Consider the following 57,671-nt stretch of genomic DNA (forward strand, 5'->3'; position numbering starts at 1 on the left):
AGTGCATGCGGTCGCCCCGCACTTCAATGTTTTTCAGGATGTCGGCTTCCATTTTCAGCCATTCTTCCCATCTTTTGCGCACTTTTTCTTCCGGGAAATATTCGTTGGCCAGATCGATAAACAGCCGGTAGTGGCCGGCTTCGGAGATCATGAAGCGGCGATAGAATTCGCGCAGGTATTCATCTTCGAGTCCTTCGCTGAGGAGCCGGAACCGTTCGCAGCTGCGGGCTTCGATGAGAGCGAAGATGAGGAGGGCGTCGAGGAAGGCGTCGTCGGCATGACCGCCTTTGACGCGGTTGTCCATGAGGGCGTTGACATAGTCGTCTTTCCTTTGTTTGCCCAGCGGGAGTCCTCTTTTCTTCAACTCGGCCAGTACCTGCCGGAAATGTCCCCATTCCTCCGTAACGATGGGCGCCAGTTCCTGTACCAGTCTTTCCCTTTCCGGATTGCGCTGGATGAGGGAGATGGCGGAGGAGGCAGCTTTCTGTTCGCAGTAGGCATGGTCCGTGAGGATGTCCTGCAGTGAGATCGCTGCGAGGTTCACCCAGCGGGGGTCGGTAGGTAATTTTAATCCGAGTATGGATACTTTGCTCATGTTTTCGCTTTCTGGTATTGATTATTTTTGTTGTGCGAAGATAGTATTGAATCTGTTAATTTGCTAAAAGCCCATATATGCACAGGAGTCCAGAGCCCTTTTTACTGCAGCCGTTGCTGCAACGGCGTGAGCAGCATTCTTTCCGGGAGTTACGTTTACCGGGCGCCCTTGTTGATTTCTGTTCCAATGATTACCTGGGATTGGCGCGTGGTGCTGCCTTGCAGGAGAAGGTGCGGGAGCTGCAGCAGGAGCGGCCGGTATCGCATGGCAGTACCGGTTCGCGGTTGCTGGCAGGCAACTATCAGTGGATCAATGACGTGGAGGCGGATTTAGCTGCTTTTCACCGGGCGGATGCTGCGCTGATCTTCAATTCCGGTTACGATGCCAACCTGGGCCTGTTTTCCTGTGTGCCGCAGAAGGGGGATACGGTGGTGTATGACCAGCTGGTGCATGCTTCTATCCGCGACGGTATGCGGTTGTCTCATGCGCAGACTTATTCCTTCCGGCATAACGACATGGAGGACCTGCGTAAAAAGATCAACAATGCCGGCGGCAACTGTTTTGTGGCGGTGGAGTCGGTATATTCCATGGATGGTGATATGGCGCCGTTGCAGGCCATTGTATCGTTGTGCAACGAATATGGGGCGTATCTGATCGTGGACGAGGCGCATGCCACCGGAGTGGTGGGTCCGGGCGGAGCGGGACTGGTGCAGGCGTTGGGGCTGGAGGACGCATGTTTTGCCCGGGTGCATACTTTCGGGAAAGCGGTGGGCTGTCATGGTGCGGTGGTACTGGGGTCTGCCACGTTGCGGGACTATCTGATCAACTTTTCGAGATCGTTTATCTATACCACGGCATTGCCGTCGTCGGCTATTGCGGCTATCCAGGCGAGCTACAGTCTTTTCCCTTATATGGACGAGGCGCGGGCGCACCTGACGGCTTTGGTCCGGCAGTTCCGGGCCGGCGTGCAGTCGTTGGCGTTATTACCCGGAGAAACACCGGTACAGGCCGTGCTGACGAAAGGGAATGAGAACACCCGTACCATTGCCGCGATGCTACAGTCCGCCGGACTGGACGTGCGGGCCATCCTGCATCCTACGGTGGCCAGGGGAGAGGAGAGGCTGCGGATCGTGCTGCACAGCTTCAACACCGCCGACGAAACAGACCTGTTGATAAAAGTCTTGCTGCATTAGCTCGATTGATGCAAAAATGATGTATTTTACATATATACATCCGAGCTACTATTTATTATGAGAATCATCCCAGCAGTTATCACCGCAGCAATTACCCTGTCGCTCACTTATGCGCTCAGCACCAAGATAGGTCAGGTTCCCCCAATGGGTAAGTTGTTAAGCCCCCAGAGCGGTTTCTGGCAGAATGCCGAAGTGATCGGCGAGCGGCCGCATGAAAATATGGTATTACCCGGCCTTACCGGAAAAGTGGAGGTATGGTACGATGATCGTGCCGTGCCGCATATCTTCGCGGAGAATGAAGCTGATGCTTTTTATGTACAAGGTTATGTCACCGCGCGTGACCGTCTCTGGCAGATGGAGTTGCAGACCTATGCTGCCGCCGGCCGGCTGTCGGAGATACTGGGGCCCGGGCTGATCAGGTACGACCGGTCCAAACGCCGTGACGGCATGATATATGGTGCGGAGCGGTCTGTGGCCGTGATGGAAACGGACCCGGCCACCAGGACTGCCATCCATTCCTACGCCGACGGTGTGAACGCTTTCATTGCCCAGCTGACGCCTGCTTCGTTGCCGGTAGAGTATAAAATCCTCGACTATAAGCCGGAAAAATGGGACGTGATCAAATCCGCCCTGTTGCTCAAGTATATGTCCGCCGACCTGGCAGGGTTCTGCAACGACCTTGAGAACACCAACGCCCGCCGGTTGTTTTCCATGACTGACTTCAACCTCTTATATCCCGATTTCCAGGATACTTTGGACCCCATTATCCCCAAAGGGACGCCCTTTGCAGCCGCTTCTGCCAAAGCTGTGGCGCCGCCCGACAGTGTGCTGGCCATCGACGCGGCTTACATGAAGTTCAAACAGGACAAGCCCGATCCTGCGAATGGCAGTAACAACTGGGCCGTCGCCGGCAGCAAAACACGTTCCGGCGCGCCCATCCTCTGCAGCGACCCGCACCTGGGCCTGAGCCTGCCATCCCTCTGGTATGAAGTGCAGATCCATACGCCGGGCATGAACGTATACGGCGCCTCCCTGCCAGGAGCCCCGGGCGTCATCATCGGCTTTAATGATCATATCGCCTGGGGCGTCACCAACGGCGAAGAAGATGTGAAAGACTATTACCGGATGCAATTCCGCAACGGTAAAAAAGAATACCTGTTCAACGGCAGCTACCGCCCGGCAGAACAGCGGGTGGAAGCTATCAAGGTACGCGGCGGCGCCACAGTGTACGACACCGTGGCCTATACCGTCTTCGGTCCCGTTGCTTATGACAATACTTTCCCGGAAAAAATCGCAGGACAGTCTTTCCTCGCCATGCGCTGGAAAGCGCTGGACTCGTCCAACGAGCTGCGCACTTTCTACCGCCTCAATAAAGCCCGCAATTACGATGAATACGTCGATGCGCTGCGTACGTTCACCTGTCCGGCACAGAACTTCGTATTCGCCGATAAAGCCGGGGATATCGCCATCTGGCACAACGGCCAGTACCCGCTCCGCTGGAAAGACCAGGGTAAATGGATCATGCCGGGCAGCGACAGCACCTACGCCTGGCAGGGATATATCCCGCATGCCGAACTACCGCATATCAAAAACCCGGAACGCGGCTTCGTCAGCTCCGCCAACCAACGAGCCACCGACAGCACCTATCCTTATGTGCTATACAGCGCAGAGTATGACCTCTTCCGCGGTGAACGCATCAACCGCCGCCTCGGCGAGATGAACGGCATCACCCCCCAGGATATGATGACGCTGCAGAACGATAACAAAAACCTGTTCGCCGCCACCGCCATGCCGCTGATCCGCAGACATATCGATACCGCCGCCCTCACCGACGCACAGCGTCCTTACTGGCAGCTGCTATCGCAATGGGACTGCGTAGCCTCCGCCGACAGTAAAGCCGCTACCATCTTCAATAACTTCTGGGACCAGTTGACAGATACCATCTTCCGCGATGAACTGGAGCCTAAAGATTCCACTATCCTGGCCATGCCGCAGCCTACCACCGCACTGCTGATGCTGCTGCGCGACAGCTCCGTACACTTTGTCGATAATATCAACACACCGCAGAAAGAAACACTGTCAGCCCTCGTACAAGGCGCTTTCGCCACCATCGTTCCTCACATGGCGGAGCTGAACAAAGCCGGTAAACTGGAGCTGGGTAAAGCCCGCGGCACCGCTATCCGCCACCTTTCCCGCGCCATCCCCGCCTTCAGCGCTATGCACCTCAACACCGGCGGCGGACGGCATATCGTCAACGCCACCAAAGCGACCCATGGCCCTTCCTGGCGCATGATCGTGCAGCTGTCAGATAAAACAGAAGCATACGGTATCTATCCCGGCGGACAAAGCGGTAACCCCGGTAGCCCGTTCTATGACAACGCCGTCAACGACTGGGTAGCCGGTAAATATTACCTGTTGCACGTGTTCGACGAACAGGAAAAAGATGACCCGCTCATCCGCTACAAAGTGATGTTTACAGGGAAATAGAAAATTTTTTTAGCAAAGAATTTGGAAGAAAAGTAAATATTCCTATCTTTGCAGTCCCTTAGAAAAAGGGAATGATTCCGTAGCTCAGTTGGTAGAGCAATACACTTTTAATGTATGGGCCCTGGGTTCGAGTCCCAGCGGGATCACAGACAACTTACAAACCTCGCGCTAGTCGCGGGGTTTTGTTTTTTAGTTGAGCGTTTAGTCGAGTTCCTTTTGTATAACCCCGATTTCTTTCCCGTACTTTATACAGGTTAATCAGCTTTTACTAAGATACAGAATATCTACCATGGACATTACCAGCCTCCGATGTTTTGTATTCTTTGCTCATTGGGAGGGCGTTATAAGACATCAAAAGCGAGGACTCAAAATTCAGCACGGCGCTTGATGTGGGTGATAATGACTTCCGAAGGCATTCTATTGCCTTAGTATCTGACTACTTATCCATTTAACATCCCTCTCACTGCTAAAGAACAAGAACTTTCCATCCGGTGAAAGATTCGGACAGTACTCATATGTTTTTGTGTTGATCCGGTTACCCATGTTCGTAGGCTGCTGCCACTGGCCATTTTTGTTGAAGGTGATATACAGGTCTGCTTCTCCGAATCCGCCGGGCCTGCCGGAAGTGAAGATTAACCAGCTTTCGTCGGGGGCGATAAGCGGGTCATGCTCATCGTGGCTGGAATTAATGGTGGGACCGAGACTTACCGGTTTCCCATAGTGTCCGTTTTTTTTCCTGCTCATGTACAGATCTAGGTTACCATCGCGGTAGGAGGCAAAGTAGATGTTGCCGTTATCTGAAAGGCTGACATAGTATTCGGTGCTGTCGCTGTTGATGTCGTTAAGCCGTATAGGTTTGCCCGGGCCATTGCGGTTTATGGGTAATTTATAGATGTCATAATCTTTGATGGTATCGGTGGCGTCTTGGGGTCTGTTGGAAATAAAATAGAGATCTCCTTCGCGCGAAAAGAACGGATCGGTATTGGAATAGGTGCTGTCAAACAAAGGTGAGGGGACAGGGGAAGCCCATTCTTTCCCGTTGTGAGTACTTTCGAAAATAATATATTTCCTGTTATACGACCTTGAAAAATAGAACGTTTTACCATCCGGAGAAAAGGTTGCGTTGAAATCAAGCGTATCTGAGGAAACGATGCCGGGAAGGAACCTCTGCGCTATTGTGTCTGGCAGGGGAGTAGAGTAGTTGACTGTAACTTTTTGGGATGGTTGTTTACTATTGGTGCAGTATAGCATACAGCAGCAGGTGAATAAAAGCCAAAGATGCTTTTTCATTAGCGTAGTTTTTATTACTTAAGATCATAATAATTTCCTTATCTTAATATTCTCAAGTCCACCCCTGTTTTATATTCATCTCAAAATACCATAAAACCTTGAAATCCGTCTGCAGGAAGGGGAAATATGTGATGTGGTTTCACCTGGAGCTGAAGGGGGAGGGGTATAAAGCTGCGCGTATAGTCGTAGCCGTGAATAACCGTATCACTGGTCCTTACAGGTATGTTAACAGCTTCCGGCCTATTCGAAAGAACAACACCTATTATTTAATCACCAGCGGCTGTACCCAAATGCTGCGTCATTGCATACCGCCGCATAGCCCTTCGGGCCGTGGACGCCGGCTGGAAATCCTATATACGGAGGAGGTGCGGAGCTTATGTTTCACGGGCAACCGGCATTTGTTTTCCGGGTTCCATCACTGGCTGCCGGTTGAGTGGAAAGAAGAGCTGCCGGTTATTCCGTGGCGCGATGACTGGAATCCCGATTTTATTAATAATAAATGATACACTATGGCTACAGACAACTGATAATATTCCAAAAAAATTAAAAATCCACTTTATGAAACCTGTTACAAACCTCCTGATGGCAGGACTTGGCTTGATGCTGTTTTCCTGCGGGAAAAGTGAGCCCGCCACATTGAATGAAACACCCATCGGCAAAGCACGTACAGAATCTGCCTGGGAAACGGTACTGGACCAATCCACATTTGCCGGTTACACGGCTTTTGAAGCGGCCTGGAACTACCTGTATCCCTGGGGCAGCGACCATAACGGCACCGCCCGGATGTATGGCAGCAGCACGGATCATAACCATATTTACCTGCAGAACAATGTACTAACCATCAAGGCTACACGCATCAACTGGGATGAAGGAAGCAGTCCGCATGATCCCCGGTTGCCTATCCATTACCACTCAGGGGCTATACATGCCAAAACGCACGTGGTGGTTAACGACCAGTTCCCGGATTGGGAAGTTAAATGTGATTTCCAGGTTCCTACTGTAAAAGGTTCCTGGCCTGCATTCTGGCTTACTGCGGTAAACAGCTGGCCGCCGGAGAGCGACATTATGGAATTCAAAGGCAACGCTGTCAATTGGCAGAACACCTTCCGTACGCCTTCGGATGTTTCAACGCAGCAGACGACGGTGTCTGATGCGGGCAGCTGGCATACCTACAGGGCATGGATCACCAAAACCAGCGCCACCAACGTTGATATCCATTACTATATTGACGGTGTCTGGAAAGCCAAACACTCGGCAAATTTTGTTGACAAGCCGATGTACATCATTATCAATATGCAGATGGAGGGTTCCAGCGGAAGCCCGGGGCCTACTGCTGATACCTATCTGCGGGCACGAAATATTTACATCGGCCGCACACGTGCATTCTAGCCTGTCAGATCTGTAGCATGGCAGGGGCGGCCGATAAGGCTGTCCCTGTCTGTATTTAAAATCCAATAGTATTCATTTGCTTTTTGTATGCTCCCGGCGATACGCCTGTGATTTTTTTGAATATTTTGGAGAAATAGAACACATTATCAAAACCTGTTTGTGCCGCAATTTCAGTAAAGGTCATCCGGGTTGTCAGCATCAGGTATTGAGCCCGCTCTATTCTTTTTTCATGTACATATTTGACAGGTCTTTCTCCTGTGTGTTGCTGAAAAAGGCGCGAAAAATAATCCGTATGCAGGTTTGCTTTTTCTGCCAGAAGGGTTACTGATAAGTCGCGGTTTAGGTTCAGCTGAATGTAGCTGATGATATTTAAAATTTTAACCGGCACATGGCCTGTATCCCTGTGCTTAAATGTCTGCTGTGTCAGAAACCGCGAAACCAACTGAAGGAGAATACCATGTGTTTCTGTAAAGGTTGACAGGCTTTGACGGTTATTCAGCTCCTGGTACTCTTTGTAGAAAATATTTTTTTCGTAAACTTTCGGGTTGTCAGAACGATTAATGCCCCGCCCGGGATTTATTTCCAATAATCGCCTGAAGTTCAGTATATCCATTTCAGTCGCTTTTACCTTCATAATAACCCTGTTATTTTCAAATAACGAAATGCCATCCGACGATTCCTCAAAGAACTGAACGAAGTATTGGCTGAGATAATCAGGGCATATCAGGTTACATAAGGTGAAACTGGGTATGATATACAGAAAGCCTGACTCAAGCCTGACTTTGGCCGAGGCATCCCATATTTCTCCCGCGCCTGCATCGATATAATATATCCTGAAATATGGACTGATCACATTTCTGTAATTCCACCCGGAGTCAAGCTTTACATAGTCAACGTTCAATAATGTGAATGTTTGCTTTAGCACTCTTTTAATCATGTGGAATATTTAATAAACGATTGTTCCTCCAATGTTAGGATTTTGTCATAAAAATAAGCAGTAAATAGTCGGTTTTGTATAAAATAAAGTCCTATTAAGCCAAATGTTTGGTAAATATTTCGGAGTAAGTTTGGTTTGTCAACTATAACTTGTAGTCATCGGTACGAGGCTGACTGAAAAAAGGATGCCTGGTTTATAACGAGGACCAGTAAACATAAATTCCATGAAAAGAAGAACGCTGATCAAAGGTTGGGTGACGGGCTTATCATCCCTGTGAAGGCGCTGGCTGCCGGTAATAAGGCCGAAAAGGTGGCGCAGGTGAGCCTGCTGGGCGGTGGCCGGCTTCCATTTCAACAGACGCCCGAAGGTCTTAATATACAATTACCGGAACAGCCGCCTTGTAAAGAGGCGTTTGCATTGAAAATTGAAGGGGCCATTGTCTGAAAACGCCGGATGAGCATTGGCATATGCTCCTGTACCACTTATTGTAACAAAACAGTTGATTGGGGATGCGGTAGTGTACGTCTGCCGGCCCCACTTGCTGTAAAAAATGTGCTCATATATGGCAAAGAAAAAGACCCTATTCCCGTTTGTATTGATTACCACCCTGTTTTTTTTGTGGGGATTTGCACATAACCTTGACCCCATACTGATACCGCATTTACAGAAATCATTTACATTGACCACCGTTCAGGCGACCCTGGTGGATTCCGCCGTGTTTGCAGCTTATTTCCTGATGGCTTTGCCGGCGGGATTTATCATGAAAAAATATGGTTATAAAACGGGTATTATTGCCGGCCTGCTGGTATTTGCGCTGGGGGCTTTCTTGTTTATTCCCGCTGCTGATACGCAACTGTACGTGTTTTTTCTTATTGCGTTGTTTATTATAGCCTGTGGCCTGACAATGTTGGAAACAGCGGCCAACCCTTATGCCTCATCGCTGGGGGATCCGGCATACTCCACGCAACGGCTGAACCTTGCGCAGTCATTTAACGGGTTAGCCACTACGCTGGCGCCTGTGATAGGAGCCCGCGTTATCCTTACCAAAGGCTATACGGCGGCGCAGTTAAATGCAATGACAGAAGAAGGCCGCCGGCTGGCGCTTGCAACTGAAGCAGCCACCGTGAAAATGCCATATTTTGTCTTAGGGAGCGTATTGGTAGTGATAGCGGTCATTTTTGCCTTCACACGTTTGCCGGCTATCCAGACAAATGGAGATCATGTGGCCGGTAAAAATATTTTTCATGCGTTCAGGCATCGCCACCTGCGATGGGGTGTTGTTGCGCAGTTTTTTTATGTGGGCGCCCAGGTCTGTGTGTTTAGCCTGTTTATTCTCTATGCCACGAAGGCTGCGGGCATAACGGAGGTAGAGGCGGCTGACTACCTGGGTTTATGCGGGTTCGCATTCCTGATTGGAAGATTCGTTGGTACTTATCTCATGCAATATATCAATTCAGCCAGGATGCTGGCGGTATACGCTGTGCTGAATACTTTACTATGCATGATAGCTATCTGCGGAACCGGTATCATGACCGTTTACACAGTCATAGGTATCTGTTTTTTTATGTCTATCATGTTTCCGACCATTTTTGCCCTCGGTATAAAGGAATTAGGTGGCGACACCGAGTTTGGAAGCAGTTTAATCATTATGTCTATTGTAGGAGGAGCCATTCTGCCGCGGTTGTTTGGCTATATCAGCGATGTAACAGGTAATATTCAATATGGTTATATCATACCGCTGGTTTGCTTCCTGGTGGTAGCTTATTTTGGCTTTAAAGGCCATCGGGTAAAACCGGGGGATGAAAAATTGCTTCTTTCAACTATTCTCTGAAAAGCAGCTGCCGGTATGACCGGAATCACATGACCGTATGCTTATGGAAAAGGGAGCAATTGACGTGGTGGCGCCGGCAGCCATTGCCCCGGGCGAAAGAAGGAGAGGAGCGGGTGTTGATGGAACAGCTTCCCTGGCTTTACTAAGCCTGTGTTCCGGCAACATGCTCGTAAAAAACAATACTGTAAAACGACGTTATAAGAAAACAGAATGAACAACAGGTGCTTGTATATTTTGATCGTATTGATGATGATCCGTCATATCTGCATGGCACAGGCAGATAAGGTGACATTAAAAGCAGACACTGTGCCCACTTTCCCTGATCCTCCGGTGGAGTTTAATGTACAGCGTAATGATATTCCTCACGGGAAAATGACAGTGGTGCAATATCTGTCAAAAACGCTTGGCAAACGCCGGGAACTAAGTGTATATACGCCGCCGGGTTATACTGCTGACAGAAGATATCCTGTGCTGTATTTGTTGCATGGTGTTGGGGCCGACTATCGGCAATGGACGGAGTGGTGCCAGGCGGATAATGTGGTAGATAACCTTATTGCAGCGGGTAAAATGCAGCCGGTGATAATGGTTTTCCCTAACTGCGATACCCGGTTGACGGTAACGGATACGGCCGCGTCCAGCCGGTCGGGGAGAGCGGACGGATTTGAAGGTTATGGAAAATCATTTGAAGAGGATTTGGTGAAAGATATCATCCCTTACATCGATTCGCATTATTCCACTATCAGCGACCGCGAGCATCGTGCCCTGGCAGGCCTGTCAATGGGAGGCGGACAGTCCTTAAATATAGGCTTGTATCACCTGGAAACATTTGCCTATGTAGGCGGCTTTTCTTCGGCGCCTAACACCAACAAGTTTGGCGGCATGTATACAGATGTTGAATTTATTCCGGACAGGAAAGCTGCCCGGGAAAAGTTGAAACTGCTCTGGATAGGGTGCGGTAATAAAGATGGCCTTTTCAGGATCAGTGAAAAAGCTCATCAATACCTCAACGAAATCGGTATGCCCCACGTCTGGAACGTAGATACTAACGGGCACGACAATACTGAATGGGACCGTAACCTTTATTTGTTCGCTCAACGGATTTTTATACAGCACCGGCCAGGGGCATTACAGGCTTTTGCACCGGGCCGGGTCCGGCTGTTGCCGGGACCTTTCCTGGATGCCCGGAGCACAGATGAAAAGTATATTCTGTCTCTGGACCCGGACCGTTTGTTGGCTCCTTTTCAAAAAGACGCTGGTATCCCTGTAAAAAAGGAAAACTATGGTAACTGGGAGAGCGGGGGACTGGATGGACATATCGGTGGACATTACCTGTCGGCGCTTTCGCTGATGTTTGCCGCAACCGGAAAGAAAGTTTTTCTCCACCGGCTACATTATATGCTTGACCAATTGGAACAGTGTCAGCTGAAGAACGGTAATGGATACCTCGGCGGTATTCCGGATGGGAAAAAAGTCTGGAAGGAGTTGGCGGAAGGTAATGGCGATGCAGTCACGAAAAGATGGGTGCCCTGGTATAACGTGCACAAAACAATGAACGGCCTGTTGGACGCCTGGACGCTTACGGCCAGCACGCAGGCCCGTGATATGTTATTGCGGCTTTGCCGCTGGAGCAGGGAGGTAACAGCCAATCTCGGCGATGAACAGATGCAGTTGATGCTGCAAACGGAATTTGGAGGGATGAACGAAATTTATGCTGCGGTAGCGGAGCAAACCGGCGATACCAGCTGGCTCTATATGGCCAGGCGTTTTACTCACCGCAAACTGCTCGAACCGCTTGGCAGGCATATCGATGCGCTTACGGGGTTGCATGCCAATACTCAGATCCCCAAAGTGGTGGGCTTTATGCGGACAGGGATGGTAGGGCATGATACCGCACTGGAAGACGCTTCGGCATTCTTCTGGAATACGGTGGTATCGCACAGGAGCATCTCTATAGGCGGAAACAGCGTACGTGAACATTTTCATGCTGCCGACAATTTCCGGTCTATGTTGGAAAGCCCCGAGGGTCCGGAAACCTGTAACAGCTATAATATGCTAAAACTGACCAGGCTGCTTTTTCTGCATAGTCCTGACCGTAAGTTTATGGACTATTATGAGCGCACGATTTATAATCATATTCTCTCCTCCCAGCATCCCAACGGAGGTTTCGTATATTTCACTCCCATACGTCCCATGCATTACAGGGTATATTCCACCCCTCAGCATGCCATGTGGTGTTGCGTGGGGACAGGGCTGGAAAATCATGGAAAATATACAGAACTGATTTATGCTCATTCGAATGACTCGCTCTATGTAAATCTGTTTATTCCCTCGGTGTTACAATGGGAAAGCAAATCGATGACGCTGGTTCAGGAAACCCGGTTTCCGGAGGAAGATGCCTCTTTGCTGAGGATAACTTTAAAAAGGCCACAGCTCATAACGATGGCAGTGCGGGTGCCGGGATGGATAAAAGATAGTATGACTGTTACTGTTAACGGACAACATGTCATCCCGGCTATGAGTGCGTCAGGTTATATGTTTATCCGCCGCACGTGGAAAAACGGGGACGAACTGAAAGTCCATCTTCCTATGGAAGCACGTACCGAAGGCCTGCCGGATGGCAGTCAGTGGGTATCCTTTTTGTATGGGCCTGTGGTACTCGCCGCTGCAACAGATACCCTCAATATGCCTGGGCTGCATGCGGATACCGGCCGCTGGGGCCACATTGCCCGCGGGCCCCTGCGGCCGTTGCAGGCTGCACCTGTACTTGAACTGGAAGGCCCCGGCCCTGTCAGGTTGCAACGTACAGGCCGCGCGCTGGAGTTTACTGCAAATAATCTTATCTCCGGGCCAGCCTTCCGGCAGCTTAAACTGGTACCGTTTTACCGGATACATGACAGCCGGTATATCCTCTACTGGGCTTATGCAGGCCAGGGAGACCGCCGTAAAGCGCAGGCGTCGCCGGGTGATGAAAGTCCACGCCTGGACAGCCTGACGGCTGACCGGGTGTATGCCGGTGAACAACAGCCTGAGGTTGACCATCAATTGGAAGACAGCGGCAGTAGTGCAGGTGTTTCGGGTGACCAGCACTTCAGAGTGGCACAACACTCGTTTGCTTATACGTTGCAGACCGCTGCTACAGGGAAACATCAATTGTATGTCCGTTACCGCTATCTAAATGTGGACGATTGTGGCAGTGTAGTCGTCGGAAACAAATGCCTGCTGGAACTATGCGGTCAGGCCGGCGGTGAAAAGAACGATCAAATCGCGGTAGTGGATATCCCCGGTCAGATGATTTCCGGGGGAACTGTAAAAGTAACTTTCATGGCCGCTTCGGGCAGGACCACGCCGGGTATCATGGAGGTCCGGCTCCTCAGGGCTTTGTAGGTTATTGACAATACCACCGGCTTTTCACTTTTTCTGATCTCGAAATGAAAAATAGCTGTTTTCCCTTCTTGTTTACCGTTTATAATTATAGTTTTTATATTTAACCAATAAGATGCTAACCGCGATGTTGAAAAAATACTTCCTTTACGGACTCTTTCTTTTTCTGCTGCCTACCGTACTCCACGCCGCTATCAGATTGCCGTCACTCGTTGGCAACAACATGGTGTTACAGCAAAACGACAGTGTAACTTTGTGGGGATGGGCCAACCCTTCCGAAAAAATTACCGTTTACACGGGCTGGGATAACAAAACAGCTACTGTCACCACCAGCGGAGATGCAAAGTGGGCTGTGAAAGTACATACGCCGGCCGCAGGAGGACCTTATGAAATAAGGTTGAAAGGCGCTAATGAGATTGTACTGAAAAATATCCTTATAGGTGAAGTATGGCTGTGCTCCGGACAGTCAAACATGGAATACAGCTACTATAATGGTATCCGGCAAATAGCCGCGGAACTGCCTGTTTGCAGCAACAATAATATCAGATTTTTTAACATCCCGAAAACTACGGCTGTATGTCCGCAGGATAACTGTCCCGGAGCCTGGGAAGTGTGCGACAGCAACAGTCTGAAGCCGTTCAGCGCGGTGGGGTATTTTTTTGGGGTGAAACTACAGCAGTCACTGGGTGTACCGGTAGGTCTTATCAACGCCAGCTGGGGCGGAACACCGGCAGAAGTGTGGGCGCCGGAACATCTTGTGAAAGACCAGCCACAACTTTCAGAAGCAGCCGCTAAGTTGGCCCCGGCCGCCTGGTGGCCGCATCAACCAGGCTATGCTTATAATGCGATGATAGCACCGCTGCTCAATTTTAACATCAAGGGAGTTATCTGGTATCAGGGCGAAGCAAATGTAAAAACCGCGGCTACCTACGCTCCGCTGTTCACCGGCATGATACAGTCATGGCGGGATGCGTGGCATAAGCAGCTCCCCTTTTATTATGTTCAGATAGCGCCGTTTACCTACGAAAAGGAAAATGAGGCGGCACTGCTTCGTGAGGCACAGACCCGCAGCAGCGCCCTTTCCGGCACCGGAATGGTAGTAGTGTACGACGTGACAGACAACGTAAAGGACATTCATCCGCAAGATAAAAGAACAGTAGGTAACAGGCTTGCCAATTGGGCGCTCGGAGAGAACTACGGTAAAACCGGATTTACCTGGAAAAGTCCCTCATTTAAAGCAATAAGCATCCGCAAAAACAAAGCGGTGCTCCGTTTCAGTAACGTCCCCACCTCTCTCCGGATTAATGGCAAAGTACCGGTGGCGCTATACGTGGCCGGTGCCGACAAAGTTTTCCATGAAGCATCCGCGAAGGTGGAAAAAGATGCACTGATTGTATGGAGCCATAAAGTAGAGAAGCCGGTATCAGTGAGATATGGCTTCTCCAACACAGCGATCGGTAATATTTTTTCTTTAGAAGGTTTACCTGTCGGTCCTTTCCGTACGGATAGCTGGCCCATTGCGCAGTAAATAAAAAGAGGACTAATGGCTGTAATCGTATCGAAACCAATCGATATCCACATATCCCTTGTCTTCCTGCGTGTTGAAATTAAAAATTCCTATACGGTCTCCCCGGTAGCTGCCCCAGGTCAGTTGATAAGTACTTCCCAACGGCTTATAGGATTTTCCGTCAGTACTGAAAGCATATTGACTGATACCGTTGGAGTCCCATGAAGACCGGAGCCAGATAAATTTTTCACCGACGGTGATACCCGAAGTGGTCTTTCCGTTGTTGTCATATACTAAAGTCCGTACGCCTTTCTCCTGTTGGATCCCAAATAAGCTGTAGCTGGTGGTCGAAAAATGTGTTAATCCACTGAACTGGCCATCAGCCATATGGCTGATATCGATTTTTAGGGAGGCTACATTGTTGGGCGTACGCATGCTGCGTTGGGTGAGTGTGTTGCCTGCCCGCAGAATAACGCTTGTTTGTTTCTTTGAATGGATGGGCGTAAAAGCATACAGCCGGAGAAAACCTTTGCGCGCTGTAAACGACCATTTGCCGGGTCGTGGTTGATAGTTCCATTCCCATTGTACATTTAACTTTCCGGTATTGAACCCATCGCTGCTTTGAAGGGAAATTTTTCTTTTGCGGGATATGGGCTTTTCCCCGCTCCAAACCATACGCCCTATTGTGTCGGCGCCCGGCTTGCCAACGATCGGCCATCCATCGGTCCAGTGGACAGGTAAAAGGCTGGCAGGACGCCCTTCCCAGTCTCCGCTGCCATGATGGGTGAGAAAATACCAGTCGCCTGCCGGTGTTTGCAGTAATCCACCCTGGTTAGGCTCTCTGTCAAGTTTTTGATCAACATGATTTAATTGCCTGATTTCCCGCGGACCGTAGATGCTTTCGGAACGTGCCATCATCATCACGCGGCCTTCCGTTCTTACTTCGCTGAAATAATGGTAATATAGCCCGTTGATCTTATAGAGTTTGTTCGCTTCACTGCCGTGAGACTGATGTACGATGGAATCGGATTCCAAAACGAGGCTTCTCCCGTCAGGTGTCATCCTGAATAAATGAATGTTGTACTTTTTTTTATTTTTGGGGTCAATGGCGAAATTCGTAGCAATAAAATAAAGCTGGCCATCGTCATCACAAAATGAACAGCAATCGTCCCAGCCGTTTACATTCCATAGTTGGTGAACGGGTTCCCAGGGCCCGGCGGGATGGGTGGCGGTACTCATAAAAAAGCCGTCATCGGGCGTGCCAAAATACACCCAGAATTTGTTCTTATAATACCTGATGGAGCCGGCCCAGATGCCTTTGCCATAACAATTCATCCGGTCCCAGTTCATTTGCGGACTGATGCTGGTGAGGTCATCCACCACATGGCCGATGATTTCCCAGTTGATGAGATCCCGGGAGTGAATTACTACCATGCCAGGCGAAAACTGCATGGTAGAGGATATGGCGTAATAATCATTACCTACCCGTATGGCATCAAGATCGCTGTAGTCTGCGGGGATAACCGGGTTAACATAAGTTCCGTTTCCCTGGTCTCCCCAATTTCCATGCATTTGGGCGTTCGAACAGATACCTGATAATTGCCACCAAAGCAACATCGGTATAAATATGATCCGATTCATCTGAAAATTTGATCGTTTATTTTTTAGTAAATGTGCCATTCCCATATACCCTTGATCCCGCTTGATATTTTCACCCGTAAATAGCGCGCATTAATATTAAGATTGTCTTCGTGCGGCGACTGTGCCATTACCTGTTGATGCGTTCCACCGTTCTTCCAGGTATTGCCATCGACAGAGTACTCCAGTACATAAGCATGTCCCGCAGTTGGACGGACAAAATACACTTCGCTGCGTTTCACAGGTTGTGATTTCCCCAGGTCGGCAATCATCCAGGGGACTGAATCTTCAGCGGCGGCCATCCATCTTGAGCCATTTGCATGATCAAAAGCGAACCACGGGGAAAAAGATTCTGTTCTCTTAAACAAAGAATCCTTCATCGGTTGAATGATCATATCGGAGCGAACGCTGGATGTTGTTGAATTGACAACATCGATCTCTTTTTCTGACGGCGCAGGGTGAAGAGCGCCTGTTCCGCTGAGCGTCAGGTCTACGGGACGGATGGTCCCGTCGTCATTAAACTCCAGCTTATTCACATAGGTTTGCCGGTTAGTGCTTCTGCGGCCAAATTCCAGATAAGCAAAATAGTAGTTGTCGGTACCCGGTACATTAAATACGCAACCGTGCCCGGGGCCAAAGACGTGCCTTTCGTAATGGGTAGTGGCTATAATGTCATTATCGGGGAATTCGAACGGGCCCATCGGAGATGTTCTGCTCATGCCATAAGCATATTGATATTTTTCATCGCCACCCAGGGTGTACAGGTAGTAGTATATTCCTTTTCGTTTAAAGAAAACAGGGCCTTCAGAATACCCTTTCCGCTTTGTAATAATCTGAATAACAGAAGCAGTATCGATGGCAACCATGTTCCGGTCCAGCTTTGCTGCAAACCGGCGCTGCCAGAAAACATAGGGTTGTCCGTCATCGTCAATAAAAACTTCTGCATCAATTCCCTCCGGCCCTTTGTTGTTTTTGGATGGCAATAAGGTGGCCGGCGTGAAGGTTGCGGAAAAGCTGTCGATTCCTTTTGCCAGTTTAAATGGCCCGTCAGGAGAGTCAGCAACGGCCGGATAGATAAAGCCATTCACCGTTGGATAGATATAGTACGCTCCATTGGCAGCAACAGCCTTGCTGGGCGCCCAGTATTTCTGGCCGACAGCAGCCGGGAAATAAGTGCCTGAAAAGCTCCAGTGAACAAAATCTTTGGACTTCCATACCACCGGAGGCCCCGATGTTTTTAAGCCCTGACCATACCCGTCAGTTGTCGCATAACAATAGAAGGTCCCGTTTATTTCCTGGATGCTGGCATCGGCAATCATGTCCGGAACTAACGCATGGCCAAAGGGGTTTTTCCGTTGAATATTCTCTTTTAAATTTGTATGGTGATGCATAATACTGTCCTGTTTAAGTAGTCTGACAGCTGTTTCCTTCGATATTTCCAGCACGGTCCCATGAGACATTTTCAGGTCTGTTACTTTTCTTTGCCAGTCTTTTAAATTTTTACTCACAAATACATAAGCATTATCACTTTCAAAAGGATCTGTGAACATGCAATACCAGTCACCAATTTTTAAGACCGATGGGCCTTCATCGCCTGTTGATGGCCGGATAGGGCCGGATTCTTTTCCCCAGCTACCTTCCGGCGTTTTCCCGGTACGATAATAGATATTGGGTACCCGGCTGTTATCATCTTTTTTATAAAACAGGATGTACTTATTTTTGTCTTTTAAGATAAATGCATCTATCGGTCCATCGTTCCCGGGTGCGCCACCAGCAGGGGAACCGTTTCTGAATAGTATTTTCGGCTCGCTGAATACTTTAAAGTCTTTTGTGGTAACGTAGTATATTCTGCCTTCGGAGTCCTTTTTTTTCCATGGGCCGATATTGGAGGACCAGTAAATCATGTACTCACCTTTCAGATCGTTAAAATAAATTTCAGGCGCCCAACAATTGTTGGTACTGTCTATATTTTTACCAACTTCGATCGCTTTTTGCTGCTCCCAGTGAATCAGGTCCGACGACTCCGCATAGCCGATGCTTTTTCCTTTCCAGCCGGTGGTCCACACCATCCGGTAAATGCCATCTCTGCCCTGATGAATGGAGGGGTCACGCATCAATTTCTCCGGGCCTGCCTGCGGTGTGATAACGGGCCTGCCGGCATTCAATTCTTTCCAATGCTGGCCATCGGTACTCAAAGCCAGATGAGCCCCTCCCGCCTGCCCCGTAAAATAGGAAAAGAGCAAAAACTGTTTGGCGTTGAGGTCAATTTGATTTTGATGTGAAGTGTTGGTGGTGTCATTAGCAAGTAAAGGAGCAGTTGCTGTTCCTTTCACTTGTATGAATAAAAAAAACGCGAGAGAAATAATAGATTTTACAATTTTCATTCATGTTGTTTTTTTAAGGATAATGAAGTTAGACAGCCTAATGGCATAAAGAGCGCATACTTTCAGGCGTTTTCCGGGTATAAGGGCGGTGGCTGGAATGCCACCGTCCTTGTACCGAAATGACTCCTGCTATTCAATGGTGGAAGACTATTATCTGCCATTGAATTATTGTTTTACAATTTTTCTCGTAATGGACGTTCCCTGTTTATTTATTTGCAGATAGTAGGTGCCTGCGGCTAAACCACGGATGGAGATGGTCTGGGACCTTCCTGTAATCACCAGTTTTTTTACCGGCAACCCTTGCTGATTATATATGCCTGCAACCGTTCCGGATTCAATGCCGCTTACTTGTATGTTCAATACATCAGTAACCGGATTGGGATATACGATAACATGGGCTTTGCCTGTTTCGGGCGATTCATTTTCTTTGCCGAACAGGCCGGCAGAAGCTGCGCAACCGCCCAGGTGGTCGCCGTGGCCCAAATGGACTTTCACAGCATCTGAAGAAATACAGATTGTTTGATTATTATGGCAGACCATTACCTTGTTGCTATTGATACCGCAACGTACATCCAGTGTCTTAATGGTAACAGAATCGGTAGAAGAACATCCTTTACTGTCGGTGGCGACAACCGTGTATGCTGCCGCGGTATTTACACTGATAGACGGGGTGGTTTGTCCGCTGCTCCATTGATAACTGTACGGTGCGGCGCCGCCGGAGGTATTTGCAGTCACAGCCAGCGAGGCTGGTCCATAACCGGTATAAATGGTGTTCTTCGCATCCGCTGCGGGGCTTACCGGGTAGACATCAGGAATGTGTGTGGTTACTGCTGTATTTACGGTTACCGTAGTCGACGCGGTAGTCACATTGCCATATACGCCGGTCACGGTCCAGGTAATGGTTGATTGTCCGGTATTGAATGCGCCGCTTGCATCTGCTCCGATTCCTGTTCGTGAGGTAGCTCCACGTACGCTATACGTTATGGAAGCGGAGCCTTGGGTGTCGGCCGTAGTTAACGGAGGTACGGTGTATGCGCCTGACGGGTCGAAACAAAAGGACTGATTTGCAGGTGCGGCAGGTGGCGTATATGCAGTGAGCGCTACTTCTGCATCGCTAAGCGCCCTTTTGTAGATCTTAAATTCATCAATGGAACCATTGAAGACGGGATCAGAGAATTGAGACTTGCCCAGATAGTTTAAAGCGGTGCCCGTAGTAGTGCCCGCCGGCGTCAGTTGTGACGGCCTGATGTTGATGGCTGTATTGCCGGATGCCAAAGCGCCGTTGATATACAGCCGGGCAGTATCTCCTGACCGGGTTACGGCCAGGTGCACCCATGTATTTAACGGGAAAACATAAGGGGCGCTTACATTCAACTCTGTTCCTCCATTTTTAATGGCATAGCGGACTACCGATGAGTTTACGTTATTTACTGTGGTGGTGCCCGCCTGAACTGAAAGAAACATATATTGTGAAGTGCTGTTACCAAAATCGAACACCCTCATCCAGTTGGCCATGGCCTCCATTTTTACCCACGCTGAAACGGTAAAATCGGATAACGTACTGACGATGCCTACCGGCAATGTCGCGTAGGCGTTGGCCGTACCGTTTAGTTTAAGGGCGCTTCCATTCTTTCCGGATGCCCTCGTTGCTGCGGCCGCCAATGTACCGTGCATTGCCCCCCAGCTGTCGATAGCGCGTGTTCCGCTGGTTTCATCAAATTTCAGATAAGTCATCTGACCTGTGTTTGGCAATGCCGCCACTTCCGGGCTTAGAGCAGTACTGTCTGTCGATGCAACTATATAGTAATAAGTTGTTCCATTATTGACCGAGGTGTCTGTAAATTTTGTATTACCCTGGTTGGCAATAGTGATATAAGGCCCGCCTGGCGTTTCCGAGCGCTGTATGTTGTAAGTGGAATTGAAGATAGCGTCCCATTCCAGGATGTTTTTAGCGTCGCCTGCAGCAACAGAGAGATTGATGGGGACAGTTCCCACGGGTACAAAACGGAACGGGAAGCTATAGGGAACAGGATCATTATCGCTTCCAACGATGTAGCTTATTTGATTTCCATTGATGTACCAATAGCCATTTCCGGCTGATTGCGCTCTTTGGATCGCATAGGACGTCCCGTCAAAGTAAATATTCATTGAATTCCAGGCATCCGAGTAGGGTGTGACGCTGCGGCCAAATTGTGCGCTCTCATTGATATAATTGCTAAAAGACGCTGGTGCGCTGAGACATATAATTTTATACCTGCCATTCCCTTGTCTGGTAACATTCCAGACCTGAAGCAGGGGATCGGAATCCGCTGTTGCAAAGGATGGTGTATTGGTGTTGTTCCTGGTCCATAATGAATCACTGTAGCGCGGCTGGAGGTAGTAATTCCCATCGGCCAGCGTATTCATTCCATAGTACATAGACGCCTTGTATCGTTTGATAGCATTTTCCAGAATGGCCACATAGCTGGAAACCTCCGTAACGGTCGATTGTGGGCTGTATGCTGACTGCGCATAGGTAATGCTGTCATTTAACTGTGCTTTGGCCGCTACCGGGAATTTACCCAGCTCATTAGTGGTGGTCACCACTGTGGTGTCACGTAGTTTTTGGGCTTCGGCTAGTTTTTTATGATAGACACTGTCCATTTCCGGCCCCGTGACCGGCGCTATCCTGAAGATCTGGTTGGCGCCATCCAGCCATCTGTTAATGGTCATTGTCACTCCATCCGCGGTATTGGAACCCGGGACTTCGAGCGATTTCTGACTTGGCTTTCCAATGATATTAAAAGTACCGTTTCCACGATCTCTGATCGTCCAAACCTGGGCCTCATCTGTGTCCGAGTAGGTTCGTTGTTCTACTCCTGCGCCATTTGTGGTGGCGTTACCTGCAATATCCATCGCTTTCCCGCTCAGCAGGTTAATTATTTTGTAGTCTGTACCTGATTTGGGCGTTATTATCCAATGCTGGTTAGTTGAAAAAGAATAGGTCTTTTGTCCCAGCAAGGCGCTGTCGGCGAGTGAACCGTTTTTCACTTCGACCGCCTTACCGCTATGTGTTGCTATAATACGGTACAGGCCATTGAGTGTTTGTGGTACGTATGGCGCTTTGGGAGTGGCAGCATCAGCGGGGGAGTCAGTACTTGTGCCGGCAGCGTTTACAGCGCAAACTTTATAATAATATATTTGCCCATTCGTTGCATGCTCGTCCACAAAGCTATTTACGGACAGGTTAGACGCAATGGTAGTATACGTTCCATTTTCCGAAGTGGCCCGTTTAACCGTATAGTGCTCCGCGCCGAAGGAGGAAAGCCAGCGCACCCGGACCTGGTTATCTCCTGCGTATGCATATACAGAATGTGGTGCTTCCGGTATGGTGATCACTCCTCCTTGTCCGCCCGTCACGCTTACATTACTGAAAGCAGATGTGTTCAACACGCCATTGGCCATAGAGCAAACAGCCAGGCCGATATATGCCTTGCCATTAAAGCCTGCAAATCTTCCTTCTACTTCTACCGCCCAGCTGGCGCCGTCCGGAGAGTAGTAGGTGGTAATCATATCTCCGATGCGCTCAATTTTTACCCAATAAGGAATACCCGGAATCTGCCTGGACTGTTTTTCCCAGTTGGCGCCGGCCCTTACTTCCGTCCAACCATGCATAAATGCCTCCCCCTTTTTTCCTGGAGTTACAGCTATCCATGCCCTTTGGGCAGATGAGGAAGTCAGGTCAGAACGGATCATTACCCCTGCCCGTGCATTGGCTGCGGTTCCTCCAACCGAATCCACCCTGGCGATGATGGAACAGTTCCCGGTCACTTCTTTATAAACGAAGTGAAAGCCATCGGCAGCATGTGTCCATATATCGGTGCCGCTTCCTCTTACAGTCCAGACATTATTGGTGTAGGAGCTGCTTCCTGCCGGTGAAGCGGTCCCGATGTCCAGGTCTGTCAGGCCGCCTGCGCCCACTTTCCCGGGTGCGGGAACAATCTGGGTTTGTGGCGGGATAACGGCTGTGGAATTGTCCTCGGACTTATAAAACCAGGTATATACAGGGTCCAATCGTCTGGGTATGTCCGTAAGCCGCTTCGATACATAAGCGGAACTTAGTTTTTTACGCACTATGTAGGCGCCATGTATCAGGGTGAGTCCCCATCTCCCTCCATCCCAGACACCGGTTTCATCGGTTAAATAATACCAGTCAGTAGGGCCGAAAGGTACAAATCCGATAGGCTCACCTGCGTTTTTCCGGGAAAAATATTCTCCTGTTGCAAGCAACCGGTTATCCAGTTCAGTATAAAGGTCCAGGCCCTGCTTCCATAAAACTTCTGCTGCAAAAGCGAGGGAAGACCACATGCCGTGTGAATGGCCCTGATCTCTGCCGCTTTCGCCATTTTGTCCGCTGGGTAGTGTATTTTTAAAACCGGTGGCGCCTATGTATCTCATCAGGAAAATGACGTGCGCCACTTTTTCCGGGTCGTCGGAAAATGCGGCGATAGCCGCTCCTGCTGCTATGCTCAGGGTACCTTTGTTGGCCGGACCTAAGGCGTAGCCGGCACAACCTGAAGCCGGCCAGTACACATTATTAAAAAGATTTTGTACCGCTGTGGTATTGGAGGTTGTCCAGCCGCCCCAGGTGCCCCTGAGGATGGAGGCGGCGCCGCCATATGCGTAGGCGAAATCTCCTAAGTCCAGATTCGACTCAATTCCGACAAATTGTGTTTGGGTATTTGCCCACGCCAGTAGAATATCCCTTGATTTTATGGCATAGGCTTCGTTACCCGTAAAATACCACATCAGAGACAGGTTAAATGCAGCGCTCATGTCGCTCATCCATTGATTGCGGTTGATATGGGGATTACGGCTAACCGAGGCAAAAGGCCCTTGCATAGTGTAAGTCAGTTGGGACTTGCCGTCTGCCGCGAGGATATCATAAGCCTGTTTCCACGGATAATCACCAGCCTGCACATGCGCCTTTAAAATGCCCAGATCTGAACCGGAAAGGGGAATGCCGGGATGCACAAAGGTTTGGGCCGTTGCCTTTGAGGATAACAAAAAGGTAAAGATCACTGCCCAAAAGCAGCTGAACCTGTAGCGCTTTGGTAAAATACCATTTGTAAAAAAGTCCGTCATAGGGTTTTATTTTTTGAGGGTTGAAAATTCGTATCACTATCTTTTGCTGAAACTGCCTTTTGATACCTGAAAACTTTTCTTTCACTTACTATTTGATTTAATCTACCGTTATATGATCGAATGTTGCTGTGTTCAGGCTGGAACTGCTGGAGGTTACAGCCAGTCCGACATAGTAATTGCCGGCCATTGAAACAGTAACCGGATTGCCTACGGTAAACCATGTTAATCCGTCGGTTGACTGATAGGCCGTAACAGTGTTTCCTGCTTTTTTCAAACGGAACCAGGTGGGGGTGCGTGTATAGGCGTTACCAGTCTGAAAGCCCATAAGACCGCCATTGGAAATGCGGCTTCCAAATCTGGCTTCACGAACGCCTCCATCTCCCGATGTCATACTGAAAGCGATAGCATTGGAGGATAGCGATTCCCGGAGCATGATGCCTGTTTTCTGTGAGCCACCGCCTTTCCATGTACTTTCAGCCACCCTTGCTGTAATCGTAGCGTCGCCGGTCGCCCTTTTATACACATAACACAAGCCATCTGCGGCGCCACCGATGCCGGCGCCGGCGCCACTTACTATGAAGGTGCCGTTGCTCACCTGCGCATATCCGGCGGCGCCTGTAGTGGCTACCGCTCCAATATCCTGTCTGCTCCAGTCTGCTGGTAATGCGGCTGTAGCGGCCGGAGTTGCATTCGCTTCCGGAGAATTACCGCTGGTGCCTGCCTGGTTAATGGCTGATACAACATAGTAATACCTGGTGCCGTTGGTCGCACCAGCATCTTCATATAACGGAAAAGTTCCTCTATAGGTTGCTATGCTGGTATAAGGACCGCCGCTTGTGGTTGAACGCAGTACGTTATAGCCGTTTGCGGTGGCAACAGGGGACCATCTGAGCCATACTTTTCCTGTACCTGCGGTCGCTTTCAGACCTGTTGGTGCTGATGGGACAGGAGAGGAGGGGTAGGGCGATGCGCTTGCATTTAATGTATAACACAAGGTGCCGAAACCCAGATTGTCATCATGCTCAAATCCTTCCGGCCGGTTCACTTCTGCCATCGCTTTCACATAGGGAGCGCTCAGGCCTTTCCTCACTACATAGTGGTTGTAAATCATCTCCCAGATAGGGCGCTGCAGCCTTCCCCTGCCGCCGCTGTTTTGTTCAGATGCCCAGAAGTTCAGGACATTGTCGCAGTTGTTATAGGTAGTGTAGGGTACATCTTGCCATAGATTGTATTTGGCGGTATATTCAGCGCCTGCCAGCAGGCGGTTGTTGTCATACCCGTACAGGTCCTGTCCCTGGTTCCATGCTATCTGGCAAAAGGTGGCAAGCATACCCACGCCCAGCAATGCGTGCTCCTGATCGCGCCCTGTTTCCTGCCACTGGGCCAAATTTCCCGGATGTAAAAAGGGTATAGCCCTGGCTATGTTACCGTTGCCCGCTCCGGATTTAAAATAGGTAATGGCCTCGTTGAACTTAGCTGTGTCGTCGCATAATACGCCGATGCTTAAAATAGCCGTGATGTTACAGATGTCCCAATTGGCCCAGTAATGACTGATACAGGCATTGTTATGGCGGGTTAAAAAGTCATGACAGTTCGGGTAGAGATAAGTGGTCATCATTTTTTTAAATTGATTAAAATCCGCCTGTGCCCAATTGGGGTAAAGACGTAGTATCTCTGCCGCCACGGCAAATTCATAAACCGCGATCCCCATTAATCCGGGGATGTCCTGGCCGCTGGGGACCTGGTTTACAGTATAGGCCCAGGCGTTCAGGATTTTTCGGGAACAGGCTGCATAGGAAGTGTCGCCTGAAATATACCAGCGTAAGGCATTGAGATAAGCAGCTACGGCGTCGGCAGAGGCCCGTTGACGACTGACACCCATATTGGCCTTCGCTGCGGCGGTGTAGGTGTTCTGTGCTTTGGGATGAGCTACCAGGGCGTTCCAACTGTCTATCCAGGGATGTGCTCCGGCTGCTACCCGGGTTTTCATGCGGTCTAAATCGTTTTTTGTGTGTAAACCGCCTGGGTGGGTAAAGGTTTGTGCTGCCGCTGTGATACCGGAAATAAGCAATAGGAAGAATGACAGGAGTTTCACCGGGTACATGATGAGATTTTTTTTATCATTATGGATCATTGGGTATGGTTTGTTATGCTGTAATTTTAATTCGATGCGCCAGCCAGACTCTTTTTTGCTGACTGCGGATTTTTAAACGTTATATTTTGGGTGAACTTACCCGGTTGGATGTTGGCGGCTTCCATGCTGGTGATCAGTTTTCCGTTGACCCGAAGATTTTCAAACGTTACATCTTTTACAAGATGATCTTTATCCAAACCATCAATAATAGATGGTGAGTTATTAAAACCATTGTAGCTGATGTTTTTGAAAAGAATGTTCTCTATTCCTCTTCCGGGCGCTGCATTGTATTTGTCATAGAATGCCACTTTTAATTGGAGGAGCTTCCCTTCCTGGAAATTATCCACCCGTATATCTTCGAAGCGAATATTGCGGACCAGGTTCCTGTCGCCTGCCTGGATAGCCATACACCCTTCAGAAATGGGATCATCTTCGTCAAGTTCCAATATCTCGATATTTTTAAACAACAAATTTTCGATGACCTCGCCTGATTTTTCGGCATTTCCGTGAACGCCGATATTGATGGTGTGCGCCACGTCAGCCCAGAGGATGGAATTAGTGACCGAATAGTTTTTGGCATCGCCGTAAAACTCCCAGCGATGCCCGTATACGGCGATACAATCATCAGAGTTACGCATGAATACATCATCCACTGTAATGTCGCTGCAACTCATAAAATCCAGTCCGTCACTCCAGGAGCTGGCGCTGAAGGACTTCAGGTTACGGATGGTGAGATGATTTGACCCCCCGGCGAAAATGGTGTAGTGTTTTGGATTGACCACAATAATTCCATCGACGGTAACATGGCTTGAGTGCCGGATTTCGATACCCCGCTGAGGCTGATCAATAATTCCTCGCCCGGTAATACGGACGTTTTCCACTTTGTCGCACAATAGTTTCCCTCTCACAATAGCGCCTCCGGCTATGTAAACCGTTTTGCCCGACGGAATGTTAAATGCTTCACCAGGCAGGTCTTTCGGTAAGTGTACGCCTGGTCCGAAGTAAACCACATTGGGGTCTTTGGGATCCGGACGCGCGGTTTCTACAGGATTGGCAAATAAATGGAGGTTGTGCAACTTGTCGCCGTCGAATTCTATAGAAATTTTTTTTGGTTCGGTCAGTGTAAATGTGATGCTGTTTCCATTCAGTAGCGGTTTTATCCCGTAAGCAGACGGACGGATCTTTACGGACTGCACATTGCCGTTATTCTTCTGTACAAATACTTCCACAGATCCTGAAAAATCGAAATATACCATTGATGCGTCCTGTGGTTTGTCGAGGTCTACTTTTACATTGTATTCATACAGGTCCTGCCATTCCCCGCCGGGTTTGCGGACTTTTACGGTATAATCATCATTGTGCATAGCGTATACGACCGCCTTTGGGGGAGGATAAGTCACGAGTTCCTGTGCGGATAGTTTCAGCGTATAAATGCACATAAAAAAAAGCAGGAATTGAAGTTTTTGCATAAGTCAACGAATCGGATTAATGAATAAGGTTATTGTTTTACTACTGCCAACGGCCCTCTGATGATACCGTTGGGATATTTTTTGGTATTGATGGTAAAATAGTAGGACCCTGCCAGGAAGTCTTTTTTTTCGTTCATTCCAAAGCTGTTTAAGCCAGCTAAACCGAGATTGACTTTTGCTTCGTTGTTGGTGCTGACAAAGGGCAGGGACCGCACCTGGATACCATTTTCTGTTGCACTGGCCGGGCCATAAAAGTTTATCGATATAATAGTGTCTTTGCTCGTCTGCCAGAGGTCTTTCCACGTGAGGGTAAAGGTGAGGATGTTTGATTGCTCATCATAAAATCCTGTAAATGTACCGGAGAAGGTGGTGTCAATTGCCGGCACCAACTGACGGGCGCTCGCAGTTGAGGTCACCGTATATTGATCGCCGCTTATTCTTTCCAGTGTTCCTCCTTTTGTGCAGGCTATGATGGAAAGCGTGGCAATAAGGGTAATTGCTGTTATAATACTTTTCATAAGGTGAATTATTAAAATTATTTTGAGCTGATTTTTAATAACCGGGTGTTTGTTTTAAGGCGGGCGACTTTGTCAGTTCGCTTTGTGGTATAGGCCAGAAATACATTGCCTCGGTAAACACATGCCGGCGCACGGGTATGATGCGATAGGAAAAGCTTCCGTTCGCGGCTCTTGTGATCTCCATACCATGTGTTTCGGCATTTTCCGTCTGAGGTGCGATCTTCCAGCGGCGCACATCCCAGAAGCGGTGTTCCTCAAAAGCCAGCTCCACACGGCGCTCGTGCCGGATGGCTTCGCGCATTTCCGCTTTGGTCATTCCCGCTTTCAGGCCATACAGGCTGTTTTCCCCCGCAATGATTCCTGCACGGCTGCGTATCATCTTTAGCCAGTTGTATACTTCTGAAGTCGGACCAAAGTATTCATTCGTCGCTTCGGCAGCGTTTAACAGGATTTCTGCATAGCGCATCACTACCCACGGACGATATAGCTCACCACCTCCGCCGTTGCACATTTTATATCTGAAATAACCTGTTAATGTACCGGTGGAAGTGTAGATGCCGTCAACGCTGGCACTGGTTACTGCTGCATTTCCCGGTGGAATAATGCCTGTATAGGTATTGACAGGTTGATCGCCAAATGAGCCCATGCTGCGGATAGCGCCATTATAGTGGACCGTATAGGTAAGCCGGGGGTCCCTGTTTTTGTACATATCGTTGCCGATGCCGGGATAACCGGAAGCGGGATCCGTTATCCGCAGTCCGGTGACCATATCAAATTCATCAACTAATTCCTGCGTTGGAAAATACCTGCTTCCGGCCCACCCGTTCATCCCTCCTCTGGAAGGTGGATTAGAACTGGCTTCGATGTAAAAATTATTAGAAGTTGTCCACGGTTGCCAATAAACGAGAATATGTTCCTCCTGTGGCGTATTTTGCAGGAAGAGTGTATAAAGCGGCGTAGCAGAGGAGGTGTATAAGCTATAAACGCCCAGGTTGATTACAGCTTTGGCGGCATCGGAAGCTTGCTTCCAACGTTCCGGATCAGCAGCGGGGAAAGTGAGCAGATGTTCGGGGTCGTCTGCTCTTGGCCCGCTGTTGAACAGCGGGCTGGCCGCATATAAAAGCATCCTTGCCTTTACCGCCAATGCAGTCCCTTTTGTTACTTTCAACTGGTTCACATCTCCGGGCCGGTAGGAGAGCGGAAGGTCCGCCGCCGCCGCATCCAGCTCACTGGTTAAATATTTGATACAGGCGTCATATGAGCTGCGTGCAACATCTATTTTTTCATTACCATCAAATATTTTGTCCCCGATCAATGGTATGCCTCCATAATGTTTTAACAGGGTGAAGAGGTACCATGCCCTTAAAAACCTCACCTGCCCTGTCCAGTAGTCCTTCGTAGCGTCCGATACCGGAATGCCGGCTTTGTTCTTCAGAAAAATATTCGAGGCCCTTACCATCTGGAAAACTGTTCTCCACAGCCCGCCGTCAGCATTGTTGGCATTTATACCGCCGCTTGAAATTTTGTACGTGTAAATAGTGGGGTCGCCGATCGGTTCCGATTCATCGCAGGCTGCGTCTAGTCCTGTATTATTGAATCTTCTGGGGTTAAAAGATATGCCCAGGTTGGAATAGAGGTTGTTAATGACTCCCAGCGATCGGGTACTGTCCTGGAATACGGCTGCTTCATCAATGGCTGATAACGTTTTCTGGTCCAGAAAATCTTTCTTACAGGCCGTCGTAGAACATATAACTGCGCCTAGTCCGGCAAACAGGAGATTCCAATATATTTTATGTCTCTTCATAAGTATTTTTTTAGTATTAGAAGCCTAGTTGCAGTCCAAAGTTGAAGTTAGCGGTGTTGGGATAAGCGCCTCCGGTGCCATTGGCAATCTCCGCATCCTGTTGAAACTTGCCCATGTTCTGTATATTCAGCAGGTTGTATCCTGTAACGTACACCCTCGCATGTTGAACAGCCCTGGTGCGTTTTAACCACGTGCCGGGAAGCTGGTAAGCCAGCTCCAGGGACCTCAACCGGACGTACCAGGTATCGGCAAACCAAAAATCAGAGACTGTTTGCCAGGATATATTATTTATATTAGTGTTTAATCCAAGGCGTGGATAAGTGGCAGTGGCGGCAGTCGCCGGCGTCCAGCGCTCCAGGTTCCAGGGACGCAGGTTCCCATTGAATGCATCGCCTGCGCCTTCGGCTATGACCTGCACAGCGTAACCATAAGCCCCTTGCAGCAATGCCCTTAATGTCAGCCCCTTATAGCCAATTGTAAACTCAGCGCCTATAACGGTGTTGGGTAAATTCGGTTTTGACAGCCAGGTTTTATCGGCATCAGTAATGACGCCATCTCCATTCATATCAGCATATTTTAAATCTCCCGGCTGTATAATGCTCCACAGCGGTGCAGCAATGCCTTTTTTCACTTTCCCGACCGCATCAAAATCATCCTGCTGGTAGAAACCAATATTATGATACCCCATAGTTAACCCCAGCCGGGTACCCGTCCTGGCCTGGTAGGGGTAATCCGGCGCCTCACTGATATAAACTATGCGGTTTACCGCATAAGAAGCGTTGGCGCTGATGGAATAATTGATCTTTCCCTTATTATTCCTGTAGGTGATCATCCCGTCAAATCCCTGGTTCTCAGATATGCCGATATTCTTTTGGGGGAGTGCCTGGCCAATCAACAACGGAACGTCCCGTTGTTCGATCAACTGGTCATAACGGTAGTTATAAAAATAGCTGCCACTGAGTGTAACTTTTCCCTGGAACATGTTCAACTCCAGCCCCAGGTCTGTCTTCTTTTCTTTTTCCCAGGTGACGTCAGGGTTCACCAGCGCTCCTTCCACCGTGGTATTACCATAGTAATTTGAACCGGTGGTGGCATACTGAATAACAGAGGTCACTGTGCCCGGATAATTAGCGTCTGATCCTACAAGGCCATATGAGCCCCTGATTTTAAACATATCGAAGAATGGAAAAAGGTTTTTGAAAAACCGCTCTTCCGCCAGGTTATATCCCCAGGATACAGCCGGAAATATTCCATACCGTTTGTCTTCCCGGAATAAGTCGTTGCCGTTGCGGGCAACGGTAATGCCCAGGAGATATTTGCGCCTGAAATCATAATCGAGTCTCGCGGTGGTACCCCGGTAGTTCACCGGAATAGCTGCACCATTCGTATAATTCCGCTGATTTAATAGCAAAAGCCCCGTGAAGTGATGGCTGCCTATGGTACGATCATAGTTAAGCGATGCCTGAAGAATAGTAGTAGAATTAAAGGCGCTGCCGGGGGCAGCTACTGAATATGGCAGCATGCGGTATTGGCCCGCGTCTCTGATGGAATAAGAGTTCGTGGCAACGTTGTATTTATAGGCAGGCAAACCACTACGGTTCAGGTTGCGGCCCTCATTGTTGTTACCGGCATAAGAAACATTGACTTTCGCGGATAAGCCCGGTGTTATAAAGTCAAGCATTTGGTCTGCGCCCACTATAATGTTATAGTTATTCCTGACGCTTCTGATGTATCCTCCGTTGGCCAGCCGGAAAGCCGGATTAATGGCGCCGTTATTCGTTGCGGCGCCCAGATGCGATGCATAACTAGCGCTGCCGTTGGGGTTTATTACCGGCATGGCATAAGGGGCCATATAGCGAAATGCTCCCAGTTCATAAAAAAGCCCGGCATTTTCCACGGTCCCGCTTGGGTTGTTGACAGTTTCGAAACGGCCATTGACATCAAACCGGACCTTTAGTGTTTTGGTGGGGGTGATATCAAGGTTGGATCGGTAATTAAAGCGTTTGTAGAAGTAATTAGTGTTAACATAGTCACCCACCGGCCTGAAGTCTTTTAAAATACCATTTTGGGAAAAATGACCCAGGGAGATAAAATATTTTACAAGTTGATTTCCTCCGCTCACATCTACGTTATAACGGGATTGTGTAGATGCTTTTTTAAATAGAACATCTGCCCAGTTGACATTAGGATGGCCATATGGATCAGAGCCATCTTTGAACTTCTGCAGATCGTCCGGCGTAAAGGGGAGTACAGGCGTTTGGGATTGTCCATATGCATCATTAATGGTAGCCTCATTCCGAAGGAGGGCGGTAGTATACGAATCGAGGAAAGTTGGCATTCTGATAGTTTGATTAATTCCGCTTTCAGCTGTAACATTAATCCGTGGTTTTCCGATACGCCCTCTGGTAGTGGTAACCACTAAAACGCCATTGGCTCCTTTTAATCCATAGATAGACGTCGTAGCGGCATCTTTCAGGATGGAAACAGATTCGACTTCGTTTACATTCAACTGTGACAGCTGCGTGTAGTCGTACTCGATATCATCTACGATGATCAGCGGTTTGTTATCACCGGTGATGGAGTTTACTCCCCTGATAAAGAAGTCGGCAGCATCTGCTCCCGGCTGGCCGCTTCTTTGCTGGCTGAAGAAGCCGGGTAAGCGGCCGATAAGCGTATTTTGAATGCTGGCCGTAGGGACCGACCTGATCTCTTCACCCTTTACAGCGCTTACAGCCCCCGTACTGGTGATTCTTTTCTGACGCCCAAAGCCAACGACTACCACATCTTCCAGTCCTTTGACATCAGGTGTCAGGTGAACGAGCATTGGTGCCCCGGCAACTGCGGTAATGGTTTGAGGCAGATAGCCTATGCATGTGATCATTAGCTGTTTCCCGCCGCCAGGTTTTAAAGCGATGCTATAATTCCCTTTTTCATCGGAAACGACGCCATTCTTCCGGTCGCCGGTTTCTGAAATAGTGGCTCCGCTTATTGCCTCATTTTTGTCATTCAGCACACGTCCTCTTATGATTATATGCTGCGCCCATGCAACTGTTGATATCAGTGAAAACCACGTCAATATGAATATCTTTATTTTCATTTTTTGCTGTTTATTGTAACAAAAAGCTTAATACCCGGGATTCTGCTCAATTCCTCTGTTTACCTGTGTTTCCTTTATGGCAATAGGGAATAAATACATGGCATCTGTAAAATAGGGGGTGGTTACCGCCTTCGGAGAATAGTTGAACGTACCATTTGCATTTTGGGTGATAGTAACGCCATGAAGCGTACTGCCATAAACGGCTTTTGCAATTTTCCACCTGCGTATGTCCCAAAATCTTTGTTCTTCAAATGCCAGCTCGATGCGGCGTTCGTTACGGACAGCATCGCGCATCCGGCCCTGCGACAGCCCGGGCGGCAGCGTATAGGGGGACAAGCCGGCTCTCTGGCGGATTTTCTCAATGGCCGCATATACAGAGGCATCAGGTCCTGAATATTCATTCTGTGCCTCCGCATACATCAGAAGGATGTCTGCATACCTGATAATGCACCACGGCGCAATGAATCCGCCATCCCGGAAAAAGGTGTTTGTATAATTTGCGCTGCTGCTGTCGTTTGCGCAAAATTTTTTGGCATAATAGCCTGTTTGTGTCTGCACCGGGGCCAGGGTAGCGTCGTTCGGTTTGTCTTTACCTCCTTCAAAAGTCTCCACCGGTCTTTGGAGCCATTTGGCGCCATTATAAAACACTGTCTGCTCTAAACGCGGATCGCGGCTGTTGTAAGGACTGGATATATTATAACCGGAGGAGGGGTCGGTAATGGTTTTGCCATTTTTCATCGGGAAGGCATCCACAAATTCCTGCGTCGGACTTACACGCCCCTCACTATTACGGTTTGCCGGCTTATATCCGGGAGGGGACATATAATACGAATAGGCATTATCGATCCGGGGGTCGCTCATTCTGAAGAAAATATGTTCCTTGTTAGCCCTGGCTAACATCAGGGTATAACGATTGGGCTCCAGATCGTAAATGCCCAGGTCTATCACCGCTTTGGCCGCATCAGCAGCTGCTTTCCATCTTTCTGTATTGTAAGATGGGTAACCGGTATAGGACCTGGCGGGGGTTGGTGAAGGATTAAATAAAGGACTTGCAGCCAGGAGTAAAACCTTTGCTTTGATTGCCATCACAATGCTTTTGCGCATTTTTCCGAAATCAGCATCCGTTGCCCTGCCGGCAAGCGGTGCGTCGGGACGCAGGCTATCCCTGGCGATATCAAGTTCTGACACTATATACTTCACGCACTCTTCAAAGCTGTTGCGTCTCAGGTTTAACAATCCGGGGTCATTGGAGTCGAAAATCGTATCGCCTATCAGCGGTACACCACCGTACCTTCTAATCAACTCATAATAAAAATAGGCTCTGAGGGCGCGGGCTTCGTTGGGTAGCCACACCCTGCGGGAGGAGTCTGCCCAGGGAACCCGCTGATAGTTCTTTAAGAAAATATTGGCTGCTCTTATGGCGCTGTAACAATTGGCCCAGTTATCGTCAAATGTGGCAACAGGGCTATAGCCGCCGCGTATGATATTCCATCCTTCGTTCCCATCTGCGCTTGGAACAGCATCATCTGAAAAACACTCCAGCGGCACCAGGGAGAGGTTGCTCCTCTTTGACCCATTAAGGCCCCAACTGGAACCTCCCAGCATCCGGTTATACCCTGACGGGATTTTAGAATAGATGTTTGTCACCCACTTATAGGCCTGGTCGCCGGTAGGGTCATTCTCATCGAAAATATAGTCTATGGTAAGCAGTTCGAGGGGTTTATCTTCAAATGCTTTTTTACAGGATAATGCTGTAACGATAAATGCAATGAAAACAAGACAGCTCCAGCCGTAATTCTTTTTCATATAACAATACATTGTCGGTTAAAATTTAACATTGATACCGAAATTGAAAATCTTCATAATGGGATAAGCGGCGCCCCAGGCCTCGGGGTCCAGATCTTTCCGGACATTATATATTTCCGCCCAGGTAAGCAGGTTCAATCCATTGGCAAACAGACGCACCGAAGGAAGACCAATTTTGCGGGATAATTTTTCAGGGAAGGTATAGCCTGCTTCTACGTTTTTGAGGCGCACAAAATCGTTGTCCTTTAACCAAAAAGAGGAGACCTGGGTATTATTCGTGTTGTTGCCCAGCCATAGCCTCGGTTGTTGGGCCGTTTCTGCGGTGGCCGCCGTAAACCGGCCCAGGTTGTATTCGTAGGCATTGTTTTGTCCGCTGTTTCCAAAGCCATTCATAAAGTCACCGCTTAAAATGCTCTGGCGGTTTAAGGTACCCTGGACAAGAACTGAAAGATCAAACCCTTTGAACCTGAAGCCGGTGCAGAGGCCATAATATATTGCAGGTTTTGCATTCCCGATAGGCCCCTGGTCATCGACGGTGATCTGACCGTCACCGTTGCGGTCCAGGTACCGGATATCGCCGGGCCTCAGGGACGATTTGGGAGAGGAAGGCATTACTGCGGTAGCGGCATCATTGATTTCATCATAGGATTTAAACAAACCGATTGCGGTATAGCCATACTGCAGCCCTGCCGGCATCCCGGTTGTGATCTGGTAATCGTAGTTTTTGGGTAATTCTCCATTATAAGCCACTTTTGACTGGACCAGGGAGAAATTACCGGAAACGTAATAGCTAAACGCTTTGATGCGCTGCTGCCAGTTCACCGAAATATCTGTACCCCAATAGTTGATTCGCTGGTAGTTCTGTGTCGGATATCCCGCGCCAAAAACTGCAGTTGTGAAGGTGGGTGCAGCAACAAGATCATAGAACTTATTGAAGAAATAGTCGGCCGTTATTGTCAACTTGTTGTTCCACAGACTGAGGTCAATTCCTGCATTAAGCTTTTGGGCTTTCTCGGGATTCAGGCCTGTATTGGCTATGGCATTTTCTCCGGACCCTCTTTCGAGTGATGAACCGGAGCCGAACCAATAGCCATTGGCGCTGAAATAGGTTTGTATATAGGAAAAGTAACCCGCATTTGCCTGGCCGGTCAACCCATAGTTTGCTCTCAGTTTCAGTTGGCTGATAAATGGAAGGTGGCGGCTGATGAATACTTCCTTGTGAAGGTTCCATCCAAGTCCTCCTGCCCAGTATGTTGCCCGGCGTTTTGATGGCGCCAGCCAGTTGTAACCTCCGTAGCTAACGGCGCCTTCAGCTACGTATTTGTCATCAAAACAATAGTTCAGTTTGCCCGAGTAGGCGGTGTAGTTTTCCGGTAGATTAGTGGTGTTAAATGCCAGCCTGCTTTGCTGGTTCGCCACCGTTAGTATAGAAATGGCGTGCTTTTTAAATGTCTTATCATAACTAAGCGATCCTTCCAGGTACACAATGCGCGACCTTTCATTCGGGTTTCCCCTGGTTGTTTGCTCGGAAGTTGACCCATACTTCGTATACGCTCCATTCATATACTGGTATACTTCGAAATTTTTATCCCGTATGGTTGAATAATAGGCAGTGTTGTTGTTGGAGGCTTTAGCGGTCAGAACAAGACCTTTCGTAAGTACATCCATTTTCTGGGTAACCTCCAGGTCCACTGCAATGTCTCTGACATCCTGGAACTGATATCCGCGGGCAACAGCCTGGCCCCAGATGTTGGCATTGCCCTGGTACTTGTCGCTTCCGCCGAAGGTGCCGTCAGGATTGAAAACAGGATAAGCGGATTGCGGGGTGTTTAATAAGGATGAAAAAATATTTGAAACGCCTCCACCGGGTTGGTTGTAGCGCTGAAAGCGGCCGAAGAGGTTTAGTTGCACAAAAGTTACAGGTGTTACGTCGACGCCGATGTTCGAACGTAGTGCATACCTGTTCAGTTGAGCGTTTGTATTATACTTATTGTCGTCACTGGTCCTGATAATCCCATTTTCTCTTGCATGGTCCAGGTCCACGAAATACCGGAAACCTTTTCCGCTGCCCTGTATATTAAGATTGTAACGGGATATGCCGGCTCTTTTGCTGAGAACGGTATTGTACCAGTTTACATCGGGATAAGTATAGGGATCTGTGTGATGTTGGTATGCCTCGATCTGAGCCTGCGTGTATTGGGGCGTGACCGGTATGATTCCGGCATCGTTTTGCCTGGCTTCATTATACAGCGTGGCATATTGCCAGGCGGGCAGGGGTTTGGGAAGGGCTGTTGGTGCTTCGAAGCCCGATTGGGCGGTAAATGAAATGCGGGGCTTGCCGATATCTCCCTTTTTTGTTCTTACAGAAATGATTCCGTAAGAGGAACGCTGGCCGAACATCACTGTCGAGAGCGCGTCCTTTAATACCGTGATGGATTCGATTTGTTCAGGATCAATAGATTGGTATCCTCTTTCAACGCCGTCAATCAGCATTATTTGCGCTCTTGCCCCCCGGATATTGAAGCTCATGCCGTTGCCATCCAGCCCCGGGCCACCACTACTGAAAGTGATGTTGAGCCCGGGTATGCGACCCGGTAATGCCTGCAAAAACTGAAGACTCGGCGTGGTGGTTAACTGACGGGTGTAAATTGTTGATACCGACTGGAGCAACCTGTTTTTAGCTTGTTCTCCATAAAGAATTGGAACGGTCGCAGGGGCTTCTGATATCGCAAGCCCCGCGCTCGTTTTGACAGCTGTTTTTGTTGTATCGGCAGACTGTGCCCTGGCGGAATCAAACAGCAACAACATAGCAGCCAGGAAGATCAAGTTAACCTTACAGCACACTTGCCTTCCAATACCAGATGGTAGCAGAAGATCTGCGGTTGGATTTTTTTTCATAGTGGAAATTTATAAAGACAAGAAGTTCTCCGTTAGGGCGAAAACCGCTTTCCGTCCTAATCATTATTTATTGAAATTTTTGATGGATTACCTGATCAGTTATTTTTTTTCATAGTGGACGATGTGGTTGATAAGTCTTATTTTTTACCTGGCCCCCAAGGCCTCATTGAGTTTGCTGCAGGTACTATATGGCCCGGGTCGGGTTGGAATGCTGCAAACTCACAATCGTTTTTCCTGGCTTTGCATCTTATAGGTTTTGCCTTTTCGGGTTTGCAGTTCACACATATAATACCCTTGCTTAGCAATGCTTTTCGTGTTGTTTTCCACCGTTGCCACAGGAACGGGGGTACGAATTTTGCAGGGTTCCCCGTTGGCAGATTTGATACTGAAACTTGTCAATCGGCCGTTACTCCAGTATATGTCTACCTCAAATCCTCCCCGGGCGAGTAATCCTTTTACCGAGCCATCAGGCCATGCTGCCGGCAGCGCAGGAAGGATATCAATTACGTACCCATATGTACCGTCTTGGGTGGTGTATGTTTCATGGCTCTGCAAGAGCATTTCCGTGATACCGCTGACTGCTCCGAAATTGCCATCGATCTGAAAGGGCGGATGCGCGTCAAAAAGATTGGGATAAGTCCCCCCGGCGCCGGCCATGACTGTTTTCAGCTGTGTAGTAGGCCGGAGCTGATAAGACAGGAGTCGGTGTGCATGATCACCGTTGCGTAGCCTGGCCCAGAAATTTTCCTTCCAGGCAATGGACCATCCGGTGCCGTCATCGCCCCGCAATTCCAGAGAGCGTTTTGCACCGGCGGCCAGTTCAGGTGTTTTGAAAACAGTTACCTGATGGCCGGGATGAAGTGGAAAAAGATGCGATACGTGTCTGTGGTGGGGATCGTCGGTGTTGAGGTCCCAGTCCTTATTCCATTCTTCCAGCTGTCCCCCTTTACCTATCCTCAGCGGACTTATATTATCCCGGGCGGCGATCAGCTTGTTTCTGAACGCCTCGTCGGTATGGAGGATACGGGAGGCCATAGCCACATTGTCGAACAGGTCCCAGATGATTGCTTTTTCCATTGTGGCGCCTTCCGTGACATTTCCTTTTTGTTGGCTGTCAGTAATAAAGCTATTTTCCGGAGACGTAGAAGGGGAGGTGATCAGATGTCCTTCTTTATCTTTGATCATTGTGGCCAGATAGAATGCTGCGGCGCCTTTCAGTACCGGGTAAACTCGTCTGAGATAACGGATGTCCCTGCCGAAGGCATAGTGCTCCCACAAATGCTGGCATGCCCAGCCACTGCCGCCGGCAAATACCCCCCACGGCAGCGCTGCTCCGGGGCTTGTCCATCCCCACCCATTAGTTGTATAACCATAGCACCAGCCCGGGGTATCAGGCCCGAAATATGCTTTGGCTGTTTTGCTGCCGGGAGCCATAAGGGCGGCGGTGAGCCGGATCATGGGTTCATGCAGTTCACCGAGGTGGGTGGGTTCTGCCGGCCAATAGTTCATTTGGTAATTGATATTGGATTTATAGTCACATTTCCATGGAAGATCGAACCCATCGCCCCACAGTCCTTGTGAGTTGGAAGGCAGCTGATTGCCCGGCCTGCTGGAAGATATCAGCAGGTAGCGGCCATACTGGTAGAAGAGTGCAGCAAACCCCGGATCTTTTTTCCCGTCTCCGTAGCTCCTGAGCCGCTCGTCTGTCGGGAGAGCGTCTGTTGCCGCACCCAGATTGATCCGGACCCTGTCGAAGAAGTTTTGGTAGTCGGTAATATGATCTGCTTTTAACCGGCTATATCCCTTACTGATGGCCTGCTGCAGCTGCCGGGTTACTTTCTGGTGCGGATGTTCTCCTTTAAAGCCTTTATTATAATCCAGCATGTATGAGGTGCCGGCCGATATATAGATTGTGAGTTCCCTGGCGTTCTTTACAGTAATACTATCCTTGCCGCCTTCCACAACACCATCTGTAACTACCGCCATTTGCACTTCGAAATCCAGCGTAGGACCGGTATTGCCGGTCATAATCAGTTTATTGGGCGCCTCGAACCGGGTTTGGGACTTTTCTTTCCGGTGGAGGAGGAGGCTGACAACTATAGGCGTATTGCCATTGGCTTCCATGTGGTGGACCAATACGCTGTCAGGTGCACTTGAAAATGTTTCCCGTGTGTACGTGGTCCCGGATTGACGAAACGTTACCCCGGAGATTGCCTGCCCGATGTCCAGCCAGCGCCTGTATGAACTGGTGGACGCTGCGGCGGTTTTATAATGGAGAAAGATATCTCCCAGTGTTTGATAGGAGGAATAGTAGGGGGCCGACGAGGTCATATAACGGGCTGTAAGTTCCCCGGCCTCTTTATATCGTTCCTGTCGTATAGCCGTCCGGATGGTATCCAGAAATTTATAGGCATCTTTTCTGTCAGCCTCTGGCTGTGGGGCGCCAGACCAGACGGTAATGTCATTCAACTGCAGACGGTCATCCGCGATACCACCAAATACCATGGCACCCAATGTGCCATTACCCACCGGCAATGCTTCGATCCATTCTTTGGCAGGAAACGTGTACCAAAGTGAAATGGGAGCTTTTTGCCCCAAAGCTTCCGGGCAAATTATCATGGAAGAAAAAAGAGTAATAAGTATTTTAAATGTCAAATTGACTCTTAACATAGAAATTTGATTTTGGTACGTAAAAGGTCCTGGCCCCTCAAAGAGAAAATTGGAATAGAATCCCGGTTAATAGAAAGCTATATTTTAAAAGCGGCGGGTAAGATCTTCCCGTTTCCTGGTGACCAGCCCGCGGGCTTTCCCGACCAAAATACACAGGAATGAATTAAAAATTGTCATTTAGACAAAAATTACTATTATACACCCTGAATTATGAGAGTGTCCCCCCTCGCTGCCCGTTTTTCCCGGAGTAAATTGTAGCAAAAACAGGGGGTGAATTCGTAATTCGGCCGATCAACCAAAGTAGAACAGTATTTTTCAATTTCACGGGATGAGAAAACTTGCAATGTGCTGTCTGCTATGTTTTGCAGCAGCGTTCCACGTGTCCGGTTTCTCCGCCGGCGATAACAGTTATCATGTAATTTCATACCTGGGTATAGAACAGGGATTATCAAATAATGCCATCCGTTGTGTGTTTCAGGACCATAAAGGGTTTATGTGGTTTGGTACGTATGACGGCCTGAACAGGTACGATGGTAATGTATTCAAAGTGTTCCGGAACAGGTTCGGTGACAGCAGTTCCCTTGTGAACAACTGGGTTTTTACGATCAACGAAGATTTTCAGTATAGACTATGGATAGGGACGAGGCAGGGAATTAATATCTATGACCACGTTTCCGGGAAATTCAGCGGAGTATGGTACCGGGTGGCCGGTACTGCCAGATTAGAGCGGATAACTGCTGTGGTACGGGATATTAAAAGAGATGCAAAAGGAAACATGTTGATTGGAACAGAGAACCTGGGTCTGTTGTTTTGCCCGGCAGGAACAGATACTGCCGTCCAGGTGCCGCTGTTTACCGGTAGCCGGCGTTTGACGACCTACGACGCCGGTGGTATTGAGATAACAGGCAACGGCGATGTGTGGTGTTTTGTACAGGGCAGAGGATTATGCAGGGCGAACAGAAATGTTTCCGCGATTAATGTGGTGAACGGCACTTTCCCAACAGCAGATTGTATGAAGGCCGACAACGGTCTTTTATGGATAGGGACCCCCAATGGATTGTTAAAGTATTCCATACACGCCAATCAATACCTGGAGTCATTTACAGAGGAGAACGGAAAGTTATCCTATAATAAGGTGTCCGGCCTGTATCTGGACAAAGGGGGAAAACTTTGGGTAGCCACCAATGGCGGAGGAATAGATATCATTGATACAAAAGACGGCACTCCGGTGGAAAACATTCCTGCCGGTAACAGCAACTATACCCTGGCGAGTGGCTCCGTCAGCGCGGTTTACGAAGATGCGGACGGCCGCAAATGGATTGGGACACTAAGAGGAGGGATCAATATCATAGATCCCAGAAAAGACAGGTTTCAGTCTGTGCTGCACGATCCACTGAACAGTAACAGCCTTGTCAGTAATTTCATTTTTGCCTTTTGTGAAGAAAAGGATGGCACCATCTGGGTTGGGACTGATGGCGGAGGGCTAAGCAGATGGCAAAGAAAGACCGGACAGTTTACTAACTTCAGTCATCACCCGGGCATGCCCGCATCTCTTAGCGATAATTTTGTGACAAATGTACAGTGTGATAATGAACAGAACATCTGGGTCTCCACATTTTGGGGCGGAATCAATAGGTTCGACCGGAAAACCAATACTTTCCGGCATTACAGCCTGGCCGCCAAAAACAGCCCAACCGGCAGTAAAACCGTATACCTGTTATATAAAGACAGCCATAATACCCTGTGGGCCGGAACCTTTGGCAGAGGTGCGCTGAACAAAGGGGCGCTTTACCGGTACGACAGACAGCTGGATACATTTAAGCTCGCAGACGACAAACTGACGGATCTTTTCACCATGAAAGAAGACCGCTCCGGACAGCTATGGGCGGGAAACCTTCGCAGCCTGATAAAAATTGACCCGCGTCACAGTGGTGACCTATTCTATACGCTCGGCAACCCGGTACGGGCCATTCATGAAGACCGCAAAGGCCGCTTCTGGGTGGGAACAGAAGGCGGAGGACTGCTACTGTTTGACCGTGCGGAGGGAAAAATACTAAAACGCTATACGGCAGCGGAGGGACTGTGTAACAACGCGGTACTCAATATTCTGGAAGACGAAGCGGGGGACCTCTGGATCAGTACTTTTTATGGAATATCGAGGTTTAACCCGAACCGGAGAATTTTTACCAATTTCTACCAGGGCGATGGACTATCCGGTAACCAATTTAGTTACAATGCCGCACTACGGCTTCAGTCCGGTGAATTGATGTTCGGCGGTATCAAAGGACTGAACCTGTTCCGGCCATCCAATATTTTGGCATCGGGTGAAAAACTCAAAATGCTGTTCACAGATATCCATATTAATAACCTGCCCATCGGACAACGGGCAGGTTACATTGAAGTGCAGCAGGGTGACAACATCCGCAAAATTAAAGTGCCATACCGCGAGGCCGTTTTCACCTTCGACTTCGTTGCGCTGGATTATTCCACCTCCGATAAAATATCCTATACTTATTATATGGACGGCTGGGATAAAGACTGGAACCAGAGCGGCAATACCAGAACAGCCACTTACACGCATCTCGCCGCAGGGCATTATACATTCCGGGTAAAAAGCACCAACGCGGAAGGACAATGGCTAAACAATGAAATCTGCCTTGAGATTATAGTGCTGCCACCCTGGTACGCCTCGTGGTGGGCCTGCTTTTTATATCTGCTTATCGTGATGGCCCTAGCAATAGCCTACATCTCCTACAAAACAAAACAACGAAGGCTTAGGTATGAGGTGGTCCTGGCGAATATGAATGCCGAAAAAGAGAGGGAACTCAATGAAAAAAAACTCGCTTTCTTTACCAATGTGTCACATGAATTTCGTACACCACTAACGCTGATCATCAACCCTGTAAAAGATCTGATGCAGGAACAGGGACCAGATGGAAAACATCAGAGGGAGTTTACTACAATATACCGCAACGCACGCCGCTTGCTGCGCTTACTGGACCAGTTGCTATTGTTCAGGCGGGCAGACAGTGATATTGATAAACTGAAACCAGCCTGTGTGAACCTCACGGAACTCTGCAGGGATGTGTTCCAGTCGTTTGAGCAACAGGCGCAGTCGGCCGGTCAGTCGTATGCTTTTAATAGCGACCACGAGGAACTATGCATTGCAGGCGACAGAGAGAAGCTGGAAATCACGCTTTTTAATCTCCTGTCGAACGCCTTTAAATATACGCCTGCCGGGGGGAGCGTTACGATGGAACTGCATAGCGTCAGGGACCGTGCTGAAATAACCATCGCAGATACCGGGTGCGGCATACCTATGGAGAATGGTCTCCACGTATTTGAGAAATTCTACAGATCGGAAGGGAGCGTATCTGCCGGAAAATCAGGGTTTGGCATTGGTCTGTACCTGGTGAAAAAGTTCGTGGAGCTGCACCATGGAACGGTGACCTTTGAAAGTAAAGAATGTGAGGGCACGCTGTTCAAAGTTGTTTTACCCTGCAACGCTGACCAGCTGTGCCGGGAACCAACCGACGCCGCTCCTGCCAGTAAAACGGGTTTCCTGGAAGCAATGGCAGAAGAAAAACTGGAGGTGGTTTTGCCGGAAGAGCCAAAGGAAGAGGAGATCGGCACGCTGATAACCTCCAAACAAACTATGCTGATCGTAGATGACGATGCACAGATCCGGCAATACATTTCGGGTATGTTCCGGTCAACTTTTAATATTGACGAAGCCTGCGATGGAAAGGAGGGGCTGGAAAAAGCGATGGCCACGCTGCCGGACGTGGTGATCAGTGATATCAGGATGGAAACTATGTCCGGCCTGGAACTATGCAGGGAAATGAAACAGCATGCGCTGATGAATCATATCCCCGTTATTCTGCTCACCGGCTCCTCGGCAGAGGAAGGCAAGCTGGCAAGTGCTGAAGTAGGCAGCGACTATTATATCACCAAGCCATTTGAAAAGGAGCTGTTAGTAGCAACCGTACACAGCGTACTGCAAACGAGAGACAATCTGCGGAACTATTTTCTCAATGAAGTGACGCTCCGTAAAAATGATTTGAGAGTTTCAGGCCAGTATAAGTTGTTCGTGGAAAAATGTATCGCTATTGTGGAAGCCAACCTCGATAACGAGGGCTTTACTATTAAGGTGCTGGCAAGAGAAATCGGCATGAGCTATTCTTCGGTATATAAAAAGATAAGGCAGGTGTCCGGGGAATCGTTGAGAGGCTTTGTTCGCTTCATACGCCTGAGGAAAGCTGCCGAACTTATGATCAACACAAGTCTTAATGTTAATGAAATAGGTTTCCAGGTGGGGATTAATGATGTTAAATATTTCCGGGAACAGTTCAATAAGATATTTGGTATGAACCCTTCCGAGTATATCAGGCGTTACCGGAAGGTATTCGAAGATAAATATAAACTGGAAAAAATAGAGACGCGTAAAAAGGCAACGCGCCGGAAGAAAGTATAACGCGGGAGTACGCTGACCGTTGTTATTTGGGTAAATCCACCTGTGAAGAAGCATATGCCTGCCGGAATTCAGACTTCACCCCCCTTTTTATACGGGTACTCCCCTTATCGTTGGGGGAGTGGATGTTTACTTTGTACCCTGACAGGCAGGCTTCCTTTTGATTAAAGGCAGATCTGCCGCCGGAACAGATCTCCTGCCAGCCCGGCCGCAATTTGTTAATTGATAAAATTTAGAAATGAGTAAAATGTTTTTGGGGTTAAAGTCGTGGAAGGTGCTGGTGTTTATATGCCTGCTGTCATGGGGACCACTTTCTGCACAAAAGATGTATTCCATAGCATCTCCCGGTGGCAGCACGCTCCTGACTATAGGTGCTCCTGATGGAAAACCCGGCTATCAGCTGTCTTTCAGGGGGAAAAAGATCACTGGCTGGTCAGTACTTGATATATCCGTTGACGGCGTTTCGCTGAGCGGGGCTAAAATTATGCGCTTCGATAAGCCCGTACTACATCAGGAATCTTTTGCGAGTCCGCTGGGGGAGCAGGACTCTCTGCATAGTATTTACCAGCAGGCGAGGTTGCATCTGAAAGCAACAGCCGGGCTTTCTGTGACCATAGACTTTCGGGTGATGGACAGCAGTGTGGCATTCCGATACAGCGTAGCTATGGCAGGCGCAGCACAGCATGCGCTCCGCGAGTTCACCACATTTTCCTTTCCCGGCTCTCCGCTCATCTACCAATATAACCAGGAATCCGTGTTTACGCCAACAAGGGTGGATACCCTTGGTGCTACAACAGATTTGCCGGTTACCGTTGAGTCGGATGGGACTTACTGCCAGATAGGAGAAGCGGTGAATTTAACCTATACGAAAGCAGAATTGGGTCGTGGCACAGATGGGAATACGCTGGCCGTAATATTTCCGCATGATACTGCCGTGCTATTTCAAAGGAATCTTGCAACACCCTGGAGAACAGTGAGCGTGGCCGGTTCTGCCATCGCGCTTGCTCACTGCCGCAGCCTGAATATAAAACTGGCGGCGCCCCCTGTGCCGGGCGACTGGTCGTGGATCAGACCCGGCAAGCTTATCCGCGCCCAGCTGAATACGCAAAGCGGCCTGGATTGCATTGATTTTGCAGTAAAGCATCACTTTCAGTATATCATGTTCGATGCAGGGTGGTATGGTGCTGAGTTCCGCACAACGTCTGATCCCTGCCGGGTAATACCGGCAATTGACTTGCCGGAAGTGATCGCCTATGGTAAGAAACGAAATATCGGCGTTATCCTTTACGTAAATTACATCGGGCTGAAAGCCAAACTGGATAGTATTCTGCCGCTTTATAAGCGGTGGGGAGTAGCGGGCCTTAAATTCGGCTTTGTAGACGGGCTTACCCAATCCGGCCTTACCTGGTTGTCGCAGGCGATTCAAAAAGTGCAGCAATACGGTTTTGTGCTCAACATTCACGATAACTACAAACCCACCGGCCTTAGCAGGACCTACCCGGCATTATTGACCCAGGAAGGGATCAGGGGAAATGAAAACAGTCCCGACGCATTTCATAACACTACGCTGCCATTCACCAGGTATCTGGCCGGCGCAGCAGATTTTACCTATTGTTTCCCTAACCCGAAGAACAGCTTCTCAAAACATATTAAAGTCTCAAAAGCGCAGCAGCTGGCGTTGAGTGTAATTTACTATAGCCCGTTGCAGGCGATATTCTGGTACGGTCAGCCTAATGATTATACAAATGACGGTGAGATAGCTTTCTATGACGAGGTGCCTGCTACGTGGAGTGAATCGCATTACCTGGCGGGAGATATAGGTAAAGGTGTAGCGGTGGTGAGAAGGAAGGGTGATACCTGGTACCTGGGATGTGCTGCAGGTTTACAGGACTGGCAGACGATACTTGACTTGTCGTTCCTCAGGCCCGGCATTTCATATACTGTTACTGTTTATGAAGACGATGGCAACCAATCTGTCCGTAAAAAGACAATGCGGCTCAACAGCATGGACAGGCTACCAGTAAAACTTTTTGCGAAAGCAGGGCAGGTATTCATATTCAAACCGGGTAGCCATGAGTAAAGTGTTTGTTTTATCGGTATTTTTTTTATTTTTTACCGGCACGCAAAATACTGTGTCCGCCCAGGCGCCTGTATTTGTGCATCCGGGCCTGTTGCACAGCCGGGAGGATCTTCAACGAATGGGCGCGGCAGTTGCCCGGAAGCGGTCGCCCATATATGAAGGATATTTGGTTTTTGAAAAAAGTTTTTTCTCTCACTATAACTACCCGACGAAAGGACCGCTGGCGGTAGTAGGAAGAAATCCTACCGTTGGCCAGGCGGATTATGACAGCGATGCCAATGCAGCCTATCAGAATGCACTGATGTGGGCTGTTACCGGAGATAAACGGTATGCGCAAACGGCCATTCGCATCATCGATGCCTGGAGTGGTATGCTACAGTCTATAACCGGGAGAGATGCGGTGCTGATGGCGGGGCTCGGCCCTTTTAAAATGATAAATGCCGCAGAGATCATAAGATACAGCGATGCGGGTTGGTCTGATGTGGCAGTAAAACGTGCGGAGCAGCATTTTCTTCGTGTAATCTATCCCGTTGTTGCTGAGTTTGCCCCTTTTGCAAACGGTAACTGGGATGATGCGGCACTTAAAACTGTGATGGCCATTGGGATTTTTTGCAATGACCATGAAATTTTTGAGAAGGCTGTCCGCTATTATGTAAATGGCTGGGGTAACGGCAGCCTTCCCCATTATGTTATGGACGATACAGGCCAGGTACAGGAAACAGGGCGGGACCAGGCGCATACGCAGCTGGGAATCGGTATGTTGGCGGAATGCTGTGAAATGGCCTGGCATCAGGGATTAAACCTTTATGCCTATGCTGACAACCGTTTGCTGAAAGGATTTGAATACACTGCAAAGTATAATCTGGGCTATAACGATGTCCCCTATACGCCGATGCCAGACCGCACTGGTAAATACCATCATATGCGTCCTTCGGAAATAGCGCGTGGCAACCTGCGTGCGGTGTATGAGCAGGTATATAATCATTACGTACACAGAGTGGGCCTGCCGGCGCCTTTTACAAAAGCGGCTGCGGAGAAATTACGGCCGGAAGGCCCTGGGCTGCCCGGCGCAGACCATCCGGGGTATGGCACTTTACTTTATTCTATCGACCCGGCGATTGATAAAACGGGTGAGCTTAGCCTCTCTGCGGAACGCCCTGCCGGACTGGTTTTGACGGCAGGGAGCGATGTCACGGTGCTGAGATGGGTGGCCCTTCGGGGTGTTTCTTCCTATATTATCAAACGCGCTGAAAACAAAGAAGGCCCGTATAAGAAGGTGGGCATCGTCGCCGGAAACAGTTTCAGTGACAGCAGCATGAAGAGAGGAGTTGTATCTTACTACACTGTCGCCGGTATCCGGGACGGAGAGGCATCTGAGGCATCTTTGCCGGTATCCCTTGCCGGCGGTGGGCTACCTGAAGGATGGTGGAACAGTGATGTCGGAAAGACCGTGAAAGCAGGCTATGCGCAGTACGATGGAGACCTGATAAGGATAGAAGCTGGCGGCTCCTTTGCGGATACACTGCCGGAAGCTGTCAATTACACTTACCGGAAGCTGAAGAAAAAGACGGCGCTGACCATCATGATATGTCCACAACCCAGCTCTCAATTTACAACCGTAGGTTTGATGATAAGGTCGGATCTGCAGCCGGGAGGACCGTTTACAGCACTGATGCTTTACCCGGGTAAAACAAAGGAAATAGAAGCGCCCCGGTGGATGACACAGCTGATGCAACGGAGTGACTCCGGGGCAGCGGTATCTGTTGTGGCGCAACAGCCGTTGAGAGAACCCGCGGTAACATATGGCCGTTTAACAGGACCTTACTGGTTGAGAGTTACCCGGTCAGGTAACATAATAACAGGTCTCGGATCGTACGACGGATTGAAATGGGAGCAGCTGGGGACGGTCCGTTGGCCCGCCCGGAAGCAAGTGTTGATAGGTATAGCTGCTGCTGCGAATATTGCGGCCACCACTACAGTACGGGTACGGTTGCAATGACTTCCTGAAGAAAGAATCGGGAATGCTTCGCAGGAAGCATTCCCGTAAATGGAGGTATTGTCAATGAATGATGAGCTTCTTCGTAAGACTAAATGCTTTTGAACTTATCCTCACCAGGTAAAACCCTGTCTTCAGCCCTGATTCGATTTCTATCTTTTTACCGCCGTAAGCTTTCTTTTCGTAAAGTATGCTGCCCTGGTTATCGCAAATGGTTACGATTACAATCTCCGGGATATCCGGAAGCGTAATGGTAAACCTGCCTGCATTGGCCGGATTGGGATACAGGCTGACAGCATCTTCGGTAACCATGGCTGCCGCTGATGCTTTGGCTGCACCGGTCAGCGTGATACTGAAGGTTTGTGTGCTTTGGCATCCTCCGCTATTGGTATAGGTGGCTATATAGCTGCCTGCCTGATTGGACTGGATGTTTGAAATAGCTATTTCTCTGGTCGCAGCACTAAAATTATTGGGGCCGCTCCAGTGCCACGATCCTCCCTGTACAGGCTGAGGGCCAAATCGTACGCTGCCGCCAGCAGCCAAAGAAGCATTAGCTGTTTGCTGCCAGGTGCCGTTGTTGAGCTGGGTGTAGGGTGTAATGGCAGAAGGCGTACAGGCGTCGCTGCTGCCCTCTCCATAAACAATGCCTCTGCCGGCGGTACTCATATATACTCTTCCGAAAACATTCATATCTCCCTGTACGAATTGTCCGTTACCCGGACCGCCATATTCGTGCGCATCGTCATTCACGCGGACCCACGAAGCGCCCTGGTCTGTTGAGCGGTAAACACCGCGGATATTGTTGATGGTCCCCCAGATGTAGATCGCAGGATAGTTTGTTCCGGGAGCGGCCACCCCAAAACCGACGGCTCCGCAATTGCTGACACCGCTGATGGTCGAAAAGGATTGTGCTGAGTTGGTGGAACGTGCCAGCCCTCCATTGTTCAAAGCTATCCACACATGACCCTCCATGCCGGGAGCCAGCCGGATGATTTTGGAACCGCCGCTCGCAACTGAGCCGGCCTGAGAAAAGGAAGAGCCTCCGTTAGTACTCACCATCACAGCGCCATTGCCGGGATTGTAAGCGTAAAACTTATTGGAATTGACAGGATCGCCTACGGGGCGTGCTTCATTAAAGCTTAAACCACTTACCGCAGACCAGGACGATCCGTTATTGGTGGACCGGTAGGTGGTGGAAGATTCCTTCGGGGAATGTAAAACGGTATTGCCATTGGCTGATAATGCCACCTGTCCCTGTGTGCCGTTCATGCTGTTTTGGGTCCAGGTTGATCCCATATCATTGGAGTAATACATGGAATTTCCAACACGAACGATTTTGTTGGTATTTTGAGCGGCTACTGCCAATCCGGTGGTAGTCCCCATTTGCGGTTGATGGATAGGCGCGTATTGACTAACATTGGTGGTGTGTCTGAATCCATCATAGTCGCCTATAACGGATATTACAGGACCATTGGGAATACTTTCCAGGCCGAGCGGAACGGTTTCCTCCAGCCCTTTTACTGCAAATCGCCAGGTGCCGCTGGTGCTGATATTATCATTTACAAAAATACCATTGCCTGAAGTAACCCAAACCCTTTCTGTATTGAAAGGATCGAATTCGATGGAGCCTGCCCAATGGATGGCATGCCCGCTTACCCAGGTGATGCCGTCGGGGTTCATGGTAAATCCGCGGTCTACCACGTCTGTCCAGCTGGAGCCACCGTTTGTGCTGAGAAACATCCTGTCGCCCCAGGCGCCATTTTGGTTCATATACGTGTTGATAGTAGAAGCCATGATCCGGTTGGGATTATTAGGGTCGACGCTGATACCTCCGAATGCCCTGTTGAAACCGGAAGGGGTAATGTTCGTCCATGCGCCTGTGGAGATATTGTACTTCCAGATCTGTCCATTATCCATGGGTTCCGGCTGGGACCAGTGCGCATGCGGCCCTGCACCGTTGGCGTAAGTAAGATAGAGAGTGCCGTTACCGGCTAAGGCTGCCCGGTGTGGCATAAAGGTGGTGGTAGCGCCGGAAACAGCTGTAAAAGACTGCCCGCCGTTATCACTTCGGTACAGGTTGGTACTTCCGCTGCGGGAAACACCCACAAAGATCCGCTGGGTAACGCCGCCGGAAACGCTGCTCCCGTCTAAAAGCACAAAACTTATCCCGTTTTCGTTGGGAGTGGTGGTTACATTCAGTGAGCTTAACCTGCTCCAGGTGGCGCCGGCGTCGGTACTTCTGAATAATCCGTTCCATCGGGTGCCGCAGTACAGGATGTTACTGTTGTGTGGATCTACGACCAGCTTTTCTCCTGTTTGCCGCCCCATTCCATTGCCATGCGCTTTGAATTGTGAGCTGACATCGGTAATGGTAAAGGTATTACCATAATCGTCCGATCGAAGGATGGCTGTTTTCCCGTTGTTAAAATAGGAGATCCCCACCAGCATATAGACCCTGTTGGGTAACTGGGGATCGATGGCCAGAGACTCGACGCCGAGGAAGCCGACTTCATTGTCCGAGGCCCAATCCAACAAGGGGACCCAGCTCGAAGTGGAAGCATTCCAGCGGTAGGCTCCTCCCACATCTGTCCGGGCATACACCAGGTTTTGCACCGTTTTGGACGGGATGATCGCGGAAACAAATCCGCCGCCGCCAATAGCTACATTCTTCCAAACATAGCCGGCTGCGTTTTGGGCTTTTGCTTCGTGGCCCTGAAGCAGCATACATACGATAGGTAAACAGAGAAGGACATACGCCTTTTTCAGGAGCTGCGGAAGTATCCCGGAGGAGGTACAATGTCTGGAAACAAAAAGGCGTGTGACCTTTTGTTTAAATGGTGTCAGAATTTTGGCTTTCATAAAGTGGAGTGGTTTAGGTAAAATATATTTTGGCAATAATACCGGCTACAGAGGCGGGAATCGCCAGGCCATTTTTCATAACGGGAAATCGTTCTCTCGATTGAATGCGCTAAAACTATGGAAATCTTTCTGGAGGCAGGGGACTCAAATGTTGCAGATTACGATGGAAAATGTTGCAGTCGCCGTTTTGGGTCTGCGACTTATGTATTGAAAATCAGATAAAAGAATAATTTCCCCTTGATGACCGCGAAGAGAAGTTGCAGGGATACCCTGCAACTTCTCTTCGCGGCATTGATCATTACTCAGTATCCCGGGTTCTGCACGATCCGTGGATTCCGGTCTATAACATCCTGTGGTACAGGGTTCAGGTGCATTTTCCGGGTGAACACATGTGGGTGGTTCAGTGGCACAATTTCGTATTTCCATACGCCCGTGTTGTTATCAGGTACGGTGTTGCTGATCTTCATGGCGTGTTTGTCCACATTCATCACGGTATTGGCGGTTTTCCAGCGAATGATATCATAAAAGCGTTTGTTCTCAAAACAAAGCTCTACTCTTCTTTCGTGATGGATGGCTGCCCGCATTTCCGCTTGTGACAGTCCGGGGACAAGGTCAGGCAGGCCGGCCCTTTTGCGGACCTGGTTGATTGCAGTGTACACGGAGGCGTCCGGGCCGGTGGCTTCGTTTTGTGCTTCTGCGTATCCCAGCAGTACTTCTGCGTAGCGGTAGTAAATGAAGTTGGCGCCGCTGACGGCACCGCCGCCGGGCCGTACCAGCGGGTTGAGCCGCTTCTTAAAGTAGTATCCTGTGTTACTGACGTCATCTGTTCCAAAGTCGATCTGGTTTTTGGATGGACGTACTTTATCAATGCGGGTGTATATGGTATCGCCTTTGTCCATCCATGTCATTTTATAGGGAGCGCCGTCATATACGATCCAGTCATAAAAGCGCTTCTCCCGTCCAACGTAGGGGCGCTGTGGATCGTAACCGGAGGCAGGGTCGGTGATGGATTTTCCGTTAGCCATAAAAAATTGGTCCACCAGCTCCTGGGTAGGACAGTAGTTGCCCCAGGTGTAGTAGGCGCCATTGATCCATACGGGGCCGCCGTATTGTTCGAAAGAAGAGCCCATTGTATTAGCTACTACCTGCCTGTCCCACACCACTTCTGAATGATATTCATTGGCTTCGTACCAGATGGCGGAGGGATCGGGAAACAGCTCGTAGGCCCTGCCGTTGCCATAACTGTCAATGAACTGTTTGAAAGAAGCGGCGGCTTTGGCCCATCGTTGGGCGTCGTAGTTATTGTAGCCGGCTACTTTGTGAGGGTCGTTGCCTGCGGCAGGCTGTGCGTCGTTGAAGGCGGGGCTGGCGGCATACAGCTCCACCCATCCTTTCAGTGCGAGTGCGGCGCCCAAAGTGGCCCTGCCGGCGGCAGCATCTCCTTTGTTGTATTTGGGGGGCAGGTAATTGTCTTTCACGATGGAATCCAGCTGTGCAGTAATAAACTCCACGGTTTCCGCGAAGGTGCTTCTTGGCGTGTAGATGGCGGCGCTGTCCATCGTCCGCCTTTCTGCGGGTGCGGTAATAATCGGCAGTCCGCCAATATGCATCCACAACTCGCTGTAGAAAAAAGCGCGGATGAAACGGGCTTCGTCAAGCCGTTTGTTCAGCCATTCGGGCGAGAAGTTTTTTGCGTTGTTACGCACCGCTGCGATGAACGTGTTGCATTTGCGGATATTGGTGAAGATGGCGGGCCAGTTGGTCAGGTCGCCGGAACCGGTAATGCCGCCCCATATCGTATAGTCGTTGGACGAGGCCTCCACAATGCCCTGCTTCCAGTTATAGGACGTATAGTAAAAGCCTGCGTCGTTGTCGTCGGTGAAATTGTCCAGGTTTTCCGGTTGGTTCCAGTAGTTGGGCAATGCGCTGTAGATATCGTTGAGGAAAAGGTCGGCATTACCTTCGGAGCTCCACTGGAGGTCATCGGTGAGTTTAGTCTTGTCGGTGTTCTCCAGGAAATCCTTTTTACACGACAGGATTGTGAGCAACAATACGGCCACGGGCAAAAGAGTGATATATCGCTTCATGATAGTTTGTTTGACAGGATGAAACTAAAAAGTGGCATTTAGTCCAAATACCAATACCTTCTGGTTAGGATAGGCTGTTTCCAGGTCTGTGTAGCCTACCTCCGGGTCCATGAATTTCATTTTGCTGAAGGTGAGGAGATTTTGTCCGGAGAGATAACAGCGGAGGCGCGCTATCTTAACTGCCTGGGAAACGCGGGCGGGGAGGGTGTACCCGAGCACTGCTGTTTTTAGGCGGAGGTAGCCCGTTTTTATCATCCAGAAATCGGAGTTTTGTGTGTTGTTGGCGTAGGGTGACTGGTTAGCACGCGGGTATTTTCCGTCGGGCGTCTGAGGGGTCCAGTGGTTGTTGTAATATTCATAGGCCGAATTACTATTGTTGTTGTTAAAAGGGACGGTTTGAAATCCGCGGATATTGAGGCTGGCCAGGGCAGACCCCTGGAAAAACAGGCTCAGGTCAAACCCTTTCCAGGTGGCGCTCGGCGTAAATCCATAGGTAATGAAAGGATATACCGGGTTACCAATCACGGTTTCATCATAGGAATCTATTTTCCCGTCGGGTTTTCCTTCCGGGCCGCTTATATCTGCATAACGGATGTCGCCGGGGTGAAGCACGCCAAACTGGGTAACATGATAGCCATCTTCGCTGTTGATAATGCCATCGTTATTTTTATCGTCGGCAGTGGAAAACAATCCCAGTGCATGGTATCCAAATTGCGTGCCGGTGGGCCTGCCTGTTCTCGCACGGTTGGGGTTATCGCGGGTAGCGGCGGTTTCGAATACCTGGACCATTTTATTTTTGGCATAGCTGAAATTACCGTTCAGATTTACCTGCAAACCATTGGAAAAACGATGGTTGGTACCAACGGCCACTTCGATGCCGCGGTTTTCCATGATGCCTTCATTTTCATCAGAGAGATTCAGACCGTATTCTACCGGTACGGTTACTGCCGGAGGCAGCAACATGCCTGTTCTTTTTTCATGGAAATAGTCGGCTTCCAGTGTCAGCAGCCCCTTCCAGAAAGAAGCATCCAGGCCGATGTCTGTTTTGGTGGATATCTCCCAGGTGATATTGGGATTGGCTTCCCGGGTGATGTTGGAGCCCTGTACCATGCTGCCGTTACCGAAAGCATACGCATTGCCGTAGAGGTTATAGCCGTTCAGATACTGAAAGGCGGCCCCGGCGAGGTTGCCGGACTTACCCCAGGATGCTCTTAGTTTAAGATGGCTCAGGGCGGAAGGATGGTCTGCCAGGAAATTTTCTTCTGAGATCACCCACCCGGCAGAGAATGCCGGGAAATAGCCCCAGCGTTTACCCGGCGCAAAGTAGTAGTGACCATCATAACGGCCGGCCGCTTCAAAAAGATATTTATGGTCGTAGCTATAACCGAGCCGGTAAACAAAGCCAAGTTGACTGCCGGTGATAGTGGAACCGTTGTTATCAAAATCATTTTTGTTTGAGCTGCCCATGCCCAGCTCGTCGATATTTACAGCAAAGTTATTGCGCCGGGCGGAGAAGCCGGTGGAGTCGTTTCTGCGGGCTTCAGCCACCAGCAGGCCGGTGATGTCGTGTTTGCCAAAGTTGTTGTGATAGTTGAGATAGCCCTGATAGGTAAAGTACTGGTTTTTTGCGTACTCCTGGTTCAGCCACGTATAAGGAGCAGCGCTTCCTTCCGAGGTGGATATCTGTTTCGTATAGGTGTAAGGGGTAGTGGCCGTATTCTGGGAGTAAAAGTAAAACGGCGTATGCCATCCTTTAACGGTAAAGTCATTGGGGTCGTAGCTGAAAGTCCCTTTAATGCTTAGTCCTTTAATGAATGGCAGTTGTTGTTCCACCGCGAGCGTGGTCAGAAGGGAGGTGGCATTGCGGCGGGAGTAGCCTGCTTTGAGGATGCCCACGGGCGAGTTGCCGGCGAACTCTCCCCAAAGTCCGTTACTATAGTAAAGGTTGGTGATGGGGATCAGTTTGTAGGCGCTCCGGAACAGCTGGCCCGGCGTGGTGGCTGCGTCTACGCTGTTGGTTTGCTGGATAGCGCCGATGAGCGACAGCGATACCGTGGTGGTAGGGGTGGCGCTGACTTCCATATTAACGTTGTAATCGTACCGCCTGTAATTTATCGGGTCAAACATCCCATCCTGTTTAAGAAAGCCGATACCGGCATAGTACCGTACCACTTTGGTGCCTCCGCTTAACTGCAGGTTGTAGTTTTGAATAGGTGCATGCATGCGCACCAGGTCTTTCGTGTTGCTGATGGGGTACTTGTCGGGGTCTTTGGCATTCAGGTCTGCGTATGTATGGATGAAATCATCGGCAAAAGGTTGTTGCGTGCCGCCGGGATTTTCATTCCGGTAGGCTTCATTGCGCAGGCGCATATAGTCCTGCGCATTGAGCATTTTGGGGTAGTAGGTGGGCGTCTGCCAGCCATAATACGCGTTGAGCGACAAGGAGGGCATCCCTGTTTGCCCGCGTTTGGTGGTGATAAGGATCACTCCGTTGGCGCCCCCTAACCCGTACGGCGCTACTGCGGCGGCGTCTTTCAATACGGTGACAGAGGCGATGGAGCTGGGGGAGATTTCGTTGATGTTGTTGCGGATGATACCATCCACTACGATCAGTGGTGCGTTGTTGCCGGTGGTGGCGATACCCCTGATGTGTATATCAGGATTGTCTCTTCCCGGTTGCCCTCCGTTAGGGCGCATACTGATGCCGGATACATTTCCGGCCAGCGAATTGGAGATGTTGGTGACCGGCGCCTTAGCCAGTTCTTTTCCCTGCACGGCTGCTACAGACGCGGTGGAGGAAGTTTTTTTCTGTGTACCGTAGCCCACTACCACCACTTCGTTGAGTCCACTGGCGCTTTCTTTCAGGATAATGGTGAGGGGGCCGGTGGTGCTTACTGCTTCGGTTTGCTCGTAACCCACGTAGCTGAATACCAGCGTAGCGCCGGCATCGGCCTGCAATTCAAACCGGCCGTTTTCATTGGTCATAGTACCGGTACTGGTGCCTTTTACTTTTACGGATACGCCAATGAGCGGCTCGCCGCGTTCATTTTTAACCGTGCCGGTTATTTTAGCGGCGGCATTCGCGGCGGTTATCACAATGGCATCTTTGTCCATAACGGTGTAGCGCAGTGTGGTGCCGGCAAAGGTCCGGGAAAGCAGTTGTTCTGTGGTGGCATTTTCCCCATGGACAGACACCGGCGGTTTTTCCGGCAGGATATCGTCATTGTAGATAAGCCGGTACCGGCTCTTTTGTTGAATGGTTTTCAAAACTGTTTTAATGCTGACTTTTTCCAGGGAGATGCTGATCTTTTCCTGGTTGGCAGAGGCGGCGGATACGGGTATGACGGCGGTGAGCAGCAAAGCTACGGCAAATATACCCGGCAGCCCGCCATGGAGGCTTTTATTAAAAGCCCATAGGAACATTAGTTTCATAACATGGAATGTAAAGGGTGAAGGAAAGTAAAATGGGAGCGCGTAATGGTTTTTAGGTCATAAAATTATTTTTTGAAGATGAAAGAATGGTGTTAATCACTGATATACACGTCGTTCCCATCGATCCGGAAGCTAAAATGACGTGAGAGCTGAAGCATTTTCAGTGCTTCAGCTGGTGATTCCCTGTCGATGATGCCGGAAAACCGCAATTGCTGCAGGCTGGCGGACTTAAAACGGAAAGTGATGCCATACCACCGGCTCATTTTATCGGCAAGCTCGGCAAAAGTGTTATTGTCGAATATCAGTTTATGCTGCAGCCAGGATATTTCAGCAGGCTGGCCGCTGCTGTCTTTTTCCAGGTGTTGGGACCGGAGTCTGTCGGGCCGGGTGACTAACGGCACGGTCAATTTTTCTTCAGGGCGCAACACCACGGTTTTGTTCCGGAACGATACGGCAATTTTGCCGCGTACCAGCGTAGTGGCCACGGTGCTGTCGCTGGCATAGGCTTTTACATTGAAGGCGGTACCAAGTACACGGATATTCACCTGGCCGGCATGAATAATAAACGGGACGCCTTCACTTTTTGCAATATCA

At 49.4% G+C, this 57,671-nt stretch carries 30 protein-coding genes and 1 tRNA gene (2 of these 31 running past the window's edge); 13 read left to right on the top strand and 18 right to left on the bottom strand.

Annotated features, from left to right (window positions below):
* A protein-coding gene (gene miaE, locus B5D63_RS07380) for a MiaE family protein (RefSeq protein WP_078668071.1) crosses the window boundary here: on the bottom strand, positions 1-595 show its 5' portion. Its footprint begins 2 nt before the window's first position; 595 of the gene's 597 nt are visible here — the first part of the coding sequence; the start codon lies at positions 593-595; its stop codon straddles the left edge of the window (only 1 of its three bases is visible, at position 1).
* A gap of 77 nt (positions 596-672) precedes the next feature.
* Between miaE and B5D63_RS07385 the strand changes: the two genes are divergently transcribed.
* The 3 genes from B5D63_RS07385 (at position 673) to B5D63_RS07395 (ending at position 4,421) form a co-directional block, all read left to right on the top strand.
* Positions 673-1,788, top strand: coding sequence for an aminotransferase class I/II-fold pyridoxal phosphate-dependent enzyme (locus B5D63_RS07385; protein WP_078668072.1), 1,116 nt, complete (start codon positions 673-675; stop codon positions 1,786-1,788).
* A gap of 57 nt (positions 1,789-1,845) precedes the next feature.
* The gene (locus B5D63_RS07390) at positions 1,846-4,275 is read left to right on the top strand and encodes a penicillin acylase family protein (protein WP_078668073.1); all 2,430 of its coding nucleotides are present in this window, start codon (positions 1,846-1,848) and stop codon (positions 4,273-4,275) included.
* Positions 4,276-4,348: 73 nt separating this feature from the next.
* Positions 4,349-4,421: transfer RNA gene (locus B5D63_RS07395), tRNA-Lys, on the top strand.
* A 271-nt stretch (positions 4,422-4,692) separates the two neighbouring features.
* Here B5D63_RS07395 and B5D63_RS07400 read toward each other — a convergent pair.
* Complete coding sequence (locus B5D63_RS07400) at positions 4,693-5,565, bottom strand: TolB family protein (protein ID WP_078668074.1); 873 nt, start codon at positions 5,563-5,565, stop codon at positions 4,693-4,695.
* 98 nt (positions 5,566-5,663) lie between these two features.
* Here B5D63_RS07400 and B5D63_RS35260 point away from each other — a divergent pair, with 98 nt between their 5' ends.
* Together B5D63_RS35260 and B5D63_RS07410 are read left to right on the top strand one after the other, a co-directional pair.
* Positions 5,664-6,068: a hypothetical protein gene (locus B5D63_RS35260; RefSeq protein ID WP_078668075.1), complete on the top strand. Its 405-nt coding sequence runs from the start codon at positions 5,664-5,666 to the stop codon at positions 6,066-6,068.
* Positions 6,069-6,123: 55 nt separating this feature from the next.
* Positions 6,124-6,954 carry a LamG domain-containing protein gene (locus B5D63_RS07410; protein ID WP_078668076.1) on the top strand — a complete coding sequence of 277 codons (831 nt, stop codon included), beginning with the start codon at positions 6,124-6,126 and terminating at the stop codon, positions 6,952-6,954.
* Positions 6,955-7,009: 55 nt separating this feature from the next.
* Here the strand turns inward: B5D63_RS07410 and B5D63_RS07415 are convergent, their stop codons facing one another.
* On the bottom strand, positions 7,010-7,891 hold the full coding sequence (locus B5D63_RS07415) for a helix-turn-helix domain-containing protein (protein WP_078668077.1): 882 nt from the start codon (positions 7,889-7,891) through the stop codon (positions 7,010-7,012).
* A 249-nt stretch (positions 7,892-8,140) separates the two neighbouring features.
* Between B5D63_RS07415 and B5D63_RS07420 the strand changes: the two genes are divergently transcribed.
* The 5 genes from B5D63_RS07420 (at position 8,141) to B5D63_RS07435 (ending at position 14,631) form a co-directional block, all read left to right on the top strand.
* Positions 8,141-8,335, top strand: coding sequence for a hypothetical protein (locus B5D63_RS07420; protein WP_078668078.1), 195 nt, complete (start codon positions 8,141-8,143; stop codon positions 8,333-8,335).
* A gap of 118 nt (positions 8,336-8,453) precedes the next feature.
* Positions 8,454-9,722, top strand: a complete 1,269-nt coding sequence (gene fucP / locus B5D63_RS07425) for an L-fucose:H+ symporter permease (RefSeq protein ID WP_078668079.1) — start codon at positions 8,454-8,456, stop codon at positions 9,720-9,722.
* A gap of 43 nt (positions 9,723-9,765) precedes the next feature.
* Positions 9,766-9,936: a hypothetical protein gene (locus tag B5D63_RS34950; protein WP_159455923.1), complete on the top strand. Its 171-nt coding sequence runs from the start codon at positions 9,766-9,768 to the stop codon at positions 9,934-9,936.
* Positions 9,933-13,106, top strand: a complete 3,174-nt coding sequence (locus B5D63_RS07430; protein WP_078668080.1) for a beta-L-arabinofuranosidase domain-containing protein — start codon at positions 9,933-9,935, stop codon at positions 13,104-13,106. Before B5D63_RS34950 ends, B5D63_RS07430 begins: the two co-directional genes overlap by 4 nt.
* 112 nt (positions 13,107-13,218) lie before the next feature.
* Positions 13,219-14,631 (top strand): sialate O-acetylesterase, encoded by a 1,413-nt coding sequence (locus B5D63_RS07435; protein WP_235021478.1) that lies wholly within the window; start codon positions 13,219-13,221, stop codon positions 14,629-14,631.
* Positions 14,632-14,643: 12 nt separating this feature from the next.
* Here B5D63_RS07435 and B5D63_RS07440 read toward each other — a convergent pair whose 3' ends face one another.
* From B5D63_RS07440 to B5D63_RS07490, 11 genes are all read right to left on the bottom strand, one after another.
* Positions 14,644-16,182, bottom strand: a complete 1,539-nt coding sequence (locus B5D63_RS07440; RefSeq protein ID WP_078668082.1) for a glycoside hydrolase family 43 protein — start codon at positions 16,180-16,182, stop codon at positions 14,644-14,646.
* 92 nt (positions 16,183-16,274) lie between these two features.
* Positions 16,275-18,632: a family 43 glycosylhydrolase gene (locus tag B5D63_RS07445; RefSeq protein WP_078668083.1), complete on the bottom strand. Its 2,358-nt coding sequence runs from the start codon at positions 18,630-18,632 to the stop codon at positions 16,275-16,277.
* Between the two features lie 165 nt (positions 18,633-18,797).
* Complete coding sequence (locus B5D63_RS07450) at positions 18,798-23,678, bottom strand: RICIN domain-containing protein (RefSeq protein WP_159455924.1); 4,881 nt, start codon at positions 23,676-23,678, stop codon at positions 18,798-18,800.
* 175 nt (positions 23,679-23,853) lie between these two features.
* Positions 23,854-25,746 carry an alginate lyase family protein gene (locus tag B5D63_RS07455; protein ID WP_159455925.1) on the bottom strand — a complete coding sequence of 631 codons (1,893 nt, stop codon included), beginning with the start codon at positions 25,744-25,746 and terminating at the stop codon, positions 23,854-23,856.
* Positions 25,747-25,916: 170 nt separating this feature from the next.
* Complete coding sequence (locus B5D63_RS07460) at positions 25,917-27,359, bottom strand: glycosyl hydrolase family 28 protein (protein ID WP_078668086.1); 1,443 nt, start codon at positions 27,357-27,359, stop codon at positions 25,917-25,919.
* A 29-nt stretch (positions 27,360-27,388) separates the two neighbouring features.
* Positions 27,389-27,877, bottom strand: coding sequence for a CHRD domain-containing protein (locus B5D63_RS07465; protein WP_078668087.1), 489 nt, complete (start codon positions 27,875-27,877; stop codon positions 27,389-27,391).
* A gap of 34 nt (positions 27,878-27,911) precedes the next feature.
* Positions 27,912-29,681: a RagB/SusD family nutrient uptake outer membrane protein gene (locus tag B5D63_RS07470; RefSeq protein ID WP_078668088.1), complete on the bottom strand. Its 1,770-nt coding sequence runs from the start codon at positions 29,679-29,681 to the stop codon at positions 27,912-27,914.
* A 16-nt stretch (positions 29,682-29,697) separates the two neighbouring features.
* Positions 29,698-32,778 (bottom strand): SusC/RagA family TonB-linked outer membrane protein, encoded by a 3,081-nt coding sequence (locus B5D63_RS07475; protein WP_078668089.1) that lies wholly within the window; start codon positions 32,776-32,778, stop codon positions 29,698-29,700.
* A gap of 27 nt (positions 32,779-32,805) precedes the next feature.
* On the bottom strand, positions 32,806-34,584 hold the full coding sequence (locus B5D63_RS07480) for a RagB/SusD family nutrient uptake outer membrane protein (protein WP_159455926.1): 1,779 nt from the start codon (positions 34,582-34,584) through the stop codon (positions 32,806-32,808).
* Between the two features lie 18 nt (positions 34,585-34,602).
* Positions 34,603-37,482: a SusC/RagA family TonB-linked outer membrane protein gene (locus tag B5D63_RS07485; RefSeq protein WP_078668091.1), complete on the bottom strand. Its 2,880-nt coding sequence runs from the start codon at positions 37,480-37,482 to the stop codon at positions 34,603-34,605.
* Positions 37,483-37,701: 219 nt separating this feature from the next.
* A complete protein-coding gene (locus tag B5D63_RS07490; protein WP_159455927.1) occupies positions 37,702-40,080 on the bottom strand; it encodes a glycoside hydrolase family 95 protein in 2,379 nt (792 codons plus the stop codon).
* 400 nt (positions 40,081-40,480) lie between these two features.
* On the opposite strand from B5D63_RS07490, the gene B5D63_RS07495 reads away from it, so the two are divergent.
* The 3 genes from B5D63_RS07495 (at position 40,481) to B5D63_RS07510 (ending at position 48,702) form a co-directional block, all read left to right on the top strand.
* Complete coding sequence (locus tag B5D63_RS07495; RefSeq protein WP_078668093.1) at positions 40,481-44,626, top strand: hybrid sensor histidine kinase/response regulator transcription factor; 4,146 nt, start codon at positions 40,481-40,483, stop codon at positions 44,624-44,626.
* 235 nt (positions 44,627-44,861) lie between these two features.
* Positions 44,862-46,703, top strand: coding sequence for a glycoside hydrolase family 97 protein (locus tag B5D63_RS07505; RefSeq protein WP_078668095.1), 1,842 nt, complete (start codon positions 44,862-44,864; stop codon positions 46,701-46,703).
* Positions 46,696-48,702, top strand: coding sequence for an alginate lyase family protein (locus B5D63_RS07510; protein WP_078668096.1), 2,007 nt, complete (start codon positions 46,696-46,698; stop codon positions 48,700-48,702). The genes B5D63_RS07505 and B5D63_RS07510 overlap by 8 nt, the downstream gene beginning before the upstream one ends.
* Positions 48,703-48,762: 60 nt before the next feature.
* Here B5D63_RS07510 and B5D63_RS07515 read toward each other — a convergent pair whose 3' ends face one another.
* The 4 genes from B5D63_RS07515 to B5D63_RS07530 all read right to left on the bottom strand — a co-directional run.
* The gene (locus B5D63_RS07515) at positions 48,763-51,558 is read right to left on the bottom strand and encodes a T9SS type A sorting domain-containing protein (protein ID WP_078668097.1); all 2,796 of its coding nucleotides are present in this window, start codon (positions 51,556-51,558) and stop codon (positions 48,763-48,765) included.
* A 302-nt stretch (positions 51,559-51,860) separates the two neighbouring features.
* On the bottom strand, positions 51,861-53,645 hold the full coding sequence (locus tag B5D63_RS07520) for a RagB/SusD family nutrient uptake outer membrane protein (protein ID WP_078668098.1): 1,785 nt from the start codon (positions 53,643-53,645) through the stop codon (positions 51,861-51,863).
* Between the two features lie 24 nt (positions 53,646-53,669).
* Entirely contained in the window at positions 53,670-57,077 is a 3,408-nt protein-coding gene (locus tag B5D63_RS07525) for a TonB-dependent receptor (protein WP_235021479.1), read from the bottom strand.
* Positions 57,078-57,169: 92 nt separating this feature from the next.
* Positions 57,170-57,671: the 3' portion of a FecR family protein gene (locus B5D63_RS07530; protein WP_078668100.1), read on the bottom strand. The gene runs 485 nt beyond the window's last position; 502 of the gene's 987 nt are visible here — the last part of the coding sequence; its start codon lies beyond the right edge, outside the window — the gene reads right to left on this strand; the stop codon is at positions 57,170-57,172.

Source organism: Chitinophaga eiseniae (assembly GCF_900167135.1).
Taxonomy (GTDB): Bacteria; Bacteroidota; Bacteroidia; order Chitinophagales; family Chitinophagaceae; genus Chitinophaga; species Chitinophaga eiseniae.

Bases quoted from the DNA above. Each gene is read 5' to 3' on its own strand.
- B5D63_RS07520 (WP_078668098.1), bottom strand. From the start codon at position 53,645: ATGAAGCGATATATCACTCTTTTGCCCGTGGCCGTATTGTTGCTCACA.
- B5D63_RS07515 (WP_078668097.1), bottom strand. From the start codon at position 51,558: ATGAAAGCCAAAATTCTGACACCATTTAAACAAAAGGTCACACGCCTT.
- B5D63_RS07390 (WP_078668073.1), top strand. From the start codon at position 1,846: ATGAGAATCATCCCAGCAGTTATCACCGCAGCAATTACCCTGTCGCTC.
- B5D63_RS07445 (WP_078668083.1), bottom strand. From the start codon at position 18,632: ATGAAAATTGTAAAATCTATTATTTCTCTCGCGTTTTTTTTATTCATA.
- B5D63_RS07465 (WP_078668087.1), bottom strand. From the start codon at position 27,877: ATGAAAAGTATTATAACAGCAATTACCCTTATTGCCACGCTTTCCATC.
- B5D63_RS07415 (WP_078668077.1), bottom strand. From the start codon at position 7,891: ATGATTAAAAGAGTGCTAAAGCAAACATTCACATTATTGAACGTTGAC.
- B5D63_RS07510 (WP_078668096.1), top strand. From the start codon at position 46,696: ATGAGTAAAGTGTTTGTTTTATCGGTATTTTTTTTATTTTTTACCGGC.
- B5D63_RS07480 (WP_159455926.1), bottom strand. From the start codon at position 34,584: ATGAAAAAGAATTACGGCTGGAGCTGTCTTGTTTTCATTGCATTTATC.
- B5D63_RS07435 (WP_235021478.1), top strand. From the start codon at position 13,219: ATGCTAACCGCGATGTTGAAAAAATACTTCCTTTACGGACTCTTTCTT.
- B5D63_RS07470 (WP_078668088.1), bottom strand. From the start codon at position 29,681: ATGAAGAGACATAAAATATATTGGAATCTCCTGTTTGCCGGACTAGGC.
- B5D63_RS07440 (WP_078668082.1), bottom strand. From the start codon at position 16,182: ATGCATGGAAATTGGGGAGACCAGGGAAACGGAACTTATGTTAACCCG.
- B5D63_RS07505 (WP_078668095.1), top strand. From the start codon at position 44,862: ATGAGTAAAATGTTTTTGGGGTTAAAGTCGTGGAAGGTGCTGGTGTTT.
- B5D63_RS07525 (WP_235021479.1), bottom strand. From the start codon at position 57,077: ATGAAACTAATGTTCCTATGGGCTTTTAATAAAAGCCTCCATGGCGGG.
- B5D63_RS07385 (WP_078668072.1), top strand. From the start codon at position 673: ATGCACAGGAGTCCAGAGCCCTTTTTACTGCAGCCGTTGCTGCAACGG.
- B5D63_RS34950 (WP_159455923.1), top strand. From the start codon at position 9,766: ATGGAAAAGGGAGCAATTGACGTGGTGGCGCCGGCAGCCATTGCCCCG.
- B5D63_RS07410 (WP_078668076.1), top strand. From the start codon at position 6,124: ATGAAACCTGTTACAAACCTCCTGATGGCAGGACTTGGCTTGATGCTG.
- B5D63_RS07460 (WP_078668086.1), bottom strand. From the start codon at position 27,359: ATGCAAAAACTTCAATTCCTGCTTTTTTTTATGTGCATTTATACGCTG.
- B5D63_RS07475 (WP_078668089.1), bottom strand. From the start codon at position 32,778: ATGAAAATAAAGATATTCATATTGACGTGGTTTTCACTGATATCAACA.
- fucP (WP_078668079.1), top strand. From the start codon at position 8,454: ATGGCAAAGAAAAAGACCCTATTCCCGTTTGTATTGATTACCACCCTG.
- B5D63_RS07400 (WP_078668074.1), bottom strand. From the start codon at position 5,565: ATGAAAAAGCATCTTTGGCTTTTATTCACCTGCTGCTGTATGCTATAC.
- B5D63_RS07485 (WP_078668091.1), bottom strand. From the start codon at position 37,482: ATGAAAAAAAATCCAACCGCAGATCTTCTGCTACCATCTGGTATTGGA.
- B5D63_RS07455 (WP_159455925.1), bottom strand. From the start codon at position 25,746: ATGAAAACCCGGGTAGCAGCCGGAGCACATCCCTGGATAGACAGTTGG.
- B5D63_RS07495 (WP_078668093.1), top strand. From the start codon at position 40,481: ATGAGAAAACTTGCAATGTGCTGTCTGCTATGTTTTGCAGCAGCGTTC.
- B5D63_RS07430 (WP_078668080.1), top strand. From the start codon at position 9,933: ATGAACAACAGGTGCTTGTATATTTTGATCGTATTGATGATGATCCGT.